Source organism: Streptomyces sp. NPDC002144, from assembly GCF_053593695.1.
The window spans coordinates 171,673-214,615 of sequence record NZ_JBSFDB010000016.1 but is presented as its reverse complement, the minus strand read 5'-3'; the positions used below and the strand labels follow the sequence as shown (position 1 = coordinate 214,615).

Genomic DNA, 42,943 nt, shown 5'->3' with positions numbered 1-42,943 from the left:
CACGTCGTCCCGGTCGACGGTCAGGTCATCGGCGAAGTGCCGGTCGCCAGTGGCGTCGGGCACGTACTTCACAGTGACAACGATCCTCAAGCTCACGCCGGCTCTCCTACTGCATCGTCATTTCGGTGCTGCCTCTTTCAGGCAGCATAGGCGCCTCAAGCGGCCGATCCCGATCGGGGCGACCCCGCGCTCCGAGCGAAATATTACTCGCCAGTACACCCAGTTCGTTCCCGCTAAGCAAGCGCTTTGAACTGTGACCTGTGCAACGCAGCGTAATCGGAACTCGACCGCTTCGCAGAGGGAGCCGGCGCCGGATCAGTCCCGCAGGCCGTTGAAGCGCCCCTGGTGATAGAGGAGCGGGCGGCCGGGGCCGGTGGGGTCGCCGAGGGCGACCTCGGCCAGGACGATGCGGTGATCACCCGCGGGCACGCGCGCGACGATCCGGCACACCAGCCAGGCCAGGACGTCGTCGAGGACGGGGACGCCCTCGGGCCCCTCGCGCCAGGCGGTGGGCGCCCCGAAGCGGTCGGCGCCGCTCTTCGCGAAGGTGGCAGCGAGTTCCTGCTGGTGGTCGCCGAGGATGTGGACGCCGATGTGGTCGGTCGCGGCTATCGCGGGCCAGGAGGAGGCGCCCAGGCTGATGCCGAAGGAGAGCATCGGGGGTTCGGCGGAGACGGAGGCGAGGGAGGTGGCGGTGAAGCCGACCGGGCCGGCGTCGCCACGCGCGGTGATCACGGCGACTCCCGCCGCGTGCCGGCGGAAGACGGAGCGCAGCAGGTCGGGCGAGGCGAGCTGGGGGGTACCGAGGTCGGATGTGGCCGTCATGGAGTTGTCCTTCTGCGAGAGAGGGCGAGCGGGGTCGTGGCTGCTCAACAGCCCGGACAGCGCGCGCTCGCGTTGCGGACGAGGTCGACGTGGACCCGCCCGTACAGAAGGAGTTCGGTCGGCATGGGGTCAGGCTGACGATAGGTGGTGCGCCCAGTCAAGTACGTTCCGGCATATGGGAGATGCCTCACCGTCCGCATCACAGCCGTCAAACCGCCTCCCCCAGTGCCGCGATGACGTCCGCCTTGCGCGGCTGCCCGGTCGCCCGCCGCACCACCCGGCCGTCGGCGTCCAGGACGAGCACGGTCGGCGTCTTGAGGATGTCGAGTTCGCGGACGAGGTCCAGGTGGTCCTCGGCGTCGATCTCGACATGGGTCACGCCCGGCACCATGCCGGCGACCTCGCCCAGGACGCGCCGGGTCGCCCGGCAGGGGGCGCAGAAGGCACTGGAGAACTGCACGAGGGTGGCCCGCTCGCCCAGTTCCTCGCCCAACTCGGCCGCGTCGAGCCGCTTTCCGTCGTCGCGCCCACGCACGCGTACTCTCCCGCTCCGCTGCCGATGCAGCAATCCATAGGCGCCCGCCACCACGAGCACCACCACACACACCACGAGTCCGGCCATCGACTGCTCCAGCGTTCACGAGACTGCAAAGATTCCCGGCTCCAGGAATCGTGTCCCATGCGGAATGCTTGATTCATGGACATCGATGTGAGGGGCCCTCGCTTCGGGGCGGCCCTGACGACCCTGGTACTGGCCATTGTGCTGATCACCGGGAACGTCTGGCTATTGGCCTGGCAGACGCTGGCGTTCGCGCTGGGCGCTGCGGGCGGGGTGGGCCGGTCGCCGTACGGCTGGCTGTTCCGCAGGGTCGTACGGCCCCGGATCGGGCCGCCGACCGAGTTCGAGTCGCCGGAGCCGCCGCGGTTCGCGCAGGCGGTGGGGCTCCTCTTCGCGGGCGTGGGGCTCGTGGGCTTCGCGCTGGGTCCGGACTGGCTGGGGCTGGCCGCCACCGGGCTGGCGCTCGCGGCGGCCTTCCTCAATGCGGCGTTCGGGTACTGCCTGGGCTGCGAGATGTACCTGCTGGTGCGCCGGGTCGGGGTGCGCGCGGAGTAAAGGCGACGTAAAAGCACGAGGTGGATCACCGGGCGACGTGACGAGGATCTCCGCCGCTGTCCGGAACTTGGACTGGCTCCCCGGCCGTTCTTCGGGCACGATCTGCGAGATGCCGTAAACCTACGGCTGCGTAGCTTTCCCGCCGGGAGCGTCCTTCCCAGGCTGAGAAGGAAGGGTCCACCCCGTCCATGGCAGAGCTTGTCTACCGTCCCGTCATCGGTCTCGCGCTCACCTTGTTCAAGGCGTGGGACCTGAAGATCGACTGCAAGGGATCGGAGAACATTCCGCGCTCGGGTGGTGCCGTGCTGGTGAGCAATCACATCAGCTACCTGGACTTCATCTTCGACGGCCTCGCCGCGCTTCCGCAGAAGCGTCTCGTGCGCTTCATGGCCAAGGAGTCCGTCTTCCGGCACCGGATCTCCGGGCCGCTGATGCGGGGCATGAAGCACATCCCGGTGGACCGCGAGCAGGGCGACGCGGCGTACGCGCACGCGCTGGACTCCCTCAAGTCCGGTGAGGTCGTCGGGGTGTTCCCCGAGGCCACCATCTCGCAGTCGTTCACGCTGAAGTCCTTCAAGTCCGGTGCCGCGCGCCTGGCGCAGGAGGCGGGCGTCCCGCTGGTCCCGATGGCGGTCTGGGGCACCCAGCGGCTGTGGACCAAGGGCCACCCGCGCAACTTCAAGCGCAGCCACACGCCGATCACGATTCGTGTCGGCGAGGCCATCGAGGCCTCCAAGGACAAGTACGCGGGTGCCATCACCCGGCAACTCCGCGAGCGTGTCCAGGAACTGCTGGAGGCCGCCCAGCGCGCCTACCCGGTCCGTCCGAAGGACGCGAGTGACACATGGTGGATGCCGGCCCACCTGGGCGGCACGGCACCGACCCCGGAGGAAGTACGGGCGGCGGAGGCCCACTGAGGGCCGCCGGAAAACCCACCCACGCCTCGGCGGCAACGGCCCCTTGAGCACGCCTGACGCACCCGGGGACGGAGTTTGGCCGGGGTCCGGCCCGAGGCTTCCCGTGCCTGCCCGGCAGCCGGGCAAACGGCCGTACACGCCCTCCACGGCCACCGCCTGACCTGGGTTTTCTCCTCCCGCGGACTTAGGATCCCCGCTTCGGGAAGGGGATCCGATGGACCGACACATACGCACAGTCGAGGACGTACTCCAGCTCCTGGACGGCCTGTTCGCCGCCGGAGGCGATCGATGGACGACGGACGCCGGCTCGTGGTGGGACGACTTCTACGCGGACCGCTCACGCCGGATCCCGTTCTTCGCCGCGAAGCCTGACGAAAACCTGGTCTCCCACGTCGAGGCCGGACTGCTCACCCCCGGACGCGCCCTCGACCTGGGATGCGGCCCCGGCCGCAACGCGCTGTACCTCGCCTCCCAGGGTTTCGAGGTCGACGCCGTCGACCTGTCGTCCGAGGCCGTCGCGTGGGCCGGGGAGCGCGCGGCCGAGGCGGGTGTCGAGGTCCGCTTTCTTGCGGGAGACGCCTTCGCCCTGTCCGGGACCGGGTTGCGGGGGCCGTACGACCTGGTCTACGACTCGGGGTGCTTCCACCACCTGCCGCCGCATCGCCGGATCAGCTACCTGGCGCTGCTCGATCAACTCCTCGCCCCCGGCGGTCTGTTCGGGCTCACCTGTTTCGCCGCCGGTGCCATGGGCTCCGAACTGCCGGACGCGGCGTTCTATGAACGCGGCCGGCTCGAGGGCGGACTGGCGTACACCCCCGAGGCGTTGCGCACGCTGTTCGGTGGGATGACGGAGGTCGAGATACGGCGGATGCGCGACGAGCCGGCGGACTCCCCGTACTTCGGGGAGCCCTTCCTCTGGACCGCCCTGTTCCACCGGGCGTACTGACCCTCAGCTCGCGGACTGTGCGGCCCGTACGTCGATCCGCGCGCCCGGACTGAACTTCTCCAGCAGCTCGGCGAGTTCGGCGCCCGCCGCCTCCACCTCGGCCACCGGCATCGGGGCCAGGCTCTCCAGGAGGAAGATCGCGGAGACGCTCTGCTCGGTGAGACGGGTGCGCGGACCCTGGCGCCAGTTCCAGCGGCGGCAGGTGACACCCTCCTCGTCACGCCAGACCACCTCGCCCGCGTCGGGGTGCTCGATGACCTCCTCGCCTCCCGCGACGGTCACGAAGTCCTCGTCGCCGGTGGCCCGGACGAGCGTCATGCCGCCCCGGATACGGTCCGTGTCCTCGCCGCCGACGGGGATCAGATGGGCGACGCTGATCGCGTTGTAGAGGTCCACGAGGAGGTTGATCCGGGGCAGGCCGGCGTCGGACAACGCCCGCTTGGCCAGCGCCTCCGCGGAGTTGCGGGTGCGCGACGGCTTGGAGCCGAACGCCGTGTAGACCTCGCGCCAGGCCGCCATGTGCGGGTCCTCGTGCGGGGCGCGGCCGTCCAGACGTGCGGCGAGGCGGCGGACCGCGTCGTCGAGCAGCGCCGAACCGGCCTCGGTGCTGGGCCCGTTGACCAGACCGTGCGCCTCGATCGCGACATGGGTGAAACCGGGCGCGAGGGCACGCACCTCGTCGGAGACGGTCAGGGAGAGTGTCATCGCCTTGCCTCAGAGTGCGGTGGGGAGGGTCTTCCAGAGGGACGGCCGGTCGGGCGCGGCCCGGAGGACCTTCAGCACGGCCGGATGAGGTTCAGCGTACAGCACCGGATAGTCCAGCTCATTGGACTCCGGGTTGGGCGTGAAGGCCAGCCGCTCGCCGTCCAGGGAGAACCGGGCATCCACCCCCGGCTTGTTGCCGCGCGGGTCCTGCCGGAGCCAGGCACCGTTGAAGCGGACGGCGACCAGACCGTGCACCACGTCGAACTTCTGGTAGCAGAACGCGGTCGGGATGTCCTCGGCCCGCAACAGGGCAGCGAGGGCGTGCGCCTTGGCGTAGCAGATACCGGTGCCCTGCTCCAGGACGTCGGAGGCGCGCCAGGTGACCCGCGTATCGCCGGAGTCCTGCGAGTGGGGGATCGCGTCACGGACGAACTCGAAGGCGAGCCGTGCATAGGCATACGAGTCTGCCGCATTCCGAGCGAGACGCGCGGCCGTCTCCCGGACCAGCGGGTGGTGATGGTCGATGACCTCGTCGGCAGCCAGGTAGGCGGACAGGTCAGGGGTGTTCTGGATCAGCTCCATGCCCGCAGAGCATAGGAATACGGCCACCCGAGCGTCAATGACTTTTCATATGACCGCATATCTATGCAGCGGGTCGGCCCTTATCTGCGGCCCCTACCGGGCCATCTCCTCCTTCAGCGCCGCCACGAACGCGTCCACGTCCTCCTCGGTCGTGTCGAACGCGCACATCCAGCGCACGACGCCGGCCGCCTCGTCCCAGAAGTAGAACCGGAACCGCTTCTGCAGCCGCTCGCTGACGTCGTGCGGCAGCTTGGCGAAGACGCCGTTGGCCTGCACCGGGTAGAGGATCTCCACGCCGTGCACCGCGCGCACGCCCTCGGCCAGCCGCTGGGCCATCTCGTTGGCGTGCCGGGCGTTGCGCAGCCAGAGGTCCTTGGCGAGCAGGGCCTCCAGCTGCACCGACACGAAACGCATCTTGGAGGCGAGCTGCATGGACAGCTTGCGCAGGTGCTTCATGTGGCTCACGGCGTCCTGGTTGATCACCACGACCGCCTCGCCGAACAGCGCGCCGTTCTTCGTGCCGCCGAGGGAGAGGATGTCGACGCCGACCGCATTGGTGAACGTCCGCATGGGCACGTCGAGGGAGGCGGCCGCGTTGGCGATGCGGGAGCCGTCCAGGTGCACCTTCATGCCGTGAGCGTGGGCGTGCTCGCAGATCGCGCGGATCTCGTCCGGTGTGTAGAGGGTGCCCAGCTCCGTGCTCTGCGTGATGGACACCACCTGCGGCATGGCGCGGTGCTCGTCGTCCCAGCCGTACGCCTGCCGGTCGATCAGCTCGGGGGTGAGCTTGCCGTCCGGGGTGGGGACGGTGAGCAGCTTCAGACCGCCCATGCGCTCCGGCGCGCCGCCCTCGTCGACGTGGATGTGCGCGCTCTCGGCGCAGATCACCGCTCCCCAGCGGTCGGTGACCGCCTGGAGCGCGACGACGTTGGCGCCGGTGCCGTTGAAGACCGGGAAGGCCTCCGCCGTGGCGCCGAAGTGGCTGCGGATGATCCGCTGGAGGTTGTCCGTGTACTCGTCCTCGCCGTACGCGACCTGGTGCCCGCCGTTGGCCACGGCCAGGGCGGCGAGCACCTCGGGATGAGCCCCCGCGTAGTTGTCGCTGGCGAAACCGCGGACGTCCGGGTCGTGATGGCGGCGGGCGTCGCTCTTCGGGGGGTTCACGGCTTCTCGGTCAGCCACAGACGCTTTCCGTTCACTTCGGCGGCGGGCTTGCTCCAGACGTCGGCGATGGCCTCCGCCAGGTCCTTGACGTCGGTGAAGCCCGCGAACTTCGCGTTGGGGCGCTCGGCGCGCATCGCCTCGTGCACCAACGCCTTGACGACCAGGATCGCAGCCGCGGAGGTCGGCCCGTCGGGGCCCCCGGCCTTGCGGAAGTAGTCCGCCATGGCGAGCGTCCACGCCTCGGCCGCGGCCTTGGCGGCGGCGTAGGCGGCGTTCCCGGCGGTCGGGTTGGAGGCGCCGGCCGCGCTGATCAGGACGTACCGGCCGCGGTCGCTGCGCTGGAGGGCCTCGGAGAAGGCCAGGGAGGTGTGCTGCACAGTGCGGATGAGCAGCAGCTCCAGGAAGTCCCAGTCGTCCAGGCTGGTCTTGATGAAGGCCTCACTGCCGCGCCAGCCGCCCACGAGGTGGACCAGCCCGTCTACGCGGCCGAAGTCCTTCTCGATGTGGGTGGCCCAGTCGCGGGTGGACTCCAGGTCCAGCAGGTCGACGGGTTCCCCCGTGACGGTCGCACCGCCCGAGGCGTACCGGGCCGCGTCCACGGCCTCGGCCAGCCGCTCGGGGTCGTTGTCCGCGGCGACGACGGTCGCCCCGGACTCGGCCAGCCGCGTCAGGGCGGCCCGGCCCGCGGGCCCGCCCGCGCCCGCGACCGCGATCACCGCACCGCTGAGAGCTCCGTTCCCCGCCATGTTCTTCGCCTCCTGAGCAGTGTTCCCGGGCTTGCGCGCGACGGCGCCGCTCACGCGGCGACTCGCTCGGCGCTCTCCGCGGTGATGCCCTTGGTGGAGGCGATCACGTTCTTGAGCTTCTTGGAGAGGGCCTCATAGAACATGCTCAGCGGAAACTCGTCCGGAAGCACGTCATCGACGAGTTTCCGCGGCGGCTGGCTCAGGTCGAGGGCGTCGGGGCCCTTGGCCCACTTGGAGCCCGGGTGCGGGGCGAGGTAGGTGGAGACCAGCTCGTACCCGGCGAACCAGTGGACGAGCTTGGGACGGTCGATGCCGTCGCGGTAGAGCTTCTCGATCTCGGCGCACAGCTCGTTCGTCACCTGCGGGGCGCGCTGCCAGTCGATGTGGAGCTTGTTGTCGGTCCACCGGACGACGTCGTGCTTGTGCAGGTAGGCGAAGAGCAGCTGGCCGCCCAGACCGTCGTAGTTGCGTACGCGCTCGCCGGTGACCGGGAAGCGGAACATGCGGTCGAACAGGACCGCGTACTGCACGTCACGGGCCTGCGGCACGCCGTCGGCCTCGAGCTTCACGGCCTCCTTGAAGGCGGTGAGGTCGCAGCGCAGCTCCTCCAGGCCGTACATCCAGAACGGCTGCCGCTGCTTGATCATGAACGGGTCGAAGGGCAGGTCGCCGTGGCTGTGGGTGCGGTCGTGGACCATGTCCCACAGGACGAAGGCCTCCTCGCAGCGCTTCTGGTCGTGGACCATCGCGGCGATGTCCTCGGGCAGCTCCAGGCCCAGGATGTCGACGGCGGCGTCGGTGACGCGGCGGAAGCGGGCGGCCTCGCGGTCGCAGAAGATGCCACCCCAGGAGAACCGTTCCGGCGCCTCGCGCACGGCGATGGTCTCCGGGAAGAGGACGGCGGAGTTGGTGTCGTACCCGGCCGTGAAGTCCTCGAACTTGATGCCGCAGAACAGCGGGTTGTCGTAGCGGGTGCGCTCCAGCTCGGCCAGCCAGTCGGGCCAGACCATGCGCAGCACGACCGCCTCGAAGTTGCGGTCCGGGTTGCCGTTCTGCGTGTACATCGGGAAGACGACCAGATGCTGCAGACCGTCCGCGCGGCCCGCGGCGGGCTGGAAGGCCAGCAGCGAGTCCAGGAAGTCCGGCACCTGGAAGCCGTCGACGGCCCACCGTTCCAGGTCCTTGACCAGGGCCTCGTGGTAGGCGGTGTCGTGCGGGAGCAGCGGGGAGAGCTCCTCAACGGCCTCCACGACACGCCGGACGGCGGCTTCGGCGTCCGCCCGTCCGGGTGCCGTCGCGGCCTCGAAGTCGATCGACCCGTCCTTGGACTGCCATGGCCGGATCTGCTCCACGGCATCCTTGAGCACCGGCCACGCCGGGTGCTCGACCACCCTGGTCGCGGGAGGAACCTGCTCCCCCGAAGCCGCCTGCACAAGAATTTCCGTCATGTCCCATCCTCCACGGGAGAAGCTTGCGTAAGGAGACCGTATACATACGAGCTTTCTCCCAGCAAGGGGAGCCTCGGGAAATTATCCTGCCCACCCACATCGTCACAGAACTTTTTCCTGCCGGATGCTGTGGGTGTGATCGATCGGGGTATACATGCGCCTCCGGCGGATACCGGCCATCGGTCAATACCCGCGCAACTCGCCCACGCCCGGGTGACCGGCCCCGCCGGTACCGGCCAGGTCCGCCCCGTACGTCACCCCAATCCCCCGTGTACGAGCGGGTTCATCGACAGGCCGGGCCGTTAGGCTGCGGCTCTGCCCACGTGAACCGTCCGCTCCGGTCCGCGCGGGTCCGAGCCGCCGTCGACGGAAGCGAGTTGAACCTTGAACTTCCTTACCATCGGTCACCGCGGAGTCATGGGTGTCGAACCCGAGAACACCCTCCGTTCCTTCGTCGCCGCCCAGCAGGCGGGCCTCGACGTCATCGAACTCGATCTCCACCTCAGCAAGGACGGCGCCCTCGTCGTCATGCACGACAGCGACGTGGACCGCACGACCGACGGCACCGGCCCGATCGCCGACAAGACCCTCGAGGAGCTGCGCGCCCTGGACGCGGGCCGCGGCGAACGGGTCCCCGTCTTCGAGGAGGTCCTGGACGCCGTGCAGGCCCCCCTGCAGGCCGAGATCAAGGACGTGCAGGCGGCCAGGGCACTCGCCGAGGTGATGCTGGACCGGGACCTGGTCCCCCGCGTCGAGGTGTCCTCCTTCCACGACGAGGCCGTCGCCGAGATCGCCCGGCTGGTGCCGGGTGTACGGACCGCGCTGGTCGGCAGCCGGTTCGGCACCGACATCGTCGACCGTGCGGTGGAGGTGGGCGCGGCGACGGTCTGCCTCAACATCCGCCGGCTCACGCTGGAGATCGTGGAGCAGGCCCGCAAGGCGGACCTGAGGGTCATCGGCTGGGTGGTCAACACCCAGGACCACCTGCGGCTCGTACGGGCGCTGCAGCTGGACGGCGCGACCACCGACTACCCGGAGATCAAACGCACCGCCCGCTTCACCGCGTGAGCGTCACGCCAGCTCCTTGACCAGCAGCTCGAACTGCAGGTCGTCGCGCTGCGGAATGCCGAAGCGCTCGTCGCCGTACGGGAAGGGCGTCATCCTTCCCGTACGGCGGTAGCCGCGCCGCTCGTACCAGGCGATGAGGTCCTCGCGTACGGAGATCACGGTCATGTGCATCTCGCGCACTCCCCAGCTCTCCCGGGCCGCGCGCTCCGCCTCGGCGATGATCACCTTTCCGAGGCCGCCGCCCTGGAGTTCCGGGCTGACCGCGAACATCCCGAAGTAGGCGTGGTCGCCGCGGTGTTCGAGCTGGCAGCAGGCGATGACCCTGCCGTCCCGCTCGACCGTCAGCAGTCGGCTGTCCGGCGACTTGACGACCTCCAGCACGCCCTCCGGGTCGGTGCGCTGCCCCTCCAGGATGTCCGCCTCCGTGGTCCAGCCGACGCGGCTGGAGTCACCGCGGTAGGCCGACTCGATCAGCTCGACCAGGGCGTCCACGTCGGCGTCCGTGGCATCGCGGAAGGTCAGTCCGGCGGTGGCGGTGTCCATGGGGCGGCTCTCCGATCTGTGGCGCGGCGCGGGCAAGGACGAGGGTAACGCCCTAGCCTGGGGGCGCATGGTGCACGTTCTCAGCAGCCGGGTCCTTCTCCAGCCCGCCGATCCCGAACGCTCCCGCCGTTTCTACGGCGAGCAGCTGGGCCTCCCCGTCTACCGCGAGTTCGGCACGGGACCGGACCGCGGCACGGTCTACTTCCTCGGCGGCGGCTTCCTGGAAGTCTCGGGCCGCTCGGATGCGGCGCGCTCCCCCGCGGTACGGCTGTGGCTCCAGGTCGAGGACGCGGGCGCGGCCCACGAGGAGCTGCGCGCCAAGGGCGTCGAGATCGACCGGCCCCCGGTGAAGGAGCCGTGGGGTCTGGTCGAACTGTGGATCAGGGACCCGGACGGGACGCGGATCGTGCTGGTGGAGGTGCCATCGGACCATCCGATCCGCTACCGCCCGGGGATCTGAACCGGATCCGGGCAGCGGGAGCCCGGTCGGTGCTCCCACTGGCGGTCGGTTCGCGTCAGTTCGCGGAAGCCGGCGTCCAGGAGCACGCCGATCGACGCTTCGTCGTCGGACGGCTCGTAGGCGAGGAGACGGTCGACGTCGCAGAGCCGGAGCCAGGCGGCGGCTTGGGCGAGGAGATGGTGCTCCAGGCCCGTGTCCCTCGCCGCCGGGGCGATGTGCAGGTTGCCGATGTCGGCGAGGCCCGGGGCTCGCGTGTGCCGTTCCGGGCGGGCCAGGGACGTGTCGACCTCGATGAAGCCGAGGGCGCCTGCGGTGTCGTCGTAAGCCGTGAAACGGGTGCCGCACTCCCCCAGCGTGCGCTCGAAGCGGAGGTCGGCCCGCGGTTCGGGCGCCGGCAGGTCGGCGACCCGCGCGATGAGGATCACCTCGGTGTTCCCGGTGTTGCGGAAGCCCGAGCGTTCGTACAGGGCGCGGATGTGCGGCCAGGTGCGGGGCAGGCCGTAGACGACGGGCGCGGGCAGTGCGCCGCCCGCGTAGCGGAGGCGGACCTTCCAGCGGGCGAGCTGGGCCAGGCAGGCGGCCATCAGCTGGTCGGCGGCCGCTTCGGAGTCCGGCCAGAAGGACGCCGGCGGCCGGAACACGAACCAGTCGATCTCACCGGCGTCCCGGTACGTCTCGCCGACCTCGGAGTCGGCGCGGTAGCGCAGCAGATGCGCGGCGGCGACCACGTACCGGCGCTGCTCGGCGACGAGTGTCGTGCGCTCGGCGACCCAGGGGTCGGTGATGAACTCGTCGGGCTGCCGTTCCAGGTCGCTGAGGACGGTGTTCACGGAGACCGAGACGCCGGGGACGACGGCGGCGACATGCGCGTTGATCAGTTCGGTGAGCTGGTCGCGGTCGTCGCGGCGGAAAGGGCGCACCAGGGGCGCGGACATGCGGGACCTCCGGGCAGGGGTGGTGGACTGGAGGCCGCCATGCGGTGCGGTACGGGGCCGAGCGTACGGCGGCGGTGGCACCGGGCGCGAGGGGTTTGTCCGGATGGCCGGGAACCGGGCCCGGCACTAGCGTGCTGGGGAGGACCGGACGTGGATCCATTGCGGAGGAACGCCATGAAGCTCGACAAGCCGGTGACCGGTGGCCCCTGTTGGACCGAGCTGGGGACCAGCGATCTGGAGGGCGCGAAGCGGTTCTACGCGGAGCTGTTCGGCTGGCGTGCCGAGACGGATCCCCGGCAGGAGGCGGGCGGCTACTCGGTCGCGCATCTCGGGGACGTGGCGGTGGCCGCGCTGTCCCCGCTGTACCAGGAGTCGCAGCCCGTCGCCTGGAACGTGTCCTTCGCGGTACGGGACGCGGACGAGTCGGCCGGGAAGGTCACGGCGGCGGGCGGGACGGTGCTGCTCGGGCCGATGGACGTGTTCGACGTGGGCCGTTTCACGGTGGCGATCGACCCCACGGGCGCGGTCTTCCAGATGTGGCAGGCGCGGTCCTTCCCGGGCGCCGGGCTGTTCAACGCGCCCGGCTCGCTGGGCTGGGTCGAACTGCTGACCCGGGCCCCGGAGCGGGCGGTGAACTTCTACACGACGGTCTTCGCCTGGAGCGTCAACGCCTCGGAGCACTACACCCAGTGGGGCGTCGACGGCGCCGACTTCGGCGGCATGATGGCGATGGACGACACGTTCCCGCACGAGGTGCCGCCGCACTGGCTGCCGTACTTCGCGGTGGCCGACGTGGACGGCGCCGCGGCCACGGCGACCGCGGCCGGCGGCAGCGTCCTGATGGAACCGAGGTCCCTGGGGGACGTCCGGCGGATCGGGGTGCTGCGGGATCCGCAGGGGGCGATGTTCGGGGTGTACGCGGAGGCCTGAGCGGTCGGCACGCTCAGGCCAGCGGTGTCACGGTGATCCGGTCGACGACCGGGGCGTGGGCGGAGCGCTGACCGTGGGCGTTCTTGGTACGGCCGTCGAAGTCGAGCAGTTCGTCGGCGGTGAAGGTGACGGTGTTGGGCCCCCGGTCCAGGGTGACGGGCACGGAGAGGTTCCAGAAGTTGCCGAAGTGGAAGGTGGTCGGGAACAGCACGCGCTGCGGGGCGGCTCCGTTGACCGAGATGTCGGCGTGACGGCAGACCGGGTCCGGGTTGTAGTGGGTGGCCGGTGCCTGCTCGCCGTTGGAGTAGCGGATCGTGAGGGCGTGGCGGCCGGGGCGGTCGGCGGTGACGGTGAGGGTGAGGGCGTTCGCGTCGCCCGCCCCGATGCCGTCGACCGCCTTCCCGCCCGTCGCGTACGGGTACGCGGCCACCTTCGCGGTGCCGGTCAGGGTGCCTTCCGCGGCGGGGACCCGCATGCTGGGCAGCAGGCCGCGCGACGGCTCCACCAGTAGCCGGTCCACGACCAGGCGCGCCGAAGTGCAGGTCACCGTGACCTTGTTGATGCCACCGGCCAGGAAGAGGGGGACGGGGCCGTGCGCGACGGGGCCTACGTCCTCGCCGTTCACCGAGAGCAGGCCCTCTCCGGGGCCGAGCAGATCGACCGTCACCGTCGCCTCGCCGTCGTCCTCGGCGTGCACCCAGAAGGTCACGGTGCCGCTGTGCGGGAGAACGGCGGCACCGGGGCCCGAGGCGCCCGGCTCGTCGTAACTCATCCGCGCCCCGCCACCGAGCGCCGCGAACTCGGCTTCGTACACGTCCTGTTGGCGATCCTCGCGCAGGGTGAGATCCAGTTTGTCGACGACCGCGTCGCCCTTGGTCACGCCGAGGTCGGGGTCCTGGGCGGCGAGGGTGATGCGGTGGGGGCCGGCCGTCAGCTCGACCCGGGTGTCGGTGTGGCCCCAGACGGCCCACTTGTAGCCGAGTGGCAGCCGGAGTTCGCGGGGCTGCCCGCCGTCGACGCGCAGGAAGACGTTGGTGGGGCCCTGTTCCCTCACCAGGTCGGCCAGGTTGTGGGAGTTGGCGAACACGCGGAGGTCGTACGTCCCGTCCTGCGGAACCTCGACGTCGAAGGCGAGGACGAGGTCGGAGCCGGTGCGCAGGCCGCCGACGTGATGGCCGCCGGAGGTGGCGAACTTGTCGACGTCGGACGGGGAGCCCTCGGGACCGTTGACCGAGTGGCCGCCGCCCGTGTGGGCCGCGTCCTCGGCCTCGTAGGTGCGCCGCCAACCCACCGACGGGGCAAGGAGAGTGGCTCCGTTGCCGCCGGGGGCGAGGGTCAGCTGGTAGGCGGACATCTCGTCCAGGTCGGCCAGGGGCAGCCGCACCCGGCCGTCCACGACGGGCAGTTCGACGTCCCGTAGCCGCAACGGCTGTGCACTGGAGCCGACTTGGCCGGTCCAGGGGATCTCCTGCAGCCGCAGATGGACGCGGTTGCCGAAGACCTCGGCATCGACGCCCTCGAAGACCAGGTCCGCGGCGCCGCTCGCACCGCCGAACAGCAGCCGCGCCTGCCGCTTGTCGCGGTCGAGCGCGGCGACGCCCTGCAAGGTGTACTGCGCGTTGGGGTGCGGCGCCCTGACCTGGACGGTGTTCCCGCTCAGCTGTCCGTAGGCGTTGAACAGCCACCACTGCCCGTTGCCCTTGTTCGCCTCCACCGCGGAGTCGTTGAGGTTTCCGGCGATGTTCCAGTACGCCATGTCGGCGTCGACCTTGCACTCCTCGAGCGCGGCGATCCACTGGATCATCTGCCCGGGAACGGACAGGTGGTAGTTGTGCGCGTACTCGTTGAGGTTGACGGGCAGCGGGCCGATGCCCAACTCCCGCTCCATCTGACGGTACTTGGCCACGTTCGTGCGGACCTCGTCCGGCGAGGACAGCTCGTGCCAGGTGATCACGTCCGGCAGTACGTCGTGGTCGCGCGCGAACTCGAGGAAGCCGCGCACCTCCGGGTAGAGGATGCAGGTGTTGGGACCGGCGATCCGTGCCTCGGGGTCGATGCCCTTGATGAGGTGGTACGCCCGCTGCCATGCGGCGAAGTAGGGGCCCGGCTCGGTGTGCCAGGAGACGTGGTCGTAGCTCCACTTGCCGGTGCCGAACATGTTGCCCTCGGGCTCGTTGAACGGCACCCACACCAGATGGGACCTGAGCGCGCCCAGGGTCATGGCCTGCTCGACCTGGCGGCGGACGATCTCCAGATGGGCGGCGAGCTTCTCCTCACCGGTGGCGCCCGGCCATTCGTAGGGGAAACCGCGGTGGAAGTCGGTGACATAGACGTACACGTCCTTGCCTCCGGCCGCGACGAAGGAGGGAAGGATCTCCAGGGCGTCGGCGCCCGGATGCTGGATGCCGTCCTGGGCCTTGGTGGCGACCGTGCGCACGTACATGCCCTCGACGACCGCGCGGCTGGGCACACCGTCGCCGTACAGGCCGTAGAGCGTGCCGCTCGCGCCGCCGTGGAACGGGCCCGTCTCCGTGCCCAGATCGACCGTCAGGGTCTCGGCTGCCACGGCATCCTCTTTCGTTCGACATCTCGTACGCCAGTCGATTCTTCGAACCGACCGGATCGAACGTAGGGAGTGCGCGGCGATCACGTCAACGGGTGTCCGGCCACCGAAAGTTGCGGAACCGACGCTCAGGCGCGCAGCGCGCCGAGGCTCCCCTCCAGCCTGGCCAGCAACTCCCCGAGCAGGTCGGCGAGTTCGCCCTGTCCCTGCGGTGCGAGCACCGACAGTACGGCGGTCTCGTAGGCCAGTTGCTCCGGCAGGAGCCCGTCGACCAGGGCGCGACCGGCGTCCGTGAGGCGGACGTGGGCGACGCGGCGGTCACGGGTGTCACCGCGGCGCTCGACCAGGCCGCGCTCGGTGAGCTGCTTGAGGCGCTTGGTGACGGCGGCGCCGGACGAGAAGGTCTCCCGGGCCAGTTCGCCGGGGGTCAGCTCATGGCCGGTGCGGCGCAGGGCGCCCAGCAGGTCGAACTCGGGGCGGCTGAGGCCCGCGCGGCGCAGGGGGGCGTCCTCGGCCTGCTGGAGGAGGGCGGCACAGCGGTTGATCCGGCCGATCACCTCCATCGGGCCGGTGTCCAGGTCCGGGTGGACGGCCCGCCACTGCCGGACCACCGTGGAGACGGTGTCGCCCCTTCTCGCGCCCGCCCGCCGTCCGTTCGGTGCCGTCATGGCCGTATGCCCTCCGCGCTCGTCGTCCCGTGCAGCCCCGGGTGCCGTACCGTCGCGGCGAGCGTACGGTGTCCGGTCCGCTCGGCGCGCACGACCCGCTCCTGAGGCAGGGCGCGCTGCCACCACTCGCCCGCGGCGGCGTCGGCCGTGGCACGCAGGTCGGCCAGCGCGGCGGCGAGACCGCGGCGGGCGGCCTCCAGGTCGGCGGGTGCGGGCGCGGGCTCGGCGAGCAGCCGGGCGGCATGCTCCCGGGCGCGCTCGGCGGCGGTCAGCGCGTGTTCGACGCGGTCGCCCGCGCGCCGGTTGGTGACGGCGACGGCGGCGAAGAAGCCGACCAGCGCGCCGACGACCGTGTCCACGACCCGCTCGGTGATCAGCCGCCCGGGCTGCTGGGTGTGGGCGAACTCGGTGATGAGCAGCGCCATCGGGGTCACACAGACGGTGCCGAGCCAGTAGTTGCGGCTCATCAGCGCCTCGGCACCGAAGTTGAAGGCCAGGCAGAACAGGACCAGGAAGACATGACCGGCGTGGGCGAGCGGAGCCACGGCCGCGAAGAGGAGCACGCCGAGGAGGTTGCCGACGACGCGCTGGATGCCCCGGCTCCACGTGAGGGCGAGGTTGGCCTGGTAGAGGGAGGCGGCGGTGACCAGCGCCCAGTACGGGCGGCCGACACCGAGGGCGAGGGAGACATAACCGGCAAGGGCGCAGCCCAGGGCGGTACGGACGGCGATGGGGGCGAGCGGGCCGAGCCTCGCCCACAAGGGGCGGGCGGGGGCGGCCAGTTCGGCTTCCAGGCCGAGGAGTTCGTCGGCGGCCTGCGGGTCGTCGAGTTCGGGCACGGGTCCGGTGCCGCACAGCTCGCGGGCCCACGCCCGCAGTCGCCGCGGGTCGGTGTCGTCGGGGGCGGCGAGGGCGACCTCCCCGCGGACGACAAGGCGTTCCAGAGCGCGCCGGGTGGGGGTGTCGTCGGTGGCGAGCAGAGTCTGCCAGGCGGCCTGGACTGCGGCAGCCGCGACGGCACGGGAGCGGGGGTCGGCGTCACCGGTGGCGTGCGCAGGGGTCGCATGGGCAGCGGTCGCGTGGGCGGCGGCCGCGTTCAGGGCCTGGGCGGTGGCCCGGCGTTCCGGGCCGTGCGGGCGCAGCAGGCCGGGCGCCATGCCGACGAGCCAGGCCCAGACGCCCGCCGCGAGGGCCAGGGCGAGATGGCCGGGCACCTGGGCGAGGGTCTGCGGGGCGAAGAGGGCGGCGGAGCTGATGAAAGTCGGTACGACATGGCCGGGCGGGCCGATCCGGGTCGCGTCGCACAGCGCCTTCTGCACGGCGGCCAGCAGCGCGCCGAGGGTGACGAGCACGACGGCACTCGTGGTGAGAGACGCGGCGACCAGGGCGACGGCGAGACCGCCGACCATGCCGAGGACGACCCAGGCCAGGGCGCGGGCCCGGGCGGCGTAGGGGCGGTTGTGGGCGTACAGGGCGCACAGGGACCCGGCCATGGTGTACATCGCCAGGTCGAGGCGGCCGAGGGCCAGGAGCGTGAGGTTGGGCGGAGCGACCGAGGCGATCACGCTGAGGGCGGGCTTGAACCAGATGTCCGAGGGCCGGCCGAGACGCAGGACGCCTGCCAGGGGGAGGCGGCGGGGGCGGGTGGAGGGGGCGGTCGCGGATGGCATGTGACATAACATTAGCAGGTGTTTTACCCGTGAACGAATTACCCGCCCCACCCCTCACCCATCGTGCTCCCTCGAATGCCCCCCGTGTACATCCTTGCGCTCGCGTGCGCGCCGGACGGCCCGGGCATCGACGGACTGTCGACACCGTCGAGCAGGGAGGTGCGCGTGCACGGACCGGCTTCGCCCGGCTGGCTGCTGGTCGCGCTGTGTGCGGCGACCGGGGCCTACTGCCTGCTGCGGATGCGCAGCACCGTCGAGGAGCAGCGCCGGGCCGCGGGCGGCGAGGCGCTGATGGGGTTCGGCATGGCCGCGATGGCGGTACCGGCGGCGGTGTTCAGCCCGCCGTCGTGGGCCTGGCCCGTCTACGCGGCCGTGTTCGGCGCCGCGGCGCTGCGCGCGCTCTGGGCGGCGCGGACCAGCGCGCACCATCTGCACCATCTGGTGGGCGCGTCGGCCATGGTCTACATGGCACTGGTCATGGCGGCCACGCCCCAGCACCACGCCGGCCACAAAGGACCGTCCGGAGTGCCGCTGGTGACCGGTGTGCTCCTGCTCTACTTCATGGGATACGTCCTGCTCTCCGGCGTCCGACTCGTCCCGGCCGCCGCGGGGGGCGGCTCGGTGGGATGGGGTGACCGGCCGGAGATCGCACGGGCGTGCCGGCTGTCGATGGGGATCGCGATGGCGGCGATGCTGATCACGCTGTGAGTGGCAGGGGCGGAGCCCACACCACCGCAGCGGGTTTCAGGCACGATCCGGCGGCGAGGTTCGTCTTATGCACCATCCGCCCGTCGACGCCCCACCCCGCGCGCCAGCCCACCGCGTGGCCCCACGCGCCGCGCTCCTTCTCACCCTCGCCCTGGCCTCGGTCCTCCTGCTCATCTCGGTGGCGCGGAAGTGGCGCCCCCTGACCGACGCCGACGCCGACATCGCCGGCACCACGCACCGCTGGGCCGTCGACGAACCCGGCCTCACCCACATCTTCCGCGTCCTCACGGACTGGGTCTGGGACCCGTGGACGATGCGCCTGGTCGCCGCGGTCGTCGTGGTGTGGCTGGTCCGGCGCCGCTCGGCGCGCTGGACGGCGCTGTGGCTGGCGGTCACGGTCGCGGTGGGTGCCCTGGTTCAGCAGTCCCTCAAGGCGGCGATCGACCGGCCGCGCCCGGTGTGGCCGGACCCCGTCGACTCGGCCCACTACGCGGCCTTCCCCTCGGGCCACGCGATGACGGCCACGGTCGTCTGCGGCCTCCTCCTGTGGCTCCTGCACCGCCACGGCACGAGCCGCACCCTGTGGCGTACGACCCTGACGGTTGCCGTCGTCTCGGTGCTCGGCGTCGGTCTGACGCGCGTATGGCTGGGCGTCCACTGGCCGTCGGACGTACTGGGAGGCTGGCTGCTGGGCGCGCTGCTGGTGGTACTGGCCGCCCTGGCACACCGGCGATGGGCTCCGTGAGCACGCGGGATTACGGCTGCATCGGGCCGGAAGAACTGCGGCCGAAGGCGGGAGGGGGCGCCGAGGGATGCGCGATCGGCACGCCCGCCGACCTCGACGTCTGGATGGCCGAGCGCGGCGCGCAAGAGGCTTCGGAACCCTTCACCCACGTCATCGGACCGGACGGCCTGCCGCGGCCGGCGCCGCGGCGCAGCGAGCACGGGCTACTGCCCGGATCTCGAGGTGGTGTTCCGGTGCCCCGTAAGATCCACTCATGCTTGCTGTTCTGTTCGACTTCTCCGGCACCCTCTTCCGTATCGAGTCCACCGAGTCCTGGCTGCGGGCCACGTTGGACGAGGTCGGAGTCGCCCTGCCGGAGGCGGAGTTGGCGCAGGCGGCGAAGGGGCTGGAGGTGGCGGGGGCGTTGCCGGGCGGAGCCCCTCCGCAGCGGCTGCCCGGTGAACTCGCCGAGCTGTGGCGGGTCCGGGACGAGAGCGCCGAGTTGCACCGGGCCGCGTATACCGGGCTCGCCCGCCAAGTGCCGTTGCCCGACCCGGCGTTGTACGACGCGCTGTACGACCGGCACATGACGCCGGCGGCGTGGACGCCGTATCCCGATGCCGCCGAGGTGCTGTACGCGCTGTGCGAGCGCGGGCTGGGGGTCGGCGTGGTCAGCAACATCGGGTGGGATCTGCGGCCGATCTTCGACGCGTACAACCTCGACCGGTTCGTGGACGCGTACGTGCTGTCCTACGAGCACGGCATCCAGAAACCCGACACCCGGCTGTTCGCGGTCGCCTGCGAGGCGCTGGAGGTCGAACCGCACGAGGCGCTGATGGTCGGCGACAACCGGGAGGCCGACGGCGGGGCCGCCGGCCTGGGCTGCCAGGTGCACTTCGTCGACCATCTGCCGGCGCACGAGCGCCCCGACGCACTGCGCCGGGTGCTCGACCTGGTGGACTGACCGGCGGCCCGCGCTCCCTACTCGATGTAGCCCTCCACCTGCGAGGACGGCCGCACCTGCGCGTCGTCCGGGTTCTCCCCGAACTCCGCCTTCGCGCGCCGCTGTCGCAGCAGGTCCCAGCACCGGTCGAGCTCGACCTCGAGCTGGGCGAGCCGCTGGTGCTCCGTCGAGCTGTCGATCTCGCCGGCCGCGAGGGACTCACGGAGCTTGCGCTCGTCCTCGACCATTTCCGTGATCCTCGCCAGGATCCGCTGGTCCTGTTCCATCTCCGCACGCTCCTCCGGTCGACACTCGTGACCACTCTAGGGACGGCGCGGCGGCCGTGCGACGGATGCGCGAAAGCCCCAGTAAGTCGCCTGAGGTAACCATCGGGCGAAGAGACCGCCCGCCTGAGACGATCCCCCGCGTCGCCCCAGACGGACGGCAGCCCTGACCAGGCCCGCGAAAGCGGCGGACCGGTCATGCTGAGTATAGTTGGCTGGCAGCCAGTCAACGCAGGAGTTACAGCATGTCCCCGCGCAGCGCCTCGGTCAATGAAGAGTTGCGGAGACGTTCCCGGGAGCGGCTCCTGCAGGCGGCTGTCGAGGTGGTCGCCGAGCGCGGCTACGAGGCGACGACGCTCTCGGACATCGCGGACCGGGCCGGTTCGGCGCGCGGCCTGGTGTCGTACTACTTCCCGGGCAAGCGGCAGTTGGTGCAGTCAGCGGTGCACCGGCTGATGCACCGGACGCTGGAGGAGGGGCTGGAGCGGGAGCCGCGCACCGAGGACGGGCGGGAGCGGATGGCGCGGGCCATCGACGCGATCCTGGGACTGGCCCGGGAGCGGCCGGTGCTGATGCGTCAGCACATGGCCGGGCTGCTGCAGGCGGAGGGCTTCGTGCAGTGCCCGGAGCAGCAGCGGCTGGCCGAGCTGCTGCGTGACACCGTCGCCCGGCACGGCTCCGAGGACGCGGACTATCCGATGCTGCGCTCCCAACTGATGGGCGCCGTCTACGCGATGGTCCTGCCGAACGTGCCGATGCCGATCACCACCCTGCGGGCCGAGCTGTTCAGGCGCTACCGGCTCGACTGGGAGATGGGCGTCCCGCCGGACACTGGGGAAGCGTCCGGCGGGACCCACCAGACGGATCTGTCCCGCTACTTCGCGACCGGGGACGGGCCGGACGAGGAGCCCGGCCCGTCGCCCGCTCAGTCGAAGTAGTCCGGCTGCGACTGGGCGTTGAGCTCACTCGTCGAGTCCGTGAACTCCCGGACCGAGACACCGCCCTGGTACCAGGCCTGCACCATGATGTCCCGCCCCTTGACCGGGATCAACGAGCCGTTGCGGTCGACGCAGTTCTCGGTGTCGGCCTGGTGCCGGGGGATCTTGTAGTGGCCGCGGAAGACCAACTTGCGCTTGTCGCCCTTGCCGACGATGTCGTAGATGCCGTCGGCGCCGTGGTTCGGGCCGACGGCCGCGTTGCAGGTGGCCGCTCCGCCGCCGCCCAACTCGTCGGTGAACACCACCTTGCGCACGCTGCTGTGACGCCGGAGGACACCTCCGCCGTCGGAGGTCAGCGGCGGGCGTGGCCCGGTGTCAGGTAGCCCGCGTGGCGGGCCTGGGAGATCAGGCGGAGGGTCTTTCGGCGGCTGTGGCCGGTTGCGTGCATCACCGCGAGCACGGGGTCGTAGCCGTCCTCCTGGGCCGCGCGGTACTCCTCGGCGACGAGGCGGCGGCCTTCGAGGCCGCGGGGCCAGGTGGGGCGGGCCCGGCGGCCGGGTCCCGGGTCACCGGCCGGTTCCGGTGCGAGACCGCACGCTTCGAAGATCGGCTCCTCGATCCAGTCCGCGAGGACCGCGAGGTCGTCCAGGGAGAGGGCCGGCAGGGCCCGTACGTCCTCCAGGGAGACGCATCCATCGCTCACCACGGCGAGCGCGTCGACGCGGGCACCGTCGGGGAACGCCAGCCGCACGGTGAACCAGGACGTGTTGCCCCTGTCGTCCCGCACTTCCCACGCGGGCCACACGGAGACGACACCATCCGTCGCACAACGATCAGAAAGATTAAGAAAGGATGCTTCTAGCACACGCGCAACGTAACCGCATGATCACTTTGCATACGAACGGGACACGCACGGGTGTGGCGCGCCTGCACCCTGTCAGCCGAGCACACGTGGTGCGATGCTGGGACGTCAGCGATCTCCCGCCGTGAGGAGTTCCGCCGTGCTGCGTGTCGCCGTCGTCGGCTCCGGGCCGAGCGGGGTCTACACCGCCCAGAGCCTGACCCAGCTGGAACCCGACGTCCTCGTGGACGTCCTGGACCGGCTCCCCTGTCCCTACGGCCTGGTGCGCTACGGGGTCGCACCGGACCACGAGAAGATCAAGTCCCTGCAGAACAACCTGCGTACGGTCCTGGAGCACGAGCGGGTGCGGTTCCTCGGCGGCGTGCAGGTGGGCCCCGGCGGCGTGCCGACCGCGCGGCTGCGGGAGCTGTACCACGCGGTGGTGTACTGCGTGGGCGCCGCGACCGACCGGCATCTGGGAGTCCCGGGCGAGGACCTGCCCGGCAGCTGGTCGGCGACGCAGTTCGTGTCCTGGTACAGCGCCCATCCGGACGCCGCCGACGACGGGTTCCTGCGGGGCGCGCGGTCGGCGGTCGTCATCGGCGTGGGCAATGTCGCGGTGGACGTCGCGCGCATGCTGGCCCGCGGCGCGGACGAGTTGAGCCCGACCGACATGCCGCAGGCCGCGCTCGGCGCACTGGCCGCGAGCCGGGTGACCGACATCCACGTGGTGGGCCGGCGCGGCCCCTCCCAGGCCCGCTTCACCACCAAGGAGCTGCGCGAGCTGAGCGGGCTGCCCGGCGCCGAAGTCGTCGTCGATCCCGACGAGTTGGCGCTGGACCCGGCGTGCGCCGACCCGTCCGCGCTGCCCGCGGCCCAGCGGCGCAACGTGGAGGTCCTGCGCGGCTGGTCCCAGGTGCCATCCCTGGACGCCCCGCGCCGCATCCGGCTGCGCTTCTTCCTGCGCCCCGTCGAACTGCTAGCGGACGACGGCCGCGTGGGCGCGGTCCGCTTCGAGCGCACGGCTCCCGACGGGCACGGCGGAGTGACGGGCACCGGCGTGTTCGAGGACGTCGAGGCGCAGTTGGTGCTGCGCTCGGTGGGCTATCGCGGAGTGCCGCTGGAGGGGCTGCCGTTCGACCCGGCCGACGGCACGGTGCCGCATCTCGCGGGACGCGTGCTGCGCGAGGGCGTCGTCGTGCCGGGCGAGTACGTGGCCGGCTGGATCAAGCGGGGCCCGACCGGCGTCATCGGCACCAACCGGCCGGACGCCAAGGAGACGGTCACCTCGCTGCTCGAGGACGCCGACGTGCTCGTACGCAAGGACGTACCCGACGACCCAGTGGCCGCGCTGTCCGTGGCGGGCATCGAGCCGGTGACCTGGGCCGGCTGGCAGGCCATCGAGCGGGCGGAGGCGGCGCTCGGGGCCTCGCTGGGGCGGGGCGTGGTCAAGCTGGCCGACTGGGACTCGCTGCTGGCGGCGGCGCGCACGACGTAGCGGACGCGGACGCCTCCGCCGCTCTGGAGTCCCCATGACCACACCCGCGCCGTCCATCCCGTCGACGAGGTCCGCCCGCACGGCAGTTGGCTGCCTTCGGGCTGCAGCGGACCTCGCTCCTGGCCTGGCGGGGGCGCGGCACGCGGCCCGTGGACTCGGTGCCGACGTGCGCGTGCCCGTCCCGTCCCGCCGGTTCGTGCAGGTCAGGAGGACACGGCCCCCTGGGGGTGACCGGGCGGCGGGTAGGCGTGGCCGCTGAGGGCCTCCCGTGCCTGGTGCTGCGCCCGCTCGGCCACCTCCCGGGTCTCCGTCACGACGTCGCCGCGCTCCCTCACCAGACTGTCGTACACCGGCAGACGGTCGTACTCACTCGAATTCATGCGTGCCCCAGACGTGCGGCGGTTCATGGCCGACGAGCAATAAACCAGAGCCGGTCAAACGTCTTCTGGGGGACGCGCGGGAGTTCTGCACTCATGGTGCGAACATCCTGTGCCCATGGTCGTCAGCCCTGCTCCTCCCGACGGCCGAGGACGCGCTGGCCCAGCAGTGCGAGCGTGATCGCCGCCATGACGCCCGCCCAGGCCACCGGGCCGAGCGGGGTGCAGCCGAACAGGTTGCTGACGCCCGGGGTCTGGATCAGGGCCACCAGAACGACGGCCGACCCCAGGGAGGTGAACCGCACCAGGGGGCTGTCCCGGCGGTCCAGCAGGGTCTGCGCCAGCTGCGTGCCGACCACACCGCACAGGGCCATGGTGCTGGAGCGGCGCGCGGTGCCCGGGGTGAAGCGGCCGAACAGCCAGGCGACGAGCGCGCCCAGAGTGGTCCCGATGGCCCGGTGCCGGATCTGCCGGATCAGCGGCGCGCCCAGTACGTCGGAGGTGTCCTCCGGCGAGTCCGCGGTCGCCCGTATCGCCTCCTCGTCCGGCGTGACCGCCACCGCCATGGCCGGGAACAGGTCGGTGAACAGGTTGACCAGCAGCATCTGCCGGGTCGACAGGGGTGCCCGGCCGCCCAGCAGGGTGCCGAGGATGCCGAAGCCCACCTCGCCCGCGTTGCCGCCGATCAGGATGGCGATGGCGTCGGCGACGCTGTGCCACAGGGCCCGCCCCTCGTGGACGGCGTCGATCAGCACCCGCAGATCGTCCTCGGTCAGCACCAGGTCGGCGGCGTTGCGGGCGGCGGCCGAGCCACGGGCGCTGATGCCCACGCCGACGTCGGCGGCGCGGATCGCGGCGGCGTCGTTGGCGCCGTCGCCGACCATGGCCACGACCCGGCCGGCGTCCCGGAACGCCTCGATGACCTGGAGTTTCTGCTCGGGCGCGACCCGGGCGACGACTCCCACGTCCCGCAGCATCGCCGCCCTGGCCGACCGGTCGGCGGCCGTCAGCTCGTCGCCGGTGACGACGGCCGTGTCCGCCGGCCAGCCCAGGTCCTCGGCGATGCTGCGGGCGGTCTGCGGATGGTCCCCGGTGAGCATGACCGGCCGTACGCCCGCCTCGCTCAGGCCGTGGATCAGCGCGGGCGAGGTCTCCCGGGGCGCGTCGGCGAGCGCCAGCAGGCCGGTGAACTCCAGGTCGCCGAGCGGCGCGTCGAGTACGTCGGCGTCCTGAGCGCCGTCGTCGAGGCGCCGTTCGGCCACGGCCAGCACCCGCAGTCCGTCGGCGGCGAGGGAATGCGCCGTGTCCCAGGCGTGGGAGGGCAGTTCGGAGCAGGCGGGCAGAACCGTCTCCGGGGCGCCCTTGACCACGAATGTGCGCGGCCCGTCGCCCACCCGGCCGACCGCGGCGGCGTATCCGCGGGCGGCCTCGAAGGACAGCGCTTCGAGCTGGGTCCACTCGGGGTCGGGCCCGGCGGCGTCGAGCACGGCCTCGTCGGTGGCGTGCACCGGGCGGTCCGAACCGCCGTTGAGCCGCGGACAGGCGCGGGCGGCGGCGCGCAGCGTGTGGGCCTCGGTCGCGTCGGCGGCGGCGAGGACCTCGCCGTCGGTCTCGGCGATACGGGCCAGCCGTAGCCGGTTCTCGGTGAGCGTGCCGGTCTTGTCGAAGCAGATGGTGTCCATCCGGCCCAGCGCCTCCAGCGTGCGCGGGGTGCGCACGAGGACACCGCGCCGGCTCAGCCGCCGGGCCGCAGCCAGCTGTGCCACGGTCGCCACCAGCGGCAGCCCCTCGGGCACGGCGGCCACCGCGACGGCCACTCCCCCGCTGACCGCCTCGCGGATGGGCGTACCGCGCAGCAGCGACAGCGTGGTGACCGCGGCCCCGCCGGCCAGCGTCAACGGCAGGGCGCGGCGGGTGAGTTCCTGCAGCCTGCCCTGCACGCCCGGCGCCGGAGGGGTGCGGGCGGCGAGGTGGACGGCACGGGCGGCCTCGGTGCGCTCGCCGGTGTCCACCACGACGGCGCGGGCGTTGCCGGCCGCGACGGTGGTGCCCTCGAAGACCATGCAGCGGCGTTCGGCGACCGCCGCCTGCGGGGTGGGGTCGGTCTGCTTCTCCACCGGCAGGGACTCGCCGGTGAGCGCGGACTCGTCGACCTCCAGACCGTCCTGCCACAGCAGCCGGGCGTCGGCGGGCACCACGTCGTCGGTCTTGAGCTCGATGATGTCGCCGGGCCGGAGCCTGGCCGCGTCGACGGTCCGGGGTTCGTCCTCGGCGTCGTCCTCCGGGGGCGCGACCCGCGCCTTCTGCTTCTGGCCCGCCAGCAGCCTGGACAGGGCCTGATCGGCGCGCAGCCGTTGGACGCCGCCGACGAGGGCGTTCAGGTCGAGCGCGCCGACGACCAGGAGGGCGTCCACGGCGGACCCGAGGATCGCCTCGGCAGCGGAGCCGACGGCCAGGACCGGGGTGAGCGGATCGTCCAGTTCCTCGCGCACCGCGTGGAAGAGCTGCCCCGACCAGCGCAGGGGCACCAGCAGGGGGTGCCCGGTGCCGGGCTCGTCGGCCGGTTGCGGCTCCGGCTCGGCTTCCTCGTGCGGTGTCCCCTCCAGCCTGGTCCGGACGTCCTCGGCGTCCAGTTCGTGCCAGGCGACGCGCGGACGCGGATGCGGGGTGGGGGTCGCGGCCACTCGCAGGGCCGAGCGTGCCCCCGAGAACAGGGCCACCGCGGCGCCCACGTCGACCGGGGTGTGCCGCAGGCCGGGCCAGGGCGTGCGGCTGGGTTTGCGGGTCTCGCCGACGGCCACCAGCAGCCCGGACAGCGCGGCACCGGAGCGGGCCAGGATCTGGGCGCGGCGTCCCACCCCTCGGGCGGCGGGGATGGCGGTGAGCAGGCGCCACACGTCGGTCAGGCCGTGCAGGGCCAGTACGTCCGCTCCCCAGACGACGGCGTTGTCGTGGTCGGCGAGGGCGACGGCGATGTCACCGCCGAGGAGCCCGGCCAGCACGTCCGTGTCGTCCGCCGACCGGGGGCGGGCGACCGTGACGACGGTGTCGCCCTCCTCGCGCAGCTCACGCACCACCTCGCTCAGCGGCCGGTGGCGGGAGACCACCCGGTCGGCGAGGCCCGCGATGTCGGACAGGGCAGGGTCGTCGACCAGCACGACGCTCAGCCCGGCGCGCCGGGCCGCGTCCAGCACCGGCTCGGCCCACGGGTCCGGTTCGCCGTCCGGATCGAGCAGCGCGCTCGGATGCAGGACGACCGTGCCGGCCATCTCCAGTTCGCGCAACCGTTCGGTGTTGCGCACGAGGACGCCCCCGCGGGACAGGGTGGTGCTCAGGACGGCGTGGAAGGCGGCCGGCCCATAGCGCGCGGCCTTGGGGGATCCCGCGAGGATCGCTTCGGCGGCCTCCGTCCCGTTGTGTTTGACCAGCATGGTGGCCACCGCGCCGAGCAGACTGCCGGCCGAGGCGTTGGTGGCGTACTCCTGCGCCGGGGAGGTGCGCAGGGGCGGGCGGGGGGAGTGGCCGGCGGCCACGCCCGGACGACCGGGTGAAACCACGTCGTCGTGCACCGTCTCGAAGGCGGCCGTGCGCGCCACGGTCTCCGCCAGCTGGAGGCTGCGCAGAGCGCCGTCGAGCACCAGGGCGGTCGGGGTCCTGCCGGCGCCGTGCGCGGCCGCGTTCAGGACCGCCAGCAGCAGGTCCATCCGGGTGCGCCCGAGCCGGTCGCGCAGCCAACCGCGCACGGAGGGGTTCTCGCGCAGCAGCGTGACCAGGGCGGTCACCTGGCGCGGTGAGGGCGGCAGGTTCAGCAGGTATCCGGCCACACCGACCGCGATGCCGGCGACGTCGGCGCCGAGCGCCTCCGCAGCGGCCCGGACCCCGGCGGGATCCGCCGGATGCCCGAAGTCCTCGACGTCCTCGTCGGTCTGGGTCAGCCCGTGCCGGGCGGCGAGATCGACCGCCTCGTCCACGACCCGGTCCCCGGCCTCCTCCTCCACGGCGGCCACCACCAGACGCTCCAGCCCTCCGTCCCAGTAGGCGTAGGCCACGTCCGGGTGCTCGGCGAGCGCCTCGACGACCCGCCGGATCCGGTGCTCCCACCCGCCGTCGGCGAGGTCGGGGTCCGGCTCTGCCGGTCGCAGGGCGAGGTGGGCGCGGGCGCCCGACCGCCAGGGGCGTGGACCACGCGGCAGCGAGGCGCGGACGGCGCGTACGACATACTTCGCGCCGTCCGCGCCTCGTACACCTGCGCGGGCCGTGCCGGCCGCCGCCCCGGCGGCCGCACCCATCGCGGGCGCGGCCCCGCGTACCAGCAGCCGGGGCCCGACCGCCGCCCATCCCACCAGAGCGACGGCCGGACGTGACAGCGCTCCCAGAACCATCGCGCGCCCTCAGTCGGTCGTGCGGTCGGGGTGTTCCTGCGCGTCGCTCCGCCCCGTGAGGGACTCGGCCGGACCGGGGGCGCCAGGGTCCGGCGCGGTGGGTCCGGGAACATCGGCACCCGGGGCCGGCACACCTGGGGCCGCCTCCGCACCCGGGTGCGGGGAGATGGGCCCGGGGGCGTCGGTGACCGGGGCGGTTCCTGTGGATGCCGACTCGGCACCCGGAGGTGTGGGTGTCGGTCCCAGCGGTGCCGTCACCTCGGTGACGGGCGGCGGAACGGCCCCGCCGGCCGTCGGTTCCGTGCCGACGGGCGTGCTCATCGCCTCCTCCACCGCGGGTGCGCCGTCCTCGGCGCTCACCGCGTTCCCGCTGCCGGGATGCTTCGGCCGGGGCTGCGTCAACCAGGCCACCGCCGCACCGGTGACGGCGACGGGCCACTCCACGACGCCCGCGACGCCCAGCACCCCCGCGCCCGCGTACACCGCCATCCGCCGCCCGCGCGGCGAGACCGCTCCGACCTTGTCCAGGGCCCCCTCGGTCGCCCTGCTCACCATTCCGGCGCCGGGCACCTTCCGCAGCACGGACGCCGCGTTGCGCAGCGGCTCCGGGAGGGTGGCCGACGACGACTGTCGCTCCTGCCGAGCCATGACTGTCCTCGATCCGTCTGAGGTCGCTTGCCGAAACACGTCGGGTTCCCACTCACAGCCTGGTCACCCGGTCCGGGCATGCGCAATTCGGCCGCGACGGCCGAAGTCGGGCACTTCGGCCGCCGCGCCGACACGGGCGGGCGTCAACCCGTCGTACGGGCCGTCCCGTTGAGCGTGAAGCGGGACGGCGCCGCGCTGACGCGCGTGTGGTTGGCCTGGTAGCCGGCGGTGACGCTCGCGTTCGGGGCGATCGTCCTGTCGTACGAGACGTTCGCGGCCGTCACCACCCCCGCCGCCGGCGTGCAGGTGTCCTCTCATGGTCGTCGCGGTCACCCTGCAGGCGCCCGGCGGGGGGCTGCGACGCGGGACCCGAGCGTTGGTCCACTGCTTGATCTCCTCGCCGCAGTTCGGTTGGCGCAGGGTCCGGAACATCACCTACAAGTAGGCGCCGTTCCTTCCCCCCACGGTGGATCCGGCCGTACGAAGCGCACCCGCGCGGCGCTTCGTACGGCCGCCGTGTCATCGGGTGACGGCTCCGGTGATCTCCCGCTGGTACCGCGCGTAGGCGGTGCGCAGGGGCGCGCCCGGCCAGTCGGCGGGGAGCAGTTCGGGGGGCAGTACGGGATCGGCGAGCAGATGGCGTACGACCGCCGCGAAGGCCGTGAAGCGGTCGGCCGGGAGGTCCGCCTCGGCGAGGTGGGTGAGCAGGGCGCGGGCCGTGGCGGCCCAGGCGTCCAGGGGCCACAGGGCGGCGGCCAGTTCGCGCGCGGGACGGTCGGGCCGGGCGGTGTAGGACTGGGCCACCGGTGCCAGCTCCTCCTCCGGCACGCGGCGGATCAGGTTGGCGGGGCGCAGCCAGACGCCCTCGCGGAGTTGGGCCAGTCGCAGGGCGGTGAGACGGGCGCGCAGGTCGGCCCGTTCGGCGGGACCGCGGCCCGTCGCCGTGATCACCACCATCTCCCAGTCGCCGTCCCACGCGCGCGTGCGGGCCTCCACGGCCTCGTCCTGGCGGCGCTGGCGGGCCAGGAGCCGGTCGCTGAGCCGGTAGACGGAGTCCGTGCGCCGCAGGTCACCGGCGTTCACCATGCGGCTGAGCGCGGCACGCAGCGTGGAGCCGCCGACACCGAACGGCTCCACCACGCGGACCAGGTCCTTCACCGGAAGCTCCGGCGGATGAGTGCCCAGCAGCAGGCTCAGCACGACCGACCGCGCGGACAGCGGCCGCAGGTCGACCTCGCCGGACGGCTCTGACACGTTCATGCGCATGGGCACGTACTGTACGTGCGCCTCCTTGTTGCAACATTGCTACGGCCGAAGAAAAGGCGCAACATGGCGGCATGGCCTCGACACCCACGCCCGCGCACGCGACCCATGACGTCACCAACCAGCCGCCCCCGCTGACGCCCTACGACGCCGCCCAGGACACGGCCCTGCTCGAAGGGCTGCGCCGGGAGGGCGCCGGGTGGGCCGAGGAGGAGATCCGCCGGCTCGGCCTGCGGGCCGGCAGCGCCGAGGCACAGGAGTGGGCCGAACTGGCCAACGTGCACGAACCGGTGCTGCGCACGCACGACCGGTACGGCAACCGGATCGACGAGGTCGAGTTCCACCCGAGCTGGCACCACCTGATGCGGGCCGCCGTCGCCGAGGGGCTGGCGGGCGCGCCCTGGGCGGACGACCGCCCCGGCGCCCATGTCGTGCGCACGGCGGGCGGACTGGTGTGGGGGCACACCGAGGCCGGGCACGGCTGTCCGACGTCGATGACGTACGCGGCCGTCCCCGCCCTGCGCGCCCAGCCGGAACTGGCCAAGATCTACGAACCCCTCCTGACCGGCAGGGAGTACGACCCGGAGCTGCGGGTCCCGACGGAGAAGCCCGGTCTGCTCGCCGGCATGGGGATGACCGAGAAACAGGGCGGCTCGGACGTCCGTACGAACACTACCGTGGCGACTCCGACCGCCGAGCCCGGCGTGTACACCCTGCGCGGGCACAAGTGGTTCACCTCGGCCCCGATGTGCGACGTGTTCCTGGTGCTGGCGCAGGCTCCGGAGGGGCTCTCCTGCTTCCTGGTGCCGCGGATCCTGCCGGACGGCAGCCGCAACACCTTCCGCATCCAGCGCCTGAAGGACAAGCTGGGCAACCGCTCCAACGCCTCCTCCGAGCCGGAGTTCGACGCAACCGTGGCGTGGCTGGTCGGGCCCGAGGGCCGGGGCGTGAAGACGATCATCGAGATGGTCAACTGCACCCGCCTGGACTGCGTGATGATGTCGGCCACGCTGATGCGCAAGACGCTGGTCGAGGCGGGCCACCATGTGCGCCACCGCAGCGCGTTCGGGGCGCGGCTGATCAACCAGCCGCTGATGCGCAACGTCCTGGCCGACCTGGCGCTGGAGTCCGAGGCCGCCACGACGCTCACCCTGCGGCTGGCCGGGGCCGCCGACCGGGCGGTCCGCGGCGACGCGGGCGAGGCGGCCTTCCGGCGGATCGCGACGGCCGTCGGCAAGTACTGGGTCACCAAGCGGGGCCCGGCCTTCACCGCGGAGGCCCTGGAGTGCCTGGGCGGCAACGGTTACGTCGAGGAGTCCGGCATGCCCCGCCACTACCGCGAGGCGCCCCTGCTGTCGATCTGGGAGGGCTCCGGGAACGTCAACGCCCTGGACGTGCTGCGGGCGCTCAGGCGCGAACCCGCCACCGCACACGCCCTGTTCGACGAACTCGCCCTGGCGCGCGGCGCGGACGCCCGGCTGGACGCGGCCGTGGTCCGGCTGGAGGGACTGCTGGCCGCCGGGTCCGAGGCCGGTGCGCGCCGGCTGGTGGAGCTGATGGCCCTGGCCCTGCAGGCCTCCCTGCTGGTCCGGCACGCCCCTCCCGCCGTCGCCGACGCCTTCTGCGCGACCCGGCTGGGTGGCGACTGGGGCCACTCCTTCGGCACCCTGCCCGACGGCGCCGGCGTGGACGCGATCCTGGAGCGCGCGCTGCCCGCCGACGGCTGAGACCGAGCCCCGGGCAGCGTCACCCCCGACGCCACCGCGTTGCCACCGCGTTGTCAGTGGCGTGGTGCACACTCGCGATCAGTTGGCACCGCGCCTGGGGAGGACGACGTGTTCACGGGGATCGACGAGGTCGACTGGGCCTCGCTGCGGCATGCGTACGGCAACGCGGAGGACGTGCCCGGACTGCTGAGGGGGCTGGCCTCGGCGGACCCGGCCGAGCGGGAGACCGCGCTCGACGGGATGTACGGCGCGGTGCACCACCAGGGTGACGTCTACGACTCGACCCTGGCCTGCATTCCCTTCCTGTTCGCCCTGGTCGGGAGCAGGGCCGTGGAGGAGCGGGGCGGCGTCGTGGAACTCCTGGTCGGCATAGGGCAGGACGGCGAGGACCGGGAGGGCGCCTCCGACACCTGCGCGATGGCGTGCACCGCGGTCCGTGCGAGAGCCGGGGTCTTCGCCCGGCTGACGGGAGATCCGGACCCCGAGGTGCGGCGGGCGGCGGTCGGCGCGCTGGTGCGGTTTCTCGACGAACCGGCGCGCGTGCTCGGCCTGGTGCGGGAGCGGCTCACCGTCGAGCGGGACGACCGGGTCCTGCTCGCCCTCACCGAGAGCCTCGGCGTCTTCGCCCGCCGCCACCCGGGGTACGCCGCCGAGGCGGTGGATCTGCTGACGGCCCGGAGCGCCTCGTCGTTCGGTCCGGCACTGCGGCTCGCCGCGCTCGGCCAGCTCGCGGGCTGCGCGCCCGAGCGGCTGCCGGCCGACCTGGTGACCACGGTCGTACGGCTGCTGCGGGACCGGTCGGAGCGGCCGACGGGCCGGTCACGGGAGCCCGACCGGCCCGACACCGACACGCTCGTCGGCCATCTGCGGCGACTGCGGCCCTCGGACGAGGAGGGCTCCCAGCTGCTGCGGACCCTGCACTCCGCGCTCGACGACCGGGTGAGCGACCGGATCGCCCTGCTGGTGGGGCAGTTGAACAGCCCGGCGTCGACGGACCGGGTCAACGCCGTGTGGATGTCCCCGGGGCTGATGCGCGAGTGGCGTGCCGACTACCGGGAGCCGGTGGCCCTGATCGGCGCCCAACTGGCGGCACCGGAGGACCGGTTGCGGGAGGCCGCACTGGCCGTCCTGGAAGACCTCTTCGAACTCGCCGCCCCCGCCGCCGATCACCTGGCCGCGCTGGTGGACTCCCGTCCGGACCTGTGGGTACGCCAGTGGGAGCACGGGGCGCCGACGCTGGGCGACCCGGTCAAGGCCCTGGCCAGAAGCGGCGACCCGCGGGCCGTGCCCGTGCTGGCGGAGGTGCTGGACGGGCCGGTGGTACCGAACGACCTGGGCCGTGTCATCACCCATCTCGGACCGGCCGCGACCCCGCTCGCCCCGGCCCTGCGACGCAGGCTCGGCGAGATCCCGCTGGACTCCCCGGAGACGTACGACCGGGCGGCACCCCTGCTGGCCGCGCTCGCGGCCCTCGCCGACGCGGAGTCCGTGCCCGAGATGCTGCGGCTGTTGCTGGGAGTGCCGGACGGGCTGCGGCTGCGGGAGCCGGTGGTGGAGTCGGCGGTACGGGCCCTGGAGTCCTTCGGAGCGGGCTCGTGCGCGGCGACACCGGCGCTGCGGGGCTTGCTGGACACCGGGTCCGCGGTCGCCGCGGCCGGCGCGCTGTGGTCGGTGGAGGGGGACGCGGCTGCCGTACTGCCGGTCCTGGTGCGGGAGTTGACGAGCGGGCGGAGGCAGGGCAGACGGGCGGCGGAGACACTGGGGCGCCTGGGACCGGCGGCCCGTACCGCGCTGCCCGAGCTGACCCGTATGACCGGGTCCGACGAACTGTGGGAGCGGATGGCGGCGGCGTGCGCGGTGTGGCGTATCAGCGGGGACCCTGAGCCGGCCGTCCCGGTCCTGCGGGCCGCCTGGGCCCAGAACCCGCACACGCGCGTCCCGATAGCCGCGTGCGTCGCGGCGCTGGGCTCCGAGGGCGCCCTCCTCCACGACCTGCTGCACACGGAACTGACCGCGAGGCGACGGCACCAGGCCGCGCTGGGCGGGTACGGCAGCCATGACATCCACGCGGACGAACAGCTGCTGCGGGTTTGTCGCGGGGCGGTGGGTGAGGCGTAGGGGACGACGAGCACCGGCTTCAGCGTGCCTCTCGTCGCCCCGTCACCGTGTCTTGCGCCCCCACAGCGGGCCGAAGCGGGACCACTCGGTGTCCCACTGGGCCATGCGGCGGCGTTCCAGGCGGCCGCACAGGACTCGGCCGCCCACGAAGGGGACCGCTGCCGCGCTGATGCCGACGAGGACGCCGATCAGGGATGCCCGCAGATGGGCCTGGGAGGCGGTGGCAGGCCTGGTGACCAGGTGGCCCTGGCGGTCCGACCAGATCGGGACCGTGGAGCCGGCCGGGCTGCCGGGACGGACCCGGACCTGGCCGGTGTGGCCGGAGCCGTCCGGCGCGGTCCAGCGGACCGTGCCCCAGACCTGTTCGCCGCTGGCCGTCCCGGTGCCGGTGGCCGCCCTCCCGGGTGCCTTCTCGGTGAGCCGCGCCTCGATCTGGCGCCACTCCACCCGCTCACGGGCCAGCCCGTGTTCGACGGACTGGGTCGCCGCCAGACCGGCCAGTACCCCGGCGACCACGGTCACCAGCCAGGCACCCAGCACGACCCAGGCCTCCACCGTGTCGGCGCGACGCTTGAGCGGGTTGCGCCGCCAGCGCCACAGCCACACCTTCGGACCACGGAACGCCATCGAAGGCATCCTCCTCATGAGCACAACGATCCCCGACCTCCCTCCCATACGGGCGAAGGTCCCCTGATGCTCAGGGCGACTCCCCCTGTCTCGACGGTCGCACGAGTACCCCGCTCGCGCAGGCCTGTTCGTGAAAGAGCCCACAAGATCCCGGAGCCCGTCCCGCCGTCGCCGTCTGACCTGCGACGACGCGGTTTGGGAGGTGACTGTCAGTGGTGGGGTGCAGACTGGCCGGTGTCCGGGTCAGAGACGTCGCGGAGGTGATCGGCATGACCGAGGTACTGCTCGCCGTGGGCACACGAAAAGGCCTGTTCATCGGGCGCAGGCGCGGGGACGAGTGGGAGTTCGACGAGAGTCCGTACTTCAACGCGCAGGCTGTCTACTCGGTGGCCATCGACACCCGCGGAGAGCGCCCGCGCCTGCTGGCCGGGGGCGACAGCTCGCACTGGGGGCCCTCCGTCTTCCACTCCGACGACCTGGGCCGCACCTGGACCGAACCGTCGCAGCCGGCCGTGAAGTTCCCCAAGGACACGGGCGCCTCGCTGGAGCGGGTGTGGCAGCTGCATCCGGCCGTCGCGGAGGACGACGTGGTGTACGCGGGCACCGAGCCGGCCGCGCTGTACCGCTCGGAGGACCGCGGGGAGACCTTCGAGCTGGTCCGTCCGCTGTGGGAGCACCCCACCCGGTCGAAGTGGGTGCCCGGCGGCGGCGGTGAGGGCCTGCACACCGTCCTCACCGACCGGCGCGACCCGCGGTCGGTGACGGTCGCGGTCTCCACCGCCGGGGTGTTCAGGACCACGGACGGCGGCGCGAGCTGGGCGCCCGCCAACTCCGGGGTCTCCGCGGTGTTCCTGCCGGATCCGAACCCGGAGTTCGGACAGTGCGTGCACAAGGTCGCCCGCGACGCGGCCAACCCGGACCGGCTGTATCTGCAGAACCACTGGGGCGTGTACCGAAGCGACGACGCGGGTGGCCACTGGACCGACATCGGCGAGGGACTGCCGTCCACCTTCGGCTTCGCGGCGGCCACCCATCCGCGGCGCGGTGACACGGCGTACCTGTTCCCGATCAACGCCGACGCGGACCGGGTGCCGGCCGATCGCCGGTGCCGGGTCTTCCGCACGCAGGACGCGGGCAAGTCCTGGGAGCCGCTGTCGGCGGGTCTGCCCCAGGAGGACCACTACGGCACCGTGCTGCGGGACGCGATGTGCACGGACGACGCCGACCCGGCGGGCGTGTACTTCGGCAACCGCAACGGCGAGGTGTTCGCCTCGGCCGACGACGGCGACAGCTGGCGGCAGTTGGCCTCGCACCTGCCGGACGTCCTGTGTGTGCGGGCCGCGGTGGTCGGATGAGCCGTCAGGGGGGAACGGGGGGCCTTGGCCACCGGTTGATCTCCGCTGCCCGTACGGCAGTAGGGTGACGCGCGTGGCACCACGACCGTTGCATGAAATCGTCGAAGCGGGCTGGGCGCAGGCCCTGGAACCCGTAGCCGGGCGGATCGCCGACATGGGGGACTTCCTCAGGGCGGAGATCGCCGCGGGACGCACCTATCTCCCGGCCGGCCCCAATGTCCTCAGGGCCTTTCAGCAGCCCTTCGACGACGTACGGGTCCTGATCGTCGGTCAGGACCCGTATCCGACGCCCGGACACGCGGTGGGGCTGTCGTTCTCGGTGGCTCCCGATGTGCGTCCATTGCCGGGCAGCCTCATCAACATCTTCCGGGAGCTGAACACCGACCTGGGCCTGTCCCAGCCCTCCACCGGTGATCTGACACCGTGGACGCAGCAGGGGGTGCTGCTGCTCAACAGGGCGTTGACGACGGCGCCGCGCAAGCCGGGTGCGCATCGCGGCAAGGGCTGGGAGGAGGTCACCGAGCAGGCGATACGCGCCCTCGCCGGGCGCGGCAAGCCGCTGGTGTCGATCCTGTGGGGGCGCGACGCGCGCAACCTGCGCCCGCTGCTCGGCAACCTCCCGTCGGTGGAGTCCGCCCACCCGTCCCCCATGTCCGCCGACCGCGGCTTCTTCGGCTCCCGTCCCTTCAGCCGCGCCAACGACCTGCTGGTCGGCATGGGCGGCCAACCGGTGGACTGGCGCCTGCCGTGATGGGCGGGCACGCCGGCGAAGGGGGTTCGGCCGGTGTCCTCGCGGTCGACTCGGGCGGCTCGGGGCTGCGGGTCGTCGTGGCCACGGGGCAGGGGTCCGTTCTCGGGCAGCGTGAGTCGGCGGGGCCGGTACGGACCAGGGCGCGGGGGATCGACGCCGGGCACTTCATGGAGCGACTGGTGCCTCTGGTGCGGGTGTTGCTCGCCGACGGTGGGGTCTCGGAGTTGCGGGCGGCCGCTGTCGGGGCCGCCGGGCTCGCCAGCCTCGGTGACGACCTGCGTGCCGGGCTTCCGGCGGCGCTGCGCGCGGAGTTCGGTGTTCCGGCCGTCGCTCTCGCCGCCGACGCGGTCACCGCGTACACCGGCGCGCTCGGGACGCGGCCCGGGGCCGTGATCGCCGGTGGCACGGGACTCATCGCCGTCGGTACGGATCTCCGGCGCTGGCGGCGCGCGGACGGCTGGGGGCATCTGCTGGGCGACTGCGGCAGTGGCGCCTGGATCGGCCGGGCCGGGCTCGAGGCCGCCCTGCGTGCCCACGACGGACGGCCCGGCGGATCGGCGGAACTGCTGGCGCGCGCCGAGGAGTTGTTCGGCCATGCGTCCGGAATCCCCGGGCGCCTGTATCCCCGTACGGACCGGCCCGCGGTCCTCGCCTCCTTCGCGCCCCAGGTCGGGGCCTGCGCCGGGAGCGACGCCGTGGCCGCGGACATCCTGCGCGCGGCGGCCCGGCACATGGCCGAGTCCGCGGCGGCCGTGTGCCCGGCCGAGGGCGAGCCGCACGTTGCCGTCACCGGGGGCCTGTTCAACCTGGGCGCCCCCCTCCTCGTACCGCTGGAGGAGGAGTTGACGAGGGCGCTGCCGAACGCCCGGCGGGTCGCGGCGGCCGGTGACCCGTTGAGCGGCGCCCTGCGCATCGCGACCGACCTGGCCGCGGGCACGCTCACCCTGCCGGGTGACGCGGCGATGTTGTCCGTGGTGACCACAAAGGGCGACTGATCCCAAGGCTCCGCAATTCGCCCGGTTCGTATGGCGATCACCGCCGATTCCGGCGTAACTCATCAGACAAAACAGGACGGATACCGCTCACCTGCACCCTCCCCGAACGGGAGAGCCCAAGAAGCCAGTAACATGCGTCGCCATGAGCTCCCCCACTGGACCCGCGTCCGGCCTGCCAGTACGAATGCCGCGACCTCGCCAGCCCGGGCGGCACCGCCGACCCGAGCCGCTGGCGGCTCCCGAGGGCGCGCCCGCGCTCGTCCTCGCGGTGCCGGGCACTCCCGGCACCGCGACGCGCGGCCTCGCCGAGGAGGTCGTGAGCATCGCCCGCTCCGAGCTCCCCGGTCTGGACGCGCGCATCGCGTACCTGGACGGGGACGACACGGAGTTCCCGACGCTCCAGGGTGTGCTGGCGCACGCCGCCGAGGAGCGCACGGCCCGCTACGAGCAGGCCAAGGCCGCCGGCCTGGACATCAAGGAGCCCGACGGCCCGGTGGCTGTCGTGGTGCCGCTGCTGGCCGGCCCCGACAGCGCGCTGCTGCGCCGGATCCGCCAGGCCGTCATGGAGAGCCGTGTCGCGGCCGACCTGACGGATGTGCTGGGCCCGCACCCGCTGCTCGCCGAGGCGCTGCACGTGCGGCTGTCGGAGGCGGGTCTGGCCCGCGCCGACCGCGCCCGGCTGTTCACCGTGGCGACCGCGGCGGACGGCATCATCCTGGCCTCCGTGGGCGGTGACGAGGCCGTGCAGGCGGCCGGGATCACCGGCATGCTGCTCGCCGCGCGCCTCGCCGTGCCGGTGATGGCGGCGGCCCTGGACCAGGACGGTTCGATCGCCTCCGTGGCCGAGCAGCTGCGCTCCTCGGGCTCGCAGCAGCTGGCGCTGGCGCCGTACCTGATAGGGCCGGAGATCGACCCCGGTCTGATCGAGGAGGCTGCCAAGGAGGCCGGCTGCGCCGCCGCCGAGGCGCTGGGCCCCTACCCGGCCATCGGCAAGCTCGCGCTGGCCAAGTACACGACCGCCCTGGGCATCGCCCCGCAGCAGCCGCAGGGAGCGCCGGTCCGCTGACCCGTACGGCACGACGTGGCACCGCCGAAGGGCCCGCTCCGCAGTCCGGAGCCGGGCCCTTCGGCGTTCCTTGTCCGCGAGGCTCAGCCGAGGACGACGCAGGACGCGGCCGGCACCTCGATCGAGCCCTCGTAGCGTGGCAGACCGGTGTCCGGGTCGACGGCGAACCAGGTCACGTCGCCGGAGCGTTCGTTCGCCGCGTAGAGGAAGCCCTCCGACTCGGTGAGGGCGCGGGGCCAGTGGCCGCCGCAGGGGACCGTGCCGATCAGCCGCAGCTCCTCGCCCTCGACGGCGAACGTGGACAGGACGTCCTCGCCGCGGGTGGCGATCCACACGAAGCGGCCGTCGGGCGCGGCGACGATCCCCGACGGGTAGGCGTCGCCGGCCGGGGCGGCGGGCAGGACCTGGGTCTCGGTCAGCGGTTTGAGGGTGCCGTCCTCGGCGTCCCAGTGGCAGGCGGTGACGGTGGGGGTGAGCTCGTTGACAACGTACGCACGCGTGCCGTCCGGGTGGAAGACCAGGTGGCGGGGCCCGGAGCCGGGGCGCAGGGCGATCTCGCGGTGCACGGTGAGCTCGCCCTCCGTCAGGACGCACACGCGCACCGAGTCCGTGCCGAGGTCGACGCTGACGGCCCATCGGCCGCTGGGGTCGGGCTGCACCTGGTGGGCGTGCGGGCCCTGCTGGCGGCGGGTGTGGGGACCGGACCCGGTGTGCTGGAGCACGGCGGACGGGGCGTCGGCGAGGGTGCCGTCGGGGCGCAGCGGTACGGCGGTGACGCTGCCGGAGCCGTAGTTGGCGGTCAGGACGTGCCCGGCGTGGAGGCTGAGGTGAGTGGGGCCCTGCCCGTCGACCGGTACCGGCGCCCCGGCCCGCTCGAGCCGGTCCTCGGCCACCCGGTAGGCGGCCACCGCACCCTCACTGGTCTCGCTCACCGCGTACAGGAGGCCCCCGCTGGGCGCCAGGGTCAGATACGACGGGTCGGGTACGCCGTCCACGCTGCTCAGGGCGGTCAGCGCGCCGCCGCTCGCGGCCACGGCCGCCGTCACGATCCCCGGCCCTCCGGCCGCCGTGAAGGACCCGATGAAGGCCCTCCGCCGCCGCACGCCGCCATCCGTCACCGCTGTCCCCTCTCGGTTCTGTGCCGCTGGGGGTGACGGTAGCAGTCGATCACGTGCGGTCTAGACCAGAGTGGGGACTGTTCCTGGCGTGCGGGTGAATGTTCAGGCGCCGGCCGACGAGGATCCGGACGGTGTGCGCAGGGGCGCGGCGAGTTCCGCGAGGGCGCGTTCCACGCCGTGCAGATGGGCCAGGGCGCCCGCGGCGGGGGGCTCGGGCGCGAGGGGGACCTGGCCGGTTCCGTCACCGGTGAGGGCCTCGACCGCGGCCTCGACACGCCAGCAGGCCGCGGCGAGCCGGGCGTCGTGCGAGGCCTCCGGGTCGGCGGCGACCGAGACCAGACCGCGGATCTCGCGGGCGCAGTCGTCGAGGAGGGCCAGTACCCGGCGGGCGCGTCGCTTGCGGCCGAGCATGGGGTTGAGCGGGTGCACGAGGGGGGCGACGGACAGTCGTACACGACCCAGCAGCTGCTCCAGCTCGGCCACCCTGGACGAGGGGTCGGCGTCCGGGGAGCCCGCGAGGCGGGCCGCGGCCTCCGCCGTACAGGCGTGCACACAGCGCAGGGCCCGCTGGATCCAGGCGTCGGTGGTCAGGTGCGTGGTGACCGGGAGGACGAACAGGACGGCGAGGGCGGCGCCCAGCGCACCGACGCCGGTCTCCGCCAGACGCAGGGCCAGCAGGCTCGGGGTGAGCACGCCCAGGAGGCCGTAGAGGAGCTCGGCGAGGAGGGTCACGCAGAGCATCATCCAGGTGTACGAGACGGCCGCCGAGTAGAAGATCCCGAAGACACAGCCGGCGAGGAGGACGGCCGTGGGCAGGCCGGCCCCGTCCACCGGTACCGCGATCAGGACGCCGAGGCCGATGCCGATCACCGTGCCGAGGACCCGGCGGAAGCCTCGGACCAGTGTCTCGCCGCGCGAGGCGGTGTTGACGAAGATCCACCAGGTGGCGCCGACGGCCCAGTACCAGCGCTGCCCGGACACCAGCTGGCCCACGACCAGGGCGAAGCCCGCACCGGCGGTCGCCTGGACGGCCTGGCGCGTGGTCACGCGGGCGAGGCCGGTACCGGCCGGCGGGGCGGGCGCGGGCACCGGGGGCATCCGGTCCTCGTAGCACCACAGGCCGAACCGCACCGCCGCCGCGCTCAGCAGGGACAGGACGACGGCGGCGGACAGCTCGGGCAGCCGCGCGGTGGTGGCGTGCAGGAACTGGGCCACGAAGAAGGTCATGAACGCGAAGACGCCGAGGCTGTGTCCGCGCGGGCCCCAGCGGCGCGCGTACACGCCGGCGCCGACGACCGCGAGGAAGGTGAGGTCGCGGGCCACCGGGTGGTCGTGCAGCTCCGCCGCGGCGGCGAGCACCGGCAGGCCGACGGCGGGCAGCAGCGCGGTGGTGACGGCCTGTCCACGGACCGTGGCGTCGGCGACGGTGAACAGGGCGAGCAGCGCGGCCAGCCCGCCGGTGACGGCACCGACGAGGGACAGCCCGGCCAGCGCGCACACGACGACGGCGAGGCCGATGCCGACGACGGCCCGGCCGGCGAACCGCAGCCGGACGCGCCCCGGATCCGGAGCCACGAACACCCGCTTCAGCACTGCTTCCCGCCCCCCTTGAACTCCTGCGAACCACGGCATGGAAAAGGCGCCGCGGGGTCCGCAGCGCCATCGACGCGCCCATTGCAGCATCCGCGCCGCTCCTGGCTCAAGTGGCGCCCGATATGCTGATCCATTGGTACAGCGAAAGCGGTTCGGGGGCGGCCACGGGCGAGCCAACGGACCAGGCCCGAGGAGAGTGCGCCCCATGGCCGTCGACGAACTCGACACCCGCATCCTGCGGCTGCTGCTGGAGCAGCCCCGCACGAGCGTGCGCGAGTACGCCCGCATCCTGGGCGTCGCCCGCGGCACGCTGCAGGCCCGCCTCGACCGGCTGGAACGGGACGGCGTGATCACCGGGACCGGCCCGGTGCTCTCCCCTGCCGCCCTCGGCCACCCCGTCCTCGCGTTCGTCCACATCGAGGTCACCCAGGGCCACCTGGACGACGTGGGGGACGCACTGGCCGCCGTCCCGGAGATCGTCGAGGCCTTCTCCATCACCGGCGGCGGCGATCTGCTGACCCGGGTGGTGGCGCGGGACAACGCCCATCTCGAGGACGTGATCCAGAAGCTGATCAGCCTGCCCGGTGTCGTGCGCACCCGCACCGAGGTCGCCCTGCGCGAGCGCGTTCCGCAGCGGCTGCTGCCGCTGGTCGAGTCGATCGGCCGGTCGGCCCGGACATGACCTTTGCCATGCCGGACATGACCTTTGCCATGCTGGGCGCATGAGCAAGCTCGGCACTCTCTCGGTCATCTTCGATCTCGACGGAACGCTCGTGGACAGCGAGCCGAACTACTACGAGGCGAGCCGCCGGACCCTCGCCGAGCACGGTGTCCCCGGCTTCACCTGGACCGAGCACGAGCGGTACGTCGGCGTGAGCACGCAGGAGACGGCACGGCTGTGGAAGCGGGAGTACGGCCTGACGGCCCCCGCCGGCGAACTGCTCGCCGCGACGAACCGCCGTTATCTGGAGCTGGCCGGCACCGCCACGCGCGTGTACCCGGAGATGCGCGGGTTCGTGGAGCTGCTCGCGGCCGAGGGCGTGCCGATGGCCGTGGCCTCGGGTTCGTCACCGGAGGCCATCGAGGCGATCCTCGCGGGCACGGGTCTGGACCAGTATCTGCGTACGGTCGTCTCGGCCGACGAGGTGCCCCACGGAAAGCCCGCCCCGGACGTCTTCCTGGAGGCAGCCCGGCGCCTCGGGGCCTCCCCGGCGGACTGCGTGGTGGTGGAGGACGCGGCACCCGGCGCGGCCGCCGCGCACGCGGCCGGGATGCGCTGCATCGCCGTCCCCTACCTCACCGCGCAGGCCGACGCCCCGCAGTTCGCCACCGCGGACCTGCTCCTGCGCGGCGGCCAGCCGGAGTTCACGGCGCGGGCCGCGTACGACTGGCTGGTGCGATCGGCGCGTTGACGGCGGCAACGGCGTCGAAGAGCATGATCGGGCCGGTCGATGACGTCCGCTGCCTGGAGGGTTCCATGGGGTCTGCCGCCGTACTCGTCGCCAACCGCGGGGAGGTCGCCGTCCGCGTGCTGAGGGCGGCGGCGGAGGCCGGGCTGCGTACGGTCGCCGTGTACGAGGAGGGCGACGACGCCCATGCCCGGCTCGCCGACGAGTCCGTACCGGTGAACGGTTACCTGGACGGCGACGCCCTGCTCGCCGCCGCCCGGAGCACGGGCTGCGACTACCTCCATCCCGGCTACG

The 42,943-nt window shown here is 72.6% G+C and carries 42 protein-coding genes and 2 pseudogenes (1 of these 44 cut by a window edge); 20 read left to right on the top strand and 24 right to left on the bottom strand.

The window, feature by feature from the left end; all coding sequences use genetic code 11:
• From ACWCQ1_RS24910 to ACWCQ1_RS24900, 3 genes and pseudogenes are all read right to left on the bottom strand, one after another.
• A pseudogene (locus ACWCQ1_RS24910) lies at positions 1 to 96 on the bottom strand (electron transfer flavoprotein subunit beta); the annotation flags it as partial.
• Positions 97 to 315: 219 nt separating this feature from the next.
• Positions 316 to 825 (bottom strand): flavin reductase family protein, encoded by a 510-nt coding sequence (locus ACWCQ1_RS24905; protein WP_451027404.1) that lies wholly within the window; start codon positions 823 to 825, stop codon positions 316 to 318.
• A 208-nt stretch (positions 826 to 1,033) separates the two neighbouring features.
• Entirely contained in the window at positions 1,034 to 1,447 is a 414-nt protein-coding gene (locus tag ACWCQ1_RS24900) for a TlpA family protein disulfide reductase (RefSeq protein ID WP_133046807.1), read from the bottom strand.
• Between the two features lie 75 nt (positions 1,448 to 1,522).
• On the opposite strand from ACWCQ1_RS24900, the gene ACWCQ1_RS24895 reads away from it, so the two are divergent.
• The 3 genes from ACWCQ1_RS24895 to ACWCQ1_RS24885 all read left to right on the top strand — a co-directional run bounded on the left by ACWCQ1_RS24895 (position 1,523) and on the right by ACWCQ1_RS24885 (position 3,802).
• A complete protein-coding gene (locus ACWCQ1_RS24895) occupies positions 1,523 to 1,939 on the top strand; it encodes a DUF4395 domain-containing protein (RefSeq protein ID WP_133046808.1) in 417 nt (138 codons plus the stop codon).
• A gap of 188 nt (positions 1,940 to 2,127) precedes the next feature.
• Positions 2,128 to 2,856, top strand: a complete 729-nt coding sequence (locus tag ACWCQ1_RS24890; protein ID WP_133046809.1) for a lysophospholipid acyltransferase family protein — start codon at positions 2,128 to 2,130, stop codon at positions 2,854 to 2,856.
• A gap of 214 nt (positions 2,857 to 3,070) precedes the next feature.
• Entirely contained in the window at positions 3,071 to 3,802 is a 732-nt protein-coding gene (locus ACWCQ1_RS24885) for a class I SAM-dependent methyltransferase (protein ID WP_358606542.1), read from the top strand.
• A gap of 3 nt (positions 3,803 to 3,805) precedes the next feature.
• On the opposite strand, the gene ACWCQ1_RS24880 is transcribed toward ACWCQ1_RS24885, so the two are convergent.
• The 5 genes from ACWCQ1_RS24880 to ACWCQ1_RS24860 all read right to left on the bottom strand — a co-directional run bounded on the left by ACWCQ1_RS24880 (position 3,806) and on the right by ACWCQ1_RS24860 (position 8,447).
• The gene (locus tag ACWCQ1_RS24880; RefSeq protein ID WP_451027403.1) at positions 3,806 to 4,507 is read right to left on the bottom strand and encodes a B3/B4 domain-containing protein; all 702 of its coding nucleotides are present in this window, start codon (positions 4,505 to 4,507) and stop codon (positions 3,806 to 3,808) included.
• A gap of 9 nt (positions 4,508 to 4,516) precedes the next feature.
• The gene (locus ACWCQ1_RS24875) at positions 4,517 to 5,089 is read right to left on the bottom strand and encodes a transglutaminase family protein (RefSeq protein ID WP_358606536.1); all 573 of its coding nucleotides are present in this window, start codon (positions 5,087 to 5,089) and stop codon (positions 4,517 to 4,519) included.
• A 93-nt stretch (positions 5,090 to 5,182) separates the two neighbouring features.
• Positions 5,183 to 6,253: a threonine aldolase family protein gene (locus tag ACWCQ1_RS24870; protein WP_358606533.1), complete on the bottom strand. Its 1,071-nt coding sequence runs from the start codon at positions 6,251 to 6,253 to the stop codon at positions 5,183 to 5,185.
• The gene (locus ACWCQ1_RS24865; RefSeq protein ID WP_133046814.1) at positions 6,250 to 6,999 is read right to left on the bottom strand and encodes an SDR family NAD(P)-dependent oxidoreductase; all 750 of its coding nucleotides are present in this window, start codon (positions 6,997 to 6,999) and stop codon (positions 6,250 to 6,252) included. The genes ACWCQ1_RS24870 and ACWCQ1_RS24865 overlap by 4 nt, the downstream gene beginning before the upstream one ends.
• 50 nt (positions 7,000 to 7,049) lie before the next feature.
• A complete protein-coding gene (locus ACWCQ1_RS24860; RefSeq protein ID WP_358606530.1) occupies positions 7,050 to 8,447 on the bottom strand; it encodes a DUF6421 family protein in 1,398 nt (465 codons plus the stop codon).
• Positions 8,448 to 8,831: 384 nt separating this feature from the next.
• Between ACWCQ1_RS24860 and ACWCQ1_RS24855 the strand changes: the two genes are divergently transcribed.
• The gene (locus ACWCQ1_RS24855) at positions 8,832 to 9,515 is read left to right on the top strand and encodes a glycerophosphodiester phosphodiesterase (RefSeq protein WP_133046816.1); all 684 of its coding nucleotides are present in this window, start codon (positions 8,832 to 8,834) and stop codon (positions 9,513 to 9,515) included.
• 3 nt (positions 9,516 to 9,518) lie between these two features.
• On the opposite strand, the gene ACWCQ1_RS24850 is transcribed toward ACWCQ1_RS24855, so the two are convergent.
• Positions 9,519 to 10,058 carry a GNAT family N-acetyltransferase gene (locus tag ACWCQ1_RS24850; protein WP_133046817.1) on the bottom strand — a complete coding sequence of 180 codons (540 nt, stop codon included), beginning with the start codon at positions 10,056 to 10,058 and terminating at the stop codon, positions 9,519 to 9,521.
• A gap of 67 nt (positions 10,059 to 10,125) precedes the next feature.
• Between ACWCQ1_RS24850 and ACWCQ1_RS24845 the strand changes: the two genes are divergently transcribed.
• Entirely contained in the window at positions 10,126 to 10,518 is a 393-nt protein-coding gene (locus tag ACWCQ1_RS24845; RefSeq protein ID WP_133046959.1) for a VOC family protein, read from the top strand.
• Here the strand turns inward: ACWCQ1_RS24845 and ACWCQ1_RS24840 are convergent.
• Complete coding sequence (locus tag ACWCQ1_RS24840; protein ID WP_133046818.1) at positions 10,500 to 11,453, bottom strand: GNAT family N-acetyltransferase; 954 nt, start codon at positions 11,451 to 11,453, stop codon at positions 10,500 to 10,502. The two genes, ACWCQ1_RS24845 and ACWCQ1_RS24840, sit on opposite strands and share 19 nt — an antisense overlap.
• A gap of 174 nt (positions 11,454 to 11,627) precedes the next feature.
• On the opposite strand from ACWCQ1_RS24840, the gene ACWCQ1_RS24835 reads away from it, so the two are divergent.
• Positions 11,628 to 12,383, top strand: a complete 756-nt coding sequence (locus tag ACWCQ1_RS24835) for a VOC family protein (RefSeq protein ID WP_358606525.1) — start codon at positions 11,628 to 11,630, stop codon at positions 12,381 to 12,383.
• Positions 12,384 to 12,396: 13 nt separating this feature from the next.
• On the opposite strand, the gene ACWCQ1_RS24830 is transcribed toward ACWCQ1_RS24835, so the two are convergent.
• The 3 genes from ACWCQ1_RS24830 to ACWCQ1_RS24820 form a co-directional block, all read right to left on the bottom strand.
• Entirely contained in the window at positions 12,397 to 14,949 is a 2,553-nt protein-coding gene (locus ACWCQ1_RS24830) for a cellulosome protein (RefSeq protein WP_451027402.1), read from the bottom strand.
• Between the two features lie 125 nt (positions 14,950 to 15,074).
• Complete coding sequence (locus tag ACWCQ1_RS24825; RefSeq protein ID WP_451027401.1) at positions 15,075 to 15,614, bottom strand: MarR family winged helix-turn-helix transcriptional regulator; 540 nt, start codon at positions 15,612 to 15,614, stop codon at positions 15,075 to 15,077.
• The gene (locus tag ACWCQ1_RS24820; RefSeq protein ID WP_451027400.1) at positions 15,611 to 17,284 is read right to left on the bottom strand and encodes an FUSC family protein; all 1,674 of its coding nucleotides are present in this window, start codon (positions 17,282 to 17,284) and stop codon (positions 15,611 to 15,613) included. The genes ACWCQ1_RS24825 and ACWCQ1_RS24820 overlap by 4 nt, the downstream gene beginning before the upstream one ends.
• Positions 17,285 to 17,449: 165 nt before the next feature.
• On the opposite strand from ACWCQ1_RS24820, the gene ACWCQ1_RS24815 reads away from it, so the two are divergent.
• The 3 genes from ACWCQ1_RS24815 (at position 17,450) to ACWCQ1_RS24805 (ending at position 19,680) form a co-directional block, all read left to right on the top strand.
• Positions 17,450 to 17,992, top strand: a complete 543-nt coding sequence (locus ACWCQ1_RS24815; RefSeq protein WP_358606516.1) for a DUF5134 domain-containing protein — start codon at positions 17,450 to 17,452, stop codon at positions 17,990 to 17,992.
• A 67-nt stretch (positions 17,993 to 18,059) separates the two neighbouring features.
• On the top strand, positions 18,060 to 18,737 hold the full coding sequence (locus ACWCQ1_RS24810) for a phosphatase PAP2 family protein (RefSeq protein WP_451027399.1): 678 nt from the start codon (positions 18,060 to 18,062) through the stop codon (positions 18,735 to 18,737).
• 253 nt (positions 18,738 to 18,990) lie between these two features.
• On the top strand, positions 18,991 to 19,680 hold the full coding sequence (locus ACWCQ1_RS24805; RefSeq protein WP_358606510.1) for an HAD family hydrolase: 690 nt from the start codon (positions 18,991 to 18,993) through the stop codon (positions 19,678 to 19,680).
• 17 nt (positions 19,681 to 19,697) lie between these two features.
• On the opposite strand, the gene ACWCQ1_RS24800 is transcribed toward ACWCQ1_RS24805, so the two are convergent.
• A complete protein-coding gene (locus ACWCQ1_RS24800; RefSeq protein WP_133046825.1) occupies positions 19,698 to 19,946 on the bottom strand; it encodes a DUF2630 family protein in 249 nt (82 codons plus the stop codon).
• 242 nt (positions 19,947 to 20,188) lie between these two features.
• On the opposite strand from ACWCQ1_RS24800, the gene ACWCQ1_RS24795 reads away from it, so the two are divergent.
• On the top strand, positions 20,189 to 20,881 hold the full coding sequence (locus ACWCQ1_RS24795; RefSeq protein WP_133046826.1) for a TetR/AcrR family transcriptional regulator: 693 nt from the start codon (positions 20,189 to 20,191) through the stop codon (positions 20,879 to 20,881).
• Positions 20,882 to 20,913: 32 nt separating this feature from the next.
• Here the strand turns inward: ACWCQ1_RS24795 and ACWCQ1_RS24790 are convergent.
• Together ACWCQ1_RS24790 and ACWCQ1_RS24785 are read right to left on the bottom strand one after the other, a co-directional pair.
• Positions 20,914 to 21,192 (bottom strand): annotated as a pseudogene (locus ACWCQ1_RS24790) (hypothetical protein); the annotation flags it as partial.
• A gap of 41 nt (positions 21,193 to 21,233) precedes the next feature.
• Positions 21,234 to 21,686, bottom strand: a complete 453-nt coding sequence (locus ACWCQ1_RS24785; RefSeq protein ID WP_451027398.1) for a DUF6214 family protein — start codon at positions 21,684 to 21,686, stop codon at positions 21,234 to 21,236.
• Positions 21,687 to 21,882: 196 nt separating this feature from the next.
• Between ACWCQ1_RS24785 and ACWCQ1_RS24780 the strand changes: the two genes are divergently transcribed.
• Positions 21,883 to 23,220, top strand: coding sequence for an FAD-dependent oxidoreductase (locus ACWCQ1_RS24780; protein ID WP_358606503.1), 1,338 nt, complete (start codon positions 21,883 to 21,885; stop codon positions 23,218 to 23,220).
• A 203-nt stretch (positions 23,221 to 23,423) separates the two neighbouring features.
• Here ACWCQ1_RS24780 and ACWCQ1_RS24775 read toward each other — a convergent pair whose 3' ends face one another.
• From ACWCQ1_RS24775 to ACWCQ1_RS24755, 5 genes are all read right to left on the bottom strand, one after another.
• Positions 23,424 to 23,600, bottom strand: coding sequence for a hypothetical protein (locus tag ACWCQ1_RS24775; protein WP_165955007.1), 177 nt, complete (start codon positions 23,598 to 23,600; stop codon positions 23,424 to 23,426).
• Between the two features lie 122 nt (positions 23,601 to 23,722).
• On the bottom strand, positions 23,723 to 27,979 hold the full coding sequence (locus ACWCQ1_RS24770) for an HAD-IC family P-type ATPase (RefSeq protein ID WP_451027397.1): 4,257 nt from the start codon (positions 27,977 to 27,979) through the stop codon (positions 23,723 to 23,725).
• Between the two features lie 9 nt (positions 27,980 to 27,988).
• Positions 27,989 to 28,627 (bottom strand): hypothetical protein, encoded by a 639-nt coding sequence (locus tag ACWCQ1_RS24765; protein ID WP_358606497.1) that lies wholly within the window; start codon positions 28,625 to 28,627, stop codon positions 27,989 to 27,991.
• A 143-nt stretch (positions 28,628 to 28,770) separates the two neighbouring features.
• Positions 28,771 to 28,914 (bottom strand): cellulose binding domain-containing protein, encoded by a 144-nt coding sequence (locus tag ACWCQ1_RS24760; RefSeq protein ID WP_133046830.1) that lies wholly within the window; start codon positions 28,912 to 28,914, stop codon positions 28,771 to 28,773.
• 232 nt (positions 28,915 to 29,146) lie between these two features.
• The gene (locus tag ACWCQ1_RS24755; RefSeq protein ID WP_358606494.1) at positions 29,147 to 29,893 is read right to left on the bottom strand and encodes a PaaX family transcriptional regulator C-terminal domain-containing protein; all 747 of its coding nucleotides are present in this window, start codon (positions 29,891 to 29,893) and stop codon (positions 29,147 to 29,149) included.
• Between the two features lie 71 nt (positions 29,894 to 29,964).
• Here ACWCQ1_RS24755 and ACWCQ1_RS24750 point away from each other — a divergent pair, with 71 nt between their 5' ends.
• Positions 29,965 to 31,617, top strand: coding sequence for a DNA alkylation response protein (locus ACWCQ1_RS24750; protein ID WP_451027396.1), 1,653 nt, complete (start codon positions 29,965 to 29,967; stop codon positions 31,615 to 31,617).
• Between the two features lie 108 nt (positions 31,618 to 31,725).
• A complete protein-coding gene (locus ACWCQ1_RS24745; RefSeq protein ID WP_451027395.1) occupies positions 31,726 to 33,735 on the top strand; it encodes a HEAT repeat domain-containing protein in 2,010 nt (669 codons plus the stop codon).
• 42 nt (positions 33,736 to 33,777) lie between these two features.
• On the opposite strand, the gene ACWCQ1_RS24740 is transcribed toward ACWCQ1_RS24745, so the two are convergent.
• The gene (locus tag ACWCQ1_RS24740; RefSeq protein ID WP_358606485.1) at positions 33,778 to 34,362 is read right to left on the bottom strand and encodes an Rv1733c family protein; all 585 of its coding nucleotides are present in this window, start codon (positions 34,360 to 34,362) and stop codon (positions 33,778 to 33,780) included.
• Positions 34,363 to 34,631: 269 nt separating this feature from the next.
• Between ACWCQ1_RS24740 and ACWCQ1_RS24735 the strand changes: the two genes are divergently transcribed.
• From ACWCQ1_RS24735 to ACWCQ1_RS24720, 4 genes are all read left to right on the top strand, one after another.
• Positions 34,632 to 35,717 carry a WD40/YVTN/BNR-like repeat-containing protein gene (locus ACWCQ1_RS24735; RefSeq protein WP_165955008.1) on the top strand — a complete coding sequence of 362 codons (1,086 nt, stop codon included), beginning with the start codon at positions 34,632 to 34,634 and terminating at the stop codon, positions 35,715 to 35,717.
• A 73-nt stretch (positions 35,718 to 35,790) separates the two neighbouring features.
• The gene (locus ACWCQ1_RS24730) at positions 35,791 to 36,468 is read left to right on the top strand and encodes a uracil-DNA glycosylase (protein ID WP_133046836.1); all 678 of its coding nucleotides are present in this window, start codon (positions 35,791 to 35,793) and stop codon (positions 36,466 to 36,468) included.
• Positions 36,468 to 37,463 (top strand): N-acetylglucosamine kinase, encoded by a 996-nt coding sequence (locus tag ACWCQ1_RS24725; protein WP_358606481.1) that lies wholly within the window; start codon positions 36,468 to 36,470, stop codon positions 37,461 to 37,463. The genes ACWCQ1_RS24730 and ACWCQ1_RS24725 overlap by 1 nt, the downstream gene beginning before the upstream one ends.
• Positions 37,464 to 37,605: 142 nt before the next feature.
• Positions 37,606 to 38,529 (top strand): sirohydrochlorin chelatase, encoded by a 924-nt coding sequence (locus tag ACWCQ1_RS24720; RefSeq protein WP_358606478.1) that lies wholly within the window; start codon positions 37,606 to 37,608, stop codon positions 38,527 to 38,529.
• A gap of 83 nt (positions 38,530 to 38,612) precedes the next feature.
• On the opposite strand, the gene ACWCQ1_RS24715 is transcribed toward ACWCQ1_RS24720, so the two are convergent.
• Both ACWCQ1_RS24715 and ACWCQ1_RS24710 read right to left on the bottom strand, forming a co-directional pair.
• Positions 38,613 to 39,647: a lactonase family protein gene (locus tag ACWCQ1_RS24715; RefSeq protein WP_451027394.1), complete on the bottom strand. Its 1,035-nt coding sequence runs from the start codon at positions 39,645 to 39,647 to the stop codon at positions 38,613 to 38,615.
• A 102-nt stretch (positions 39,648 to 39,749) separates the two neighbouring features.
• Positions 39,750 to 41,240 (bottom strand): FUSC family protein, encoded by a 1,491-nt coding sequence (locus tag ACWCQ1_RS24710; RefSeq protein WP_358606472.1) that lies wholly within the window; start codon positions 41,238 to 41,240, stop codon positions 39,750 to 39,752.
• 205 nt (positions 41,241 to 41,445) lie between these two features.
• Here ACWCQ1_RS24710 and ACWCQ1_RS24705 point away from each other — a divergent pair, with 205 nt between their 5' ends.
• The 3 genes from ACWCQ1_RS24705 to ACWCQ1_RS24695 all read left to right on the top strand — a co-directional run.
• The gene (locus ACWCQ1_RS24705) at positions 41,446 to 41,922 is read left to right on the top strand and encodes an Lrp/AsnC family transcriptional regulator (RefSeq protein ID WP_133046841.1); all 477 of its coding nucleotides are present in this window, start codon (positions 41,446 to 41,448) and stop codon (positions 41,920 to 41,922) included.
• A 40-nt stretch (positions 41,923 to 41,962) separates the two neighbouring features.
• On the top strand, positions 41,963 to 42,652 hold the full coding sequence (locus ACWCQ1_RS24700) for an HAD family hydrolase (RefSeq protein ID WP_358606469.1): 690 nt from the start codon (positions 41,963 to 41,965) through the stop codon (positions 42,650 to 42,652).
• 65 nt (positions 42,653 to 42,717) lie between these two features.
• On the top strand, positions 42,718 to 42,943 hold the 5' portion of the coding sequence (locus tag ACWCQ1_RS24695; RefSeq protein WP_451027393.1) for a carboxyl transferase domain-containing protein. It continues 2,876 nt past the right edge of the window; the window shows 226 of its 3,102 coding nt (coding positions 1-226); it begins with the start codon at positions 42,718 to 42,720; its stop codon lies off the right edge, out of view.

Coding starts and splice junctions, on each gene's coding strand:
- ACWCQ1_RS24825 (WP_451027401.1), bottom strand. CDS start 15,614: ATGACGGCACCGAACGGACGGCGGGCGGGCGCGAGAAGGGGCGACACC.
- ACWCQ1_RS24905 (WP_451027404.1), bottom strand. CDS start 825: ATGACGGCCACATCCGACCTCGGTACCCCCCAGCTCGCCTCGCCCGAC.
- ACWCQ1_RS24740 (WP_358606485.1), bottom strand. CDS start 34,362: ATGGCGTTCCGTGGTCCGAAGGTGTGGCTGTGGCGCTGGCGGCGCAAC.
- ACWCQ1_RS24900 (WP_133046807.1), bottom strand. CDS start 1,447: ATGGCCGGACTCGTGGTGTGTGTGGTGGTGCTCGTGGTGGCGGGCGCC.
- ACWCQ1_RS24805 (WP_358606510.1), top strand. CDS start 18,991: ATGCTTGCTGTTCTGTTCGACTTCTCCGGCACCCTCTTCCGTATCGAG.
- ACWCQ1_RS24850 (WP_133046817.1), bottom strand. CDS start 10,058: ATGGACACCGCCACCGCCGGACTGACCTTCCGCGATGCCACGGACGCC.
- ACWCQ1_RS24845 (WP_133046959.1), top strand. CDS start 10,126: ATGGTGCACGTTCTCAGCAGCCGGGTCCTTCTCCAGCCCGCCGATCCC.
- ACWCQ1_RS24795 (WP_133046826.1), top strand. CDS start 20,189: ATGTCCCCGCGCAGCGCCTCGGTCAATGAAGAGTTGCGGAGACGTTCC.
- ACWCQ1_RS24775 (WP_165955007.1), bottom strand. CDS start 23,600: ATGAATTCGAGTGAGTACGACCGTCTGCCGGTGTACGACAGTCTGGTG.
- ACWCQ1_RS24765 (WP_358606497.1), bottom strand. CDS start 28,627: ATGGCTCGGCAGGAGCGACAGTCGTCGTCGGCCACCCTCCCGGAGCCG.
- ACWCQ1_RS24800 (WP_133046825.1), bottom strand. CDS start 19,946: ATGGAACAGGACCAGCGGATCCTGGCGAGGATCACGGAAATGGTCGAG.
- ACWCQ1_RS24860 (WP_358606530.1), bottom strand. CDS start 8,447: ATGACGGAAATTCTTGTGCAGGCGGCTTCGGGGGAGCAGGTTCCTCCC.
- ACWCQ1_RS24755 (WP_358606494.1), bottom strand. CDS start 29,893: ATGCGCATGAACGTGTCAGAGCCGTCCGGCGAGGTCGACCTGCGGCCG.
- ACWCQ1_RS24885 (WP_358606542.1), top strand. CDS start 3,071: ATGGACCGACACATACGCACAGTCGAGGACGTACTCCAGCTCCTGGAC.
- ACWCQ1_RS24725 (WP_358606481.1), top strand. CDS start 36,468: ATGGGCGGGCACGCCGGCGAAGGGGGTTCGGCCGGTGTCCTCGCGGTC.
- ACWCQ1_RS24890 (WP_133046809.1), top strand. CDS start 2,128: ATGGCAGAGCTTGTCTACCGTCCCGTCATCGGTCTCGCGCTCACCTTG.
- ACWCQ1_RS24840 (WP_133046818.1), bottom strand. CDS start 11,453: ATGTCCGCGCCCCTGGTGCGCCCTTTCCGCCGCGACGACCGCGACCAG.
- ACWCQ1_RS24865 (WP_133046814.1), bottom strand. CDS start 6,999: ATGGCGGGGAACGGAGCTCTCAGCGGTGCGGTGATCGCGGTCGCGGGC.
- ACWCQ1_RS24720 (WP_358606478.1), top strand. CDS start 37,606: ATGAGCTCCCCCACTGGACCCGCGTCCGGCCTGCCAGTACGAATGCCG.
- ACWCQ1_RS24700 (WP_358606469.1), top strand. CDS start 41,963: ATGAGCAAGCTCGGCACTCTCTCGGTCATCTTCGATCTCGACGGAACG.
- ACWCQ1_RS24705 (WP_133046841.1), top strand. CDS start 41,446: ATGGCCGTCGACGAACTCGACACCCGCATCCTGCGGCTGCTGCTGGAG.
- ACWCQ1_RS24810 (WP_451027399.1), top strand. CDS start 18,060: ATGCACCATCCGCCCGTCGACGCCCCACCCCGCGCGCCAGCCCACCGC.
- ACWCQ1_RS24875 (WP_358606536.1), bottom strand. CDS start 5,089: ATGGAGCTGATCCAGAACACCCCTGACCTGTCCGCCTACCTGGCTGCC.
- ACWCQ1_RS24735 (WP_165955008.1), top strand. CDS start 34,632: ATGACCGAGGTACTGCTCGCCGTGGGCACACGAAAAGGCCTGTTCATC.
- ACWCQ1_RS24750 (WP_451027396.1), top strand. CDS start 29,965: ATGGCCTCGACACCCACGCCCGCGCACGCGACCCATGACGTCACCAAC.
- ACWCQ1_RS24835 (WP_358606525.1), top strand. CDS start 11,628: ATGAAGCTCGACAAGCCGGTGACCGGTGGCCCCTGTTGGACCGAGCTG.
- ACWCQ1_RS24895 (WP_133046808.1), top strand. CDS start 1,523: ATGGACATCGATGTGAGGGGCCCTCGCTTCGGGGCGGCCCTGACGACC.
- ACWCQ1_RS24820 (WP_451027400.1), bottom strand. CDS start 17,284: ATGCCATCCGCGACCGCCCCCTCCACCCGCCCCCGCCGCCTCCCCCTG.
- ACWCQ1_RS24770 (WP_451027397.1), bottom strand. CDS start 27,979: ATGGTTCTGGGAGCGCTGTCACGTCCGGCCGTCGCTCTGGTGGGATGG.
- ACWCQ1_RS24880 (WP_451027403.1), bottom strand. CDS start 4,507: ATGACACTCTCCCTGACCGTCTCCGACGAGGTGCGTGCCCTCGCGCCC.